At 72.8% G+C, this 57,418-nt stretch carries 48 protein-coding genes (1 of these 48 cut by a window edge); 23 read left to right on the forward strand and 25 right to left on the reverse strand.

Annotated features, from left to right (window positions below; genetic code table 11):
- Nucleotides 1-103: 103 nt before the first annotated feature.
- Nucleotides 104-952 (reverse strand): dTDP-4-dehydrorhamnose reductase, encoded by an 849-nt coding sequence (gene rfbD, locus ACZ4TW_RS12555; protein WP_465543061.1) that lies wholly within the window; start codon nt 950-952, stop codon nt 104-106.
- 4 nt (nt 953-956) lie between these two features.
- Entirely contained in the window at nt 957-1,955 is a 999-nt protein-coding gene (rfbB, locus tag ACZ4TW_RS12560; RefSeq protein ID WP_465543062.1) for a dTDP-glucose 4,6-dehydratase, read from the reverse strand.
- Nucleotides 1,956-2,063: 108 nt separating this feature from the next.
- Between rfbB and ACZ4TW_RS12565 the strand changes: the two genes are divergently transcribed.
- From ACZ4TW_RS12565 to ACZ4TW_RS12580, 4 genes are all read left to right on the forward strand, one after another.
- On the forward strand, nt 2,064-3,875 hold the full coding sequence (locus tag ACZ4TW_RS12565; protein ID WP_465543063.1) for a DUF8189 domain-containing protein: 1,812 nt from the start codon (nt 2,064-2,066) through the stop codon (nt 3,873-3,875).
- Nucleotides 3,876-3,918: 43 nt separating this feature from the next.
- Nucleotides 3,919-4,530, forward strand: coding sequence for a dTDP-4-dehydrorhamnose 3,5-epimerase family protein (locus ACZ4TW_RS12570; protein ID WP_465543064.1), 612 nt, complete (start codon nt 3,919-3,921; stop codon nt 4,528-4,530).
- A 3-nt stretch (nt 4,531-4,533) separates the two neighbouring features.
- Nucleotides 4,534-5,397: a glucose-1-phosphate thymidylyltransferase RfbA gene (gene rfbA, locus ACZ4TW_RS12575; RefSeq protein ID WP_465543065.1), complete on the forward strand. Its 864-nt coding sequence runs from the start codon at nt 4,534-4,536 to the stop codon at nt 5,395-5,397.
- A gap of 94 nt (nt 5,398-5,491) precedes the next feature.
- Entirely contained in the window at nt 5,492-6,448 is a 957-nt protein-coding gene (locus ACZ4TW_RS12580; RefSeq protein ID WP_465543066.1) for a class I SAM-dependent methyltransferase, read from the forward strand.
- Nucleotides 6,449-6,479: 31 nt separating this feature from the next.
- Here ACZ4TW_RS12580 and ACZ4TW_RS12585 read toward each other — a convergent pair whose 3' ends face one another.
- From ACZ4TW_RS12585 to ACZ4TW_RS12595, 3 genes are read right to left on the reverse strand one after another with little or no spacing between them, the layout of a single operon-like run.
- Nucleotides 6,480-7,352, reverse strand: a complete 873-nt coding sequence (locus ACZ4TW_RS12585; RefSeq protein WP_465543067.1) for a glycosyltransferase family 2 protein — start codon at nt 7,350-7,352, stop codon at nt 6,480-6,482.
- Nucleotides 7,349-8,551 carry an ABC transporter ATP-binding protein gene (locus ACZ4TW_RS12590; protein ID WP_465543068.1) on the reverse strand — a complete coding sequence of 401 codons (1,203 nt, stop codon included), beginning with the start codon at nt 8,549-8,551 and terminating at the stop codon, nt 7,349-7,351. Before ACZ4TW_RS12590 ends, ACZ4TW_RS12585 begins: the two co-directional genes overlap by 4 nt.
- 11 nt (nt 8,552-8,562) lie before the next feature.
- Nucleotides 8,563-9,477, reverse strand: a complete 915-nt coding sequence (locus ACZ4TW_RS12595) for an ABC transporter permease (protein WP_465543069.1) — start codon at nt 9,475-9,477, stop codon at nt 8,563-8,565.
- 187 nt (nt 9,478-9,664) lie between these two features.
- On the opposite strand from ACZ4TW_RS12595, the gene ACZ4TW_RS12600 reads away from it, so the two are divergent.
- Together ACZ4TW_RS12600 and ACZ4TW_RS12605 are read left to right on the forward strand one after the other, a co-directional pair.
- Complete coding sequence (locus ACZ4TW_RS12600) at nt 9,665-12,085, forward strand: hypothetical protein (protein ID WP_465543070.1); 2,421 nt, start codon at nt 9,665-9,667, stop codon at nt 12,083-12,085.
- Between the two features lie 129 nt (nt 12,086-12,214).
- Complete coding sequence (locus ACZ4TW_RS12605) at nt 12,215-13,807, forward strand: DUF2142 domain-containing protein (protein WP_465543071.1); 1,593 nt, start codon at nt 12,215-12,217, stop codon at nt 13,805-13,807.
- Here the strand turns inward: ACZ4TW_RS12605 and ACZ4TW_RS12610 are convergent.
- The 6 genes from ACZ4TW_RS12610 to ACZ4TW_RS12635 form a co-directional block, all read right to left on the reverse strand.
- Nucleotides 13,727-16,744 (reverse strand): DUF7402 domain-containing protein, encoded by a 3,018-nt coding sequence (locus ACZ4TW_RS12610; RefSeq protein WP_465543072.1) that lies wholly within the window; start codon nt 16,742-16,744, stop codon nt 13,727-13,729. The two genes, ACZ4TW_RS12605 and ACZ4TW_RS12610, sit on opposite strands and share 81 nt — an antisense overlap.
- A gap of 160 nt (nt 16,745-16,904) precedes the next feature.
- Nucleotides 16,905-17,807: a DUF7402 domain-containing protein gene (locus ACZ4TW_RS12615; protein ID WP_465543073.1), complete on the reverse strand. Its 903-nt coding sequence runs from the start codon at nt 17,805-17,807 to the stop codon at nt 16,905-16,907.
- 102 nt (nt 17,808-17,909) lie between these two features.
- Nucleotides 17,910-19,040, reverse strand: coding sequence for a glycosyltransferase family 4 protein (locus ACZ4TW_RS12620; RefSeq protein ID WP_465543074.1), 1,131 nt, complete (start codon nt 19,038-19,040; stop codon nt 17,910-17,912).
- Nucleotides 19,037-20,299, reverse strand: a complete 1,263-nt coding sequence (locus tag ACZ4TW_RS12625; RefSeq protein ID WP_465543075.1) for a hypothetical protein — start codon at nt 20,297-20,299, stop codon at nt 19,037-19,039. Before ACZ4TW_RS12625 ends, ACZ4TW_RS12620 begins: the two co-directional genes overlap by 4 nt.
- A 69-nt stretch (nt 20,300-20,368) precedes the next feature.
- A complete protein-coding gene (locus tag ACZ4TW_RS12630) occupies nt 20,369-20,749 on the reverse strand; it encodes a DUF2304 family protein (protein WP_465543076.1) in 381 nt (126 codons plus the stop codon).
- A gap of 1 nt (nt 20,750) precedes the next feature.
- Nucleotides 20,751-21,479, reverse strand: a complete 729-nt coding sequence (locus ACZ4TW_RS12635; RefSeq protein WP_465543077.1) for a glycosyltransferase family 2 protein — start codon at nt 21,477-21,479, stop codon at nt 20,751-20,753.
- 173 nt (nt 21,480-21,652) lie between these two features.
- On the opposite strand from ACZ4TW_RS12635, the gene ACZ4TW_RS12640 reads away from it, so the two are divergent.
- Nucleotides 21,653-23,290, forward strand: coding sequence for a DUF2142 domain-containing protein (locus ACZ4TW_RS12640; protein ID WP_465543078.1), 1,638 nt, complete (start codon nt 21,653-21,655; stop codon nt 23,288-23,290).
- Entirely contained in the window at nt 23,277-24,434 is a 1,158-nt protein-coding gene (locus ACZ4TW_RS12645) for a glycosyltransferase family 4 protein (protein ID WP_465543079.1), read from the forward strand. Before ACZ4TW_RS12640 ends, ACZ4TW_RS12645 begins: the two co-directional genes overlap by 14 nt.
- Here the strand turns inward: ACZ4TW_RS12645 and ACZ4TW_RS12650 are convergent.
- The 3 genes from ACZ4TW_RS12650 to ACZ4TW_RS12660 are packed head-to-tail and all read right to left on the reverse strand — an operon-like array spanning nt 24,424 to nt 27,580.
- Complete coding sequence (locus ACZ4TW_RS12650) at nt 24,424-25,542, reverse strand: glycosyltransferase family 4 protein (protein WP_465543080.1); 1,119 nt, start codon at nt 25,540-25,542, stop codon at nt 24,424-24,426. The genes ACZ4TW_RS12645 and ACZ4TW_RS12650 overlap by 11 nt on opposite strands.
- Nucleotides 25,539-26,663, reverse strand: a complete 1,125-nt coding sequence (locus tag ACZ4TW_RS12655) for a hypothetical protein (protein WP_465543081.1) — start codon at nt 26,661-26,663, stop codon at nt 25,539-25,541. Before ACZ4TW_RS12655 ends, ACZ4TW_RS12650 begins: the two co-directional genes overlap by 4 nt.
- A gap of 41 nt (nt 26,664-26,704) precedes the next feature.
- Entirely contained in the window at nt 26,705-27,580 is an 876-nt protein-coding gene (locus tag ACZ4TW_RS12660) for a glycosyltransferase family 2 protein (protein WP_465543082.1), read from the reverse strand.
- 54 nt (nt 27,581-27,634) lie between these two features.
- Here ACZ4TW_RS12660 and ACZ4TW_RS12665 point away from each other — a divergent pair, with 54 nt between their 5' ends.
- On the forward strand, nt 27,635-28,804 hold the full coding sequence (locus tag ACZ4TW_RS12665; protein WP_465543083.1) for a glycosyltransferase family 2 protein: 1,170 nt from the start codon (nt 27,635-27,637) through the stop codon (nt 28,802-28,804).
- Entirely contained in the window at nt 28,801-29,820 is a 1,020-nt protein-coding gene (locus tag ACZ4TW_RS12670; protein WP_465543084.1) for a glycosyltransferase family 2 protein, read from the forward strand. The genes ACZ4TW_RS12665 and ACZ4TW_RS12670 overlap by 4 nt, the downstream gene beginning before the upstream one ends.
- Before the next feature lie 16 nt (nt 29,821-29,836).
- Here ACZ4TW_RS12670 and ACZ4TW_RS12675 read toward each other — a convergent pair whose 3' ends face one another.
- Genes ACZ4TW_RS12675 through ACZ4TW_RS12685 form a run of 3 tightly spaced genes read right to left on the reverse strand, consistent with a single transcriptional unit; the run spans nt 29,837 to nt 33,672 of the window.
- Entirely contained in the window at nt 29,837-31,105 is a 1,269-nt protein-coding gene (locus tag ACZ4TW_RS12675) for an O-antigen ligase family protein (RefSeq protein ID WP_465543085.1), read from the reverse strand.
- The gene (locus ACZ4TW_RS12680; protein WP_465543086.1) at nt 31,102-32,463 is read right to left on the reverse strand and encodes an O-antigen ligase family protein; all 1,362 of its coding nucleotides are present in this window, start codon (nt 32,461-32,463) and stop codon (nt 31,102-31,104) included. Before ACZ4TW_RS12680 ends, ACZ4TW_RS12675 begins: the two co-directional genes overlap by 4 nt.
- Before the next feature lie 30 nt (nt 32,464-32,493).
- Nucleotides 32,494-33,672: an acyl-CoA dehydrogenase family protein gene (locus ACZ4TW_RS12685; protein WP_465543087.1), complete on the reverse strand. Its 1,179-nt coding sequence runs from the start codon at nt 33,670-33,672 to the stop codon at nt 32,494-32,496.
- 104 nt (nt 33,673-33,776) lie between these two features.
- Here ACZ4TW_RS12685 and manA point away from each other — a divergent pair, with 104 nt between their 5' ends.
- A complete protein-coding gene (manA, locus tag ACZ4TW_RS12690) occupies nt 33,777-35,021 on the forward strand; it encodes a mannose-6-phosphate isomerase, class I (RefSeq protein ID WP_465543088.1) in 1,245 nt (414 codons plus the stop codon).
- Between the two features lie 47 nt (nt 35,022-35,068).
- Here manA and ACZ4TW_RS12695 read toward each other — a convergent pair whose 3' ends face one another.
- Complete coding sequence (locus ACZ4TW_RS12695) at nt 35,069-36,025, reverse strand: GlxA family transcriptional regulator (protein ID WP_465543089.1); 957 nt, start codon at nt 36,023-36,025, stop codon at nt 35,069-35,071.
- A 102-nt stretch (nt 36,026-36,127) separates the two neighbouring features.
- Here ACZ4TW_RS12695 and ACZ4TW_RS12700 point away from each other — a divergent pair, with 102 nt between their 5' ends.
- From ACZ4TW_RS12700 to ACZ4TW_RS12720, 5 genes are all read left to right on the forward strand, one after another.
- Nucleotides 36,128-36,277 (forward strand): hypothetical protein, encoded by a 150-nt coding sequence (locus ACZ4TW_RS12700; RefSeq protein WP_465543090.1) that lies wholly within the window; start codon nt 36,128-36,130, stop codon nt 36,275-36,277.
- A 76-nt stretch (nt 36,278-36,353) separates the two neighbouring features.
- Nucleotides 36,354-37,322 carry a UDP-glucose 4-epimerase GalE gene (gene galE / locus ACZ4TW_RS12705; protein ID WP_465543091.1) on the forward strand — a complete coding sequence of 323 codons (969 nt, stop codon included), beginning with the start codon at nt 36,354-36,356 and terminating at the stop codon, nt 37,320-37,322.
- A 163-nt stretch (nt 37,323-37,485) separates the two neighbouring features.
- Complete coding sequence (locus ACZ4TW_RS12710) at nt 37,486-37,806, forward strand: WhiB family transcriptional regulator (protein ID WP_465543092.1); 321 nt, start codon at nt 37,486-37,488, stop codon at nt 37,804-37,806.
- Between the two features lie 88 nt (nt 37,807-37,894).
- A complete protein-coding gene (locus tag ACZ4TW_RS12715; protein ID WP_465543093.1) occupies nt 37,895-40,984 on the forward strand; it encodes a glycosyltransferase family 2 protein in 3,090 nt (1,029 codons plus the stop codon).
- Complete coding sequence (locus ACZ4TW_RS12720) at nt 40,968-42,404, forward strand: DUF5719 family protein (protein WP_465543094.1); 1,437 nt, start codon at nt 40,968-40,970, stop codon at nt 42,402-42,404. Before ACZ4TW_RS12715 ends, ACZ4TW_RS12720 begins: the two co-directional genes overlap by 17 nt.
- A gap of 50 nt (nt 42,405-42,454) precedes the next feature.
- Here ACZ4TW_RS12720 and ACZ4TW_RS12725 read toward each other — a convergent pair whose 3' ends face one another.
- Nucleotides 42,455-42,898 carry a hypothetical protein gene (locus tag ACZ4TW_RS12725; protein WP_465543095.1) on the reverse strand — a complete coding sequence of 148 codons (444 nt, stop codon included), beginning with the start codon at nt 42,896-42,898 and terminating at the stop codon, nt 42,455-42,457.
- Nucleotides 42,899-42,944: 46 nt separating this feature from the next.
- Here ACZ4TW_RS12725 and ACZ4TW_RS12730 point away from each other — a divergent pair, with 46 nt between their 5' ends.
- From ACZ4TW_RS12730 to ahcY, 3 genes are read left to right on the forward strand one after another with little or no spacing between them, the layout of a single operon-like run.
- Complete coding sequence (locus tag ACZ4TW_RS12730; protein WP_465543096.1) at nt 42,945-43,160, forward strand: DUF3499 family protein; 216 nt, start codon at nt 42,945-42,947, stop codon at nt 43,158-43,160.
- Nucleotides 43,157-44,593 (forward strand): phosphomannomutase/phosphoglucomutase, encoded by a 1,437-nt coding sequence (locus tag ACZ4TW_RS12735; protein WP_465543097.1) that lies wholly within the window; start codon nt 43,157-43,159, stop codon nt 44,591-44,593. The genes ACZ4TW_RS12730 and ACZ4TW_RS12735 overlap by 4 nt, the downstream gene beginning before the upstream one ends.
- Nucleotides 44,594-44,625: 32 nt before the next feature.
- Entirely contained in the window at nt 44,626-46,113 is a 1,488-nt protein-coding gene (gene ahcY / locus ACZ4TW_RS12740) for an adenosylhomocysteinase (RefSeq protein WP_465543098.1), read from the forward strand.
- Nucleotides 46,114-46,168: 55 nt separating this feature from the next.
- On the opposite strand, the gene ACZ4TW_RS12745 is transcribed toward ahcY, so the two are convergent.
- Nucleotides 46,169-47,011, reverse strand: a complete 843-nt coding sequence (locus ACZ4TW_RS12745) for an RDD family protein (RefSeq protein WP_465543099.1) — start codon at nt 47,009-47,011, stop codon at nt 46,169-46,171.
- A 17-nt stretch (nt 47,012-47,028) separates the two neighbouring features.
- On the opposite strand from ACZ4TW_RS12745, the gene ACZ4TW_RS12750 reads away from it, so the two are divergent.
- A complete protein-coding gene (locus ACZ4TW_RS12750; RefSeq protein ID WP_465543100.1) occupies nt 47,029-48,024 on the forward strand; it encodes a stage II sporulation protein M in 996 nt (331 codons plus the stop codon).
- Between the two features lie 22 nt (nt 48,025-48,046).
- Here the strand turns inward: ACZ4TW_RS12750 and ACZ4TW_RS12755 are convergent, their stop codons facing one another.
- Genes ACZ4TW_RS12755 through ACZ4TW_RS12775 form a run of 5 tightly spaced genes read right to left on the reverse strand, consistent with a single transcriptional unit; the run spans nt 48,047 to nt 53,532 of the window.
- Nucleotides 48,047-49,381, reverse strand: coding sequence for a DUF58 domain-containing protein (locus tag ACZ4TW_RS12755; protein WP_465543101.1), 1,335 nt, complete (start codon nt 49,379-49,381; stop codon nt 48,047-48,049).
- A gap of 2 nt (nt 49,382-49,383) precedes the next feature.
- Nucleotides 49,384-50,355 carry an AAA family ATPase gene (locus ACZ4TW_RS12760; protein ID WP_465543102.1) on the reverse strand — a complete coding sequence of 324 codons (972 nt, stop codon included), beginning with the start codon at nt 50,353-50,355 and terminating at the stop codon, nt 49,384-49,386.
- Nucleotides 50,352-51,626: a DUF4350 domain-containing protein gene (locus ACZ4TW_RS12765; RefSeq protein ID WP_465543103.1), complete on the reverse strand. Its 1,275-nt coding sequence runs from the start codon at nt 51,624-51,626 to the stop codon at nt 50,352-50,354. Before ACZ4TW_RS12765 ends, ACZ4TW_RS12760 begins: the two co-directional genes overlap by 4 nt.
- Nucleotides 51,623-52,300 (reverse strand): DUF4129 domain-containing protein, encoded by a 678-nt coding sequence (locus ACZ4TW_RS12770; protein ID WP_465543104.1) that lies wholly within the window; start codon nt 52,298-52,300, stop codon nt 51,623-51,625. Before ACZ4TW_RS12770 ends, ACZ4TW_RS12765 begins: the two co-directional genes overlap by 4 nt.
- Nucleotides 52,291-53,532 carry a DUF7847 domain-containing protein gene (locus ACZ4TW_RS12775; RefSeq protein ID WP_465543105.1) on the reverse strand — a complete coding sequence of 414 codons (1,242 nt, stop codon included), beginning with the start codon at nt 53,530-53,532 and terminating at the stop codon, nt 52,291-52,293. The genes ACZ4TW_RS12770 and ACZ4TW_RS12775 overlap by 10 nt, the downstream gene beginning before the upstream one ends.
- 134 nt (nt 53,533-53,666) lie before the next feature.
- Here ACZ4TW_RS12775 and mtrA point away from each other — a divergent pair, with 134 nt between their 5' ends.
- The 3 genes in view from mtrA to ACZ4TW_RS12790 are tightly spaced (at most 14 nt apart) and all read left to right on the forward strand, a layout consistent with a single transcriptional unit that may run on beyond the window.
- Nucleotides 53,667-54,347: an MtrAB system response regulator MtrA gene (gene mtrA, locus ACZ4TW_RS12780; RefSeq protein ID WP_465543106.1), complete on the forward strand. Its 681-nt coding sequence runs from the start codon at nt 53,667-53,669 to the stop codon at nt 54,345-54,347.
- 14 nt (nt 54,348-54,361) lie between these two features.
- Complete coding sequence (mtrB, locus tag ACZ4TW_RS12785; protein ID WP_465543107.1) at nt 54,362-56,035, forward strand: MtrAB system histidine kinase MtrB; 1,674 nt, start codon at nt 54,362-54,364, stop codon at nt 56,033-56,035.
- Nucleotides 56,028-57,418, forward strand: partial view of an LpqB family beta-propeller domain-containing protein gene (locus ACZ4TW_RS12790; protein WP_465543108.1) — the 5' portion only. Its footprint extends 328 nt past the window's final position; only the first 1,391 of its 1,719 coding nucleotides appear in the window; its start codon is at nt 56,028-56,030; its stop codon lies beyond the right edge, outside the window. The genes mtrB and ACZ4TW_RS12790 overlap by 8 nt, the downstream gene beginning before the upstream one ends.

Consider the following 57,418-nt stretch of genomic DNA (forward strand, 5'->3'; position numbering starts at 1 on the left):
CCCCCCCCCCCCCCCCCCCCCCCCCCCCCCCCCCCCCCCCCCCCCCCCCCCCCCCCCCCCCCCCCCCCCCCCCCCCCCCCCCCCCCCCCCCCCCGACCCGGCGTCAGTCCGTGAAGATCCCCCGCCGCACCGCATCGGCGAGCGCGTCGCGCCACGGGCGCATCTCGGGGATGCCCGCGGCCGCCCACGCGTCGTGGCCGAGGACCGAGTAGGAGGGCCGCGGAGCCGGACGGACGAACGACGCGCTGTCGGTCGGCGTGATGCGCTCGGGGTCGAGGCCCGACTCCTCGAGCACGGCGCGCGCGAACTCGTACCAGGTCGCCCGCCCGGAGTTGGTGCCGTGGTAGATGCCGGCGGGCGCGTCGGCGTCGAGGAGCGCCACGATCTGCGCCGCGACGTCGGCCGTCCACGTCGGCTGGCCGAGCTGGTCGTCGACGACGGACCAGGCGTCCTTCGTCTTCGCCAGGTTCAGCATGGTCCGGGCGAAGTTCGGCCCGTGCTCGCCGTACAGCCACGCGGTGCGCACCACGTAGGTGCCGGAGGGATGGGCGGCCAGCGCGAGCTCCTCGCCGGCGGCCTTCGTGCGGCCGTAGGCGTTGATCGGATCGCGGGTCAGGTCCTCTGCGTACGGTTCGTGGGCGTTGCCGTCGAAGACGTAGTCGGTCGAGACCGTCACGAGGCGTGCGCCGGTCTCGGCGCAGGCCGTGGCGAGGTTCGCCGGCCCGGTCGCGTTGACGGCGTACGCCAGGTCTTCGTGCGACTCCGCGTCGTCGACCTTGGTGTAGGCGGCGCAGTTGACCACGGCGTCGTGGCCGCGCACGGCGTCCGCGACCGCCGCGGCATCCGTCACGTCGAGGTCGGCCCGTGCGAGCGCGGTGACCTCGTGACCCGTCAGGGCCGCCTGCAGGTCGCGCCCGAGCATGCCGTTCGCGCCGGTGATGAGCACGCGCATCGGGTCACTGCCCCTGCGCGGCGTACTTGGCCTCGGTCGCGTCCTTCTGCGGCGCCCACCAGCCCTCGTTGTCGCGGTACCAGGCGACCGTGTCGGCGAGGCCCGACTCGAAGTCGGAGAACTCCGGCACCCAGCCGAGCTCGGTGCGAAGCCGGGTCGAGTCGATCGCGTAGCGCAGGTCGTGGCCGGGACGGTCGACGACGTGGTCGTACGCGTCGGCGGGCTGCCCGAGGATGGTGAGGATCAGCTCGACCACGTCCTTGTTGTTGCGCTCGCCGTCGGCGCCGATCAGGTAGGTCTCGCCGATGACGCCCTTCTCGAGGATCGTGAGCACGGCCGAGGAGTGGTCGTTCGCGTGGATCCAGTCGCGGACGTTCTCGCCCTTGCCGTAGAGCTTCGGACGCTCGCCGCGCAGGACGTTGGTGATCTGCCGCGGGATGAACTTCTCGACGTGCTGGTAGGGGCCGTAGTTGTTCGAGCAGTTCGAGATCGTCGCCTTCACCCCGAAGGAGCGGACCCACGCGCGAACGAGCAGGTCGCTGCCCGCCTTCGTCGACGAGTACGGGCTCGACGGGTTGTACGGCGTCTGCTCGGTGAACTTCGCGGGATCGTCGAGCTCGAGGTCGCCGTAGACCTCGTCGGTCGAGATGTGGTGGAAGCGGATGTCGTGCTTCCGCGCGGCCTCGAGCAGCGTGTAGGTGCCGATGATGTTGGTGTCGAGGAACGGCCGCGGGTTCGCCAGCGAGTTGTCGTTGTGGCTCTCGGCCGCGTAGTGCACGACCGCATCGTGCTGGGAGAACAGCTCGTCGACGAGCCCGGCATCGCAGATGTCGCCCTTCACGAACCGGAACCGGTCGTCGGGCAGCCCGTCGAGGGAGGCCAGGTTGCCGGCGTAGGTGAGCTTGTCGAGCACGGTGACCGAGTGGTCGGTGTTCTCGAGCACGTAGTGGACGAAGTTGGAGCCGATGAAGCCGGCACCGCCGGTCACGAGGAGTCTTGACACCCGGCTATCGTAGCGAGCCCGCGCGGGCGGATCCTGAACGGCGTACCCTCGCACCTGAGGGGCGGGCGCCCGCCGGGGCGTCGCGATTCCGCTGCAGGGGGGTGCGGGATGGCTGACCTGGAAGCCGATGGTGCCGGTGGGCGGCACCTCGCGATCGTCGCCCACGAGGACGACGACCTGTTGTTCCTCAGCCCGGAACTCGTCGAGGATCTGCGTTCCGGCCGACCGTGCCTGACCGTCTTCGTGACCGCGGGGGAGGCCGACGGCGACGCGATCAGCCGCGAGCACTACGCGGCCGAGCGGCAGGCGGGGATCCGTGCTGCCTACGCGCACGCGGTCGGCGCGCCCGATGAGTGGACGCGTACCGCGCACCCGGTGGCGGACCGCGAGGTCGAACTCGCCGTGCTGGACGCCGAGCCGACCGTCCGGACGATGTTCCTCTGCCTGCCCGACGGCGGCGACTCGCAGCACCTCCTCGCGGTGCCGAAGCTCTGGGCCGACGTCGACCATGTGGAGTCCACCCTGCTGCCCGACGGCTCCCCGGTCGCGCAGATCTACGACTACCGGCAGGGCGACCTGCTCCGGGTGCTCATCGACATCATGGTCGAGTTCGGGCCGACGATCGTCCGCACCGGCGACTCCGGGTCGGCGACGGACCTGTTCGCCGACCACGTCGACCACGTCGCGGTGGCCTCGTTCGCCCGGCTGGCCACCGACATCCACACGCAGGACGGCGCGCGCGTCACCGTCGTCGAGCATCGCGCCTACAACATCCGCGCCATGCCGAGCAGCCTGTCGCCCGCTCGGAGCGACGAGAAGGCGGAGATCTTCGGCGCGTATCGCGTCCACGACGACAACGCGTTCTCCACACCGCCCGAGTGGCTGGAGCGGTTCTACCGCAAGTGGGAGGTCGGCGGCGCCTGGGCGACGACCGACGACGCGGGCAGGATCCACGCGTTCGCGGTGCAGGGCGGCGCGGTGCGGCACTGGCGGCAGGTCTCGCAGGGCGGAACGTGGACGACGCCGGAGACCCTCGATCGCCTCGACCTCGCGCCCTCACTCGCCGTGGCCAGGCACGCCGACGGACGGCTCGCCGTGTTCGGGGTCCACGCGGACACGCGGGATCTCCACACGAGTGTCGAGCTCGCGCCCGGCGGCGCATTCTCGGAGTGGATCGATCTCGGCAACCACAGCGGCGCCGCGAACAACCTCGCGCCCGCCGTCATGCCGAACGACGACGGCCGGCTGCAGGTCTTCCTCCGCAACTCCGGCACGGGGCTCAGCACGATCTACGAGACGGTCGACGGCTCCTGGTCGGACTGGGTCGACTTCGGGCAGGCGGACCTTCAGGGGACGCCCGCTGCGGTCCTGCGCCCGGACGGGCGCGGATTCGTCGCGATGGCCACTCGAGGGACCGTGCGGACCTGGGCGCAGGCGGTCCCCGACGGAGGCTGGTCGCCGCCGATCGTTCGGAGCGACGAGGGACCCTGCTGCTCACCGAGCCTCGCTCCGGGGCAGGACGATCGACTCCACTGCTTCTACCGCACCGTCGGCGGCGTCGCGCGGTTCATGGTCGAGACGGAGCTCGGCGGCGGCTTCTCGGATCCCGAGGACCTCGGCGGCGACGACGGCGTCGACGTGATCGCCGCCGTGCGGGCCGACGGCGTCGAGGGGCGGGTCTTCGTGGCGCAGCGCACGTTCGACGGCTCGATCCAGGTCGCCTGGCAGGTCGGGCCGAACGACGCCTTCGGCGACTGGACCGACCTCGGCGGCACCACGATCGGCGCCCCCGCCCTGGTCGCCGACGCCGACGGCCTCCCGGTGCTTCTGATGCACGCCGCGGACGGATCGCTGCACGCGGCCGAGCTCACCGGCACGTCCCCGATCACCTGGGGAGACTGGTCGCCCGCGGGAGGATGATCGCTGCGGCGCCCGATCGCGCCGCCCGGTAGGCTTGCCTCTCGTGCAGATCCGTGAACTGAAGATCCCCGACAGCTACGAGGTCACCCCGAAGCAGTTCGGCGACGACCGCGGGGTATTCCTCGAGTGGTACCGGTTCGACCGGCTCGAGGAGGCCGTCGGGCACCGGCTCGAGCTCGCACAGGGCAACACCTCGGTGTCCAAGCGCGGCGTGGTCCGCGGCATCCACTTCGCCGACATCCCGCCGAGCCAGGCCAAGTACGTCACGGCGACCCATGGTGCGGTGCTCGACTTCGTGATCGACATCCGCGTCGGCTCGCCCACGTACGGGCAGTGGGACTCGGTGCTGCTCGACGATGTCGACCGCCGCGCGATCTACATCGCCGAGGGCCTCGGCCACTGCTTCGTGGCCCTGACCGACGACGCCACCGTCAGCTACCTCGTCACCTCGACGTTCAACGCCGAGCGCGAGCACGGCATCAACCCGCTCGACCCCGAGGTCGGCCTGGTGTTCCCGGATGCCGCGGGCGAGCCGCTGCTCTCCCCGAAGGACACCGAGGCGCCGAGCCTCGCCGAGGCCGCGGCATCCGGCCTGCTGCCGACCTGGGACGCGGCGCGTGCCTTCTACGACTCACTGAACACCAGGGGGAACTGACCGATGCGCGGCATCATCCTCGCCGGCGGCTCCGGCACCCGGCTCTGGCCGATCACCAAGGGCATCTCGAAGCAGCTCATGCCCATCTACGACAAGCCGATGATCTACTACCCGCTGTCGACGCTCATGATGGCGGGCATCAACGAGATCCTCGTCATCACCACGCCCGAGTACAACGCGCAGTTCCGCGCGCTGCTCGGCGACGGCAGCGACCTCGGCATCCGGCTCGAGTACGCCGTGCAACCCTCGCCCGACGGCCTCGCGCAGGCCTTCATCATCGGCGAGGAGTTCATCGGCGACGAGAGCGTCGCGCTCGTGCTGGGCGACAACATCTTCCACGGCAGCAGCCTGGGCTCGGCGCTCCGCCAGCACACCGACGTCGACGGCGCCCTGATCTTCGCGTACCAGGTGAGCGATCCCACCGCCTACGGCGTCGTCGAGTTCGACGAGGGCTTCCGGGCGGTCTCGATCGAGGAGAAGCCCGCCGAGCCGAAGAGCGACTACGCCGTCCCCGGCCTGTACTTCTACGACAACCGCGTCGTCGAGATCGCCAAGACGATCGAGCCGAGCGCTCGCGGCGAGCTCGAGATCTCGACCGTGAACGAGCGCTACCTCGAGGAGGGCGCGCTCAGCGTCCAGGTGCTCGACCGCGGCACGGCGTGGCTCGACACCGGGACGTTCGAGTCGATGATGCAGGCCTCGGAATACGTGCGCGTCATCGAGGACCGGCAGGGGTTCAAGATCGGGTGCATCGAGGAGATCGCCTGGCGCGCCGGATGGATCGACGACGAGCAGCTCGCCTCGCTCGCCGCCCCGCTCGTCAAGAGCGGATACGGCGCGTACCTCCGGCGGCTGCTCGGCCGGTAGGGGGCGGCGGATCCGGGCGGATCCGCAGGAATCCGGGCCCCCGCGAGGCGGCCCGGAGCGATAGGCTCATCCGATACGGAGAAGAGGGAGAGCCGTGCCGGAATCGACGATCCACGCCGGTGCCCAGGCGACCGAGGCGAACGCCATGCCGTCACCGCCATGGCTCGGCCCGACGTCGTACTGGCAGCCCGCCCACATCGTCACCTCGGCCTGGCTCGAGCATGCGCCGTTCGCGTTCTGGCTGATCGACGAGCTGCGGCCGCGATCGGTCGTCGAGCTCGGCACGCACGCCGGGTTCTCGTTCTTCGTGTTCGCCGAGGCCGTGCGGCGGCTCCGCCTCGACACGCAGCTCACCGCGCTCGACACGTGGCGTGGCGACGAGCAGTCGGGCTTCTACGACGAGAGCGTGTGGACCAGCGTCCGCGACATCGCCGAGCGCGACTACGCCGGATCCACGCGACTGCTGCGCGGGTACTTCTCGGAGTCCCGCCCGCTCGTCCCCGACGACAGCGTCGACCTGCTCCACATCGACGGACGGCACGGGTACGCGGATGCCCGCGAGGACTACGAGTCCTGGGTCTCCACGGTCCGCGACGGCGGGGTGATCCTGTTCCACGACATCGCCGAGCGCGCTCCCGGCTTCGGGGTGTGGCAGCTCTGGGAGGAACTCGCGGGCGAGCACCCGTCGTTCGCGTTCGAGCACGGCCACGGACTCGGCGTGCTCGGTGTGGGCGAGGTGCGCAGCGACGGACTCGCGTCGATCTTCCAGGCTGACGCCGTGACGGCTCGCGCGGTGCGGTCGACCTACGAGGGGCTCGGGTCGGTCGTCTCGCGGCAGGCCGAGCTCGAGGCGATGCCCGCCGAGGTCGAGTCGTTGCACGCCGTGGTCGACGTGCTCAAGCACCAGGTCGAGGGGTTGACCGAGGATGTCGCTCAGCGCGACGCCGCCCTCGAGGAGGTGCTGACGAGCACGAGCTGGGCCGTGTCGCGACCGGTGCGGGTCCTCGGTGGCCTGCTCCGTCGGAACCGTCCGAGCCGCGACGGTTCCTGACCCGGTTCACCGGAGACGGCACCGGCGCCGGTCAGGCGGTCGAGTGGACGGCCCGGCGCTCGACGAGGCGCGAGCGGAGCCGGAGCCCGGTCAGCAGCACCACGCGGACGGGCCAGAACCACAGGCCGGGGTACTTCTTCCGGATGAAGCGCTCGGCACTCCGGTGATGCGCGCGCACCATGGCGGCGGACTCGCCCGCGGTCGAGTGGCCCCCGGTGTGCGTGACCTCGGCCGCAGGGGTGAACCGGTTCCGCCAACCCGCCCGGCCCAGCCGGTAGCCCAGGTCGACGTCCTCGAAGTACATGAAGAACCCCTCGTCGAAGCCGTGGACCGCCTCGAACGCCGTCCGCCGTACGAGCACGCACGAGCCCGACAGCCATCCGGCGTCGCGCTCGACCTCGGTCGCGGCTCTCGCCTGATACTGGCGAGTCCACGGGTTCGACGGCCACAGGTTCGAGAAGAGGGCGTGCCCCGATCCGGTGCGGATGCTCGGGACCTCCCGCGCGGAGGGATAGACCGAGCCGTCGTCGTTGCGCACGAGCGGACCCACGGCGCCGATGTCGTCTGCGGCCTCGCCCTTCTCGACCAGGCGGTCGATCGCCCCCTCGTGCAGGAGCACGTCGGGGTTCGTGATGAGCACCCAGTCGATCTCGGGGGGCAGCGTTCGCACGGCGGCGTTCACGGCACCGCCATACCCCAGGTTGCCGGGCATCGGCAGGTACGTCGCACCGGCCGCGAGCGTCACCTCGCGCGTCGGGTCGGAGTCGGGGCGGTTGTCGGCGACCACGACGAGCGGCGGCGCGGCGGCCGCGCCCGGCAGGCTGCCGAGCATCGACGCGATCTCGCCCGCGGAGCCGTAGCCCACCGACACGACGGCGACGTTGCGACGGACCGGCGCGCTCATGAGGTGACGGGCGTGACGGCGCCGGATGCCGCGAACTGCACCACGCCCGCACCGTACGGGTCGTCGGCGTAGTCGAGCGTGCCGGCGGGGTCGAGCACGGTGATCGGCGTGCCGCCGCCGTCGGTCGCGCCGGCGCTGATGATCATCCGGTCGACGCCGAAGTTCGTCGACGGAAGCGTGAACTCCACGTCGTAGCGTCCGGGGGCGGTCGGCAGCTCGATGCCGAGGCCCTCGGTGTTCAGCCGGTAGATGGCGTGGCCGAGGGTCGACTGCAGCGTGAACCCGGTGATCCACTCGGTGGGACGGAGCACCTCGGCGTGGATGGTGAGCTTCAGGTCGGTGCCCGGCGTGAGCGGCTCGCTCCCGAGCGGGCGCCCGTCGCCGTGCGACACCGTGACGGACCCGATCTCCACCGCCGGATGATGCGGCTCACCCGTCTCAGCCTCCTCCTCGTGGGCCAGCCGGTCGCGCTCGTAGCCCTCGCGGAGCACCCGGATGCCCGCTCCGACCGCGCCGTCGTGCACCACGCGGCCCGCGTCGAGGACGACCGCGCGCGTGCAGACATCCGCCACCTGCTCGGAGGAGTGGCTCACGAGCACGATCGTGCGGCCCTCGCGCTGGAACTGGCGGATCTTGTTCATGCACTTCAGCTGGAAGGGCTCGTCGCCCACGGCGAGGACCTCGTCGACGAGGAGGAGATCCGGATCGGAGTGCACGGCCACCGCGAAGGCGAGGCGGACGTACATGCCCGAGGAGTAGAACTTGACCTGCGAGTCGATGAACTCGCCGATGCCGGAGAACTCCACGATGTCGTCGAAGACCGCGTCGGTCTCGGCGGTGGACATGCCGAGCAGGGCGGCGTTGAGGTAGACGTTCTCGCGGCCCGACAGGTCGGGATGGAAGCCGGCGCCCAGCTCGAGCAGCGCCGCGACGCGCCCGCGACGGTACACGGCGCCCTCGCTCGGGTCGATGATCCCGCCGATCACCTTCAGGAGCGTGCTCTTGCCCGAGCCGTTGTGGCCGATGAGCCCGACCGTCTCGCCGAGGTGGATGTCGAGCGACACGCCGTCGAGGGCCCGGAACTCCGAGCGCGACTTCGACCGCGACCGCCAGTACAGCACCCGGTCCTTGAGGGACTTGTCCTTGTGCAGGACGAATCGCTTGGAGACGTCGTCGATCCGGACGAGGGGCTCGGTCATGACCTCGGTGCTCATAGTTCCTGCGCGAAGTTGCTCTGGAGGCGGGAGAAGGTGCGCTGCGCCAGGAAGAGCAGGAGCAGGCATACCGCCAGCGCGATCAGCAGCCTCAGCCAGAGGAGGTCGGGCCAGTACTGGGCCGGATCCTCGGACCCGGCGACCCACATGGCCTTCTGCATGCCGAGGACGGCGAGCGTGACCGGGTTGGCGAAGTAGAGCTCCTCGAGCAACGTGCCGCCGATGGCGTCGTGTACGAAGCCGGCGGAGTAGACGATCGGCGAGGCCCAGAACAGGATGAGCAGCAGGATCTCGATGAGATGCTGCACGTCGCGCAGGTACACGTTGAGCGCCGAGAGCACGAGCGCGAGCGCCGTCGCGAAGACGAGGATCAGCAGGATGCTGAGCGGCAGGTAGGCGATGTCGGCGTGCAGTGGTGGCCGCCCGAGTGCGAACGTCGCGACCAGGAGGATCGCGAACTGCACGAGGAAGTTGAAGATCGAGCCGCCCACGGCCGCGAGCGGGAAGATCTCGCGCGGCACGTAGACCTTCTTGACCAGGCCGGCGTTGTTGACCACCGAGTTGGTGCCGGCGGTGATGATCTCGGCATACAGGCTCCACGCGGTCAGGCCGGCGAACACGAAGATGGCGAAATCGGGGATGGATCGCGCCGCACCGAGGAACTGGCCGATCGCGACGTAGTAGATCGCGAGCTGCGCGAGCGGGCGCATGAGCGACCACACGACGCCGAGGCTGCTGTTCTTGTACTTGGCGCGGATCTCACGGCTCGTGAGCCGGGCGAGCAGCTCGCGATGCGCGAACACCTCGGCGATCGAGAGCCATGTGCCGCGGCCGAGCGACGGGTCGCGCCCGATCCGCCGAAGCGGCTCGTCGACCACGCGTGCGCCCTTGGCGCCGCTGGGTTCCGGCATGTCGCAGTCTTTCCGTTCTCGGGGGATTCGTCTGATCCTACCGATTCCCCATCCGAGGATCGGCCGAGAGCCGTGCCGACCGACGCGTCGATCGACCTGTGTCGCTTCCCGGCGTCCGGGCGTCGCTGTCATACCCTGAGCACCGTCGAGCCCCTTCGCGGGACGGGACGACATCGAGGGGGATCGCATGCGGGAGTCGTCGGTGATCGTGCGCGTCGCCCTCATCGTCGGCGCGCTCGTCGCCGCCGTGCTCATGCCCTGGACGGCGCCGCCCGACCGTGCGGATGCCGTCACCGGAGCGGAATGGGACGCCGGGTACATCATCTCCGACGCCCGGTTCTTCGACTCGGGCGCGATGAACGAGGCGCAGGTCCAGTCCTTCCTCGCGGCCAGGCTTCCGTCGTGCGCCGCCGCCAACGGGCAGCCGTGCCTCCGCGACTATCGGGCGACCACGTTCACCCGTGCCGCGGTCGAGCCCGGCCACTGCACGGGGTACGCGGGCGCCGAGAACGAGCCCGCGTCGAGGATCATCGTCAAGGCCGCGCAGGCCTGCCGGATCAATCCCCAGGTGCTGCTCGTCATGTTGCAGAAGGAGCAGGGCCTCGTCACCGCCGGTTCACCGACCGAGCGCCAGTACCGCGTCGCGATGGGCTACGGATGCCCCGACACCGCGGATTGCGATTCCGCCTACTTCGGCTTCTACAACCAGGTGTACCACGCAGCCAGGCAGCTCCGGCAGTACACGAACTACCCGCAGCGCACGTACCGTATCGGCTCGGTCGCCATCCAGTACCACCCGAACACGGCGTGCGGATCGTCCGTCGTGAACATCCGCAACCAGGCCACGGCGAACCTGTACAACTACACGCCCTACCAGCCCAACGCGGCGGCGCTGGCGAACCTCCGCGGGGTCGGCGACGGCTGCTCCGCCTACGGCAACCGCAACTTCTGGGTGACCTTCCACGACTGGTTCGGCGATCCGAGGGGCGGCGGCAGGAATCCGATCGGCAACGTCGAGGTCGTGACCGCCGGTCCGGGCACGGTTCGCGTCGCGGGCTGGGCGCTCGACCCGGACACGACGGATCCCATCGCCGTGCACATCTACGTCGGACCGAACGGCTCGGCCCACACTGCGTCGTTGCAGCGCCCCGACGTCGGCGCCGCATACGGGCTCGGCTCGGCCCACGGATTCGATGCGACGATCCCGGTCGCGGTGTCGGGTCCCCAGGACGTCTGCGTCTACGCGATCAACGTCGGGTCGGGTGCGAACGTCCTGCTCACCTGTTCCCGGGTCGACCTGCTGGCGGGCCCGCCGGTCGGCTCCGTCGACCCGATCGAGGTCGGCGAGGGGACTGTCACGGTGTCGGGCTGGGCACTCGATCCCGACACGACCGGCCCGATCCAGGTGCACGTCTACGTCGGTTCCTCGTCCGTGGCGGCGCAGGCCGACCGACCCGTGGCCCTCGATCCGAAGTACGCGGTGTACGGCGACGCCCACGGGTTCCGGGCGACCCTGCCGGCTCCGCCGGGCTCGACCCGGGTGTGCGTCTACGCCATGAACGCCGGGGCCGGTTCCAACGTCGAGCTCGCCTGCCGAACGGTCGAGGTCATCGGCGAGCTCGGGCGTCCGCCGGTGGGCAACGCCGAGGTCATCGCCGCCGAGAACGGCTCGATCCGCGTGGCCGGCTGGGCGCTCGATCCGGACACCACGCGATCGATCGCCGTCCACGTCTATGTCGGGTCCAACGGCCGCGCCATCGCCGCGGACCGGAGCCGACCCGACATCGCGGCCGCGTACCCCGGCTACGGCGCGGCGCACGGGTTCACCGAGCTGATCACGGTCGCCCCCGGGACGTACGACGTCTGCGCGTACGCCATCAACACGGGTGCGGGCGGCCACACGCTGCTCCGATGCGCGTCCGTGCGCGTGGACGCGGCGATCCCGGAGCTCGGCCGCGTCCCGGTCGGTGCGCTCGAGGACGTGCGCGTCGAGGGAGACGGCGTGGCCTTCACCGGCTGGGCGCTCGATCCCGACACCGCCTCGCCGATCGACGTCCACCTCTACGTCGGCACGAGCGCGACGGCGGTCCGGGCCGACATCGAGCGGACGGACGTCGGCCAGGCGAACCCCGCGTACGGTCCGAACCACGGGTTCCGGGGCAGCGTCGCGGTCGGGCCGGGGACGTACACCGCCTGCGCCTATGCGATCAACACCGGGCCGGGCGGGCATGTGCAACTCGGATGCCGCGAGGTCACCGTTCCGCCGTCGACCGCCCCTGCCTCCGACCTCGGCCGTGCGCCGATCGGCAACCTGGAGCTCGTCGCCGCGGGCAGTCGCTCGGTGCGGGTGGCGGGATGGACCATCGACCCGGACACGGCCGCGTCGACCGCCGTCCACGTCTACGTCGGTTCCTCGGGATTCGCCACGACCGCCGATCGTGAGCGGGCCGACGTCGCCGCTGCGTATCCGGGCTACGGCTCGGCGCACGGCTTCGACTACACGGCCGAGGCGCCACCGGGCGCGCAGCAGGTCTGCGTCTACGCCATCAACACCGGTGCCGGAGGCCACACCCTGATCGCCTGTCGCTCCGTCGACGTTCCGGGGTGACCCCCGCGGCCGGTGCGCGGCGGCCGATGGTGCCGACGGCGTCACGGCAGGCTCGGATCGGGGCGACAGCGGGCTTCGGGGTATGCTCGATCGGTTGTTCGCCCGGATAGACATGGAGACGAGACGGACGTGGAGAAGACGGACCCCGATTCGACGGGCGGCTTCCGCCTCTCCGGACTCGCCGCCGCCGGCATCGTCGCGCTGCTCGCGCTCCTCTCGTTCGGGGCATGGGCGCTGTCGTCGCCGATCGGATCCAGCCCCGACGACCAGTACCACCTGGCCAGCATCTGGTGCGCGACCGGCGAGCAGGACGGCGAGTGCGAGGAGGGCACCGGGGCTGACAACCGCCGGGTGCCGCGCGCCCTCGTGCAGAACTCGATGTGCTACGCCTTCGACTCCGAGCAGAGCGGGGCCTGCCAGGCCTCGGGCGCAGACGACGACAGCATGGTCGTCACCGACGCCGGCAACTTCACGGGCGACTACCCTCCGGTCTTCTACACGACGATGTCGTTGTTCGTCTCCGACCAGTTCGGCCTCGCCGTCCTGTCGATGCGCATGTTCAACGCGCTGGTCTTCGTCGTCGCCGTCGGCGGTCTCGTCGTGCTCACCGCGCGCCGGTTGAAGCCCGTCGTGCTCTGGCCGGTGCTGGCCACGATCGTCCCGCTCGGGATGTTCATCGTGCCCTCGACGAACCCGAGCAGCTGGGCGTACACGTCCGCCGCCATCGTGTTCATCGCGACACTGGGGTACCTGACGGCAGAGGAACGCTGGCGGATGATCGCGCTCGGCGCGATCTCCGCGTTCGGCGTCGTCCTCGGCTCCGGAGCGCGAGCCGATGCGGCGGTGTATGCCGGCGTCGCCATCGCGGGCGCCATCGCGTTGAGCTGGCAGCGGCGACGGGCGTACCTGTGGCGCCTCGTGCTTCCCGCGGTGCTCGTCGCGGTCGCGATCGGCTTCTACCTCTCGACCGGGCAGTCCGAGCTCGCGGGCCGCGGCCTTCGCGGCGAGACCGAGGCGGGTGGCCTGACCCGTACCGTGACCAACCTCCTGCAGGTCCCCGACCTGCTGGCCGGCGCGCTCGGGCGGTGGGGTCTCGGATGGCTCGACACGCCGATGTGGGCCGTCGTCTGGGTGCTCGGCCTGATGGTGTTCGGCGCGACGATCGTGATCGGGATCGGCGTCCTCTCCGTTCGCAAGCTCATCGTGCTGCTCGTGGTCGGCGCCGTGGCGGTCGCGTTGCCGGTGACCATCCTCGTCCGCAGCAACGCCCTCGTCGGGGAGTACGTGCAACCGCGGTACATCCTTCCGGTGCTCGTGATCCTGCTCGCGGTCGCCGTGCTTCCGCTTCGCCATCGCGTGCACCTCACCGTCGCCCAGGCGGTCATGCTCGCGTCCGCGGTCGTCGTCGCGCAGGCGGCGGCGCTGCACGCCGAGCTGCGACGCTACGTCGTCGGCACCGACGCCGTCACCCTGAACCTCGACGCCATCGTCGAATGGTGGTGGGGGGTGCCGTTCTCCCCGAACGCGACGTGGCTCGTCGGGTCGCTCGCCTTCACGGCCGGCGTCGGGCTGCTGACGTGGTGGTTCCTCCGTGCGGACCGCCGGCCGCGGCTCGCTGAGCGTCCGGACGCCCTCGACGGATCAGTGTCCGGCGATGGACCACTCCGCGATCACTCCCGCCCCGTCGGGGCCGAGCAGCACGAGGCTGAGCGAGCTCGCTGACGTCGGCACGGCGAAGCGCACGCTGCCCTCGAGGGCGTCGCCTTCTCCCAGCCGCCCATCGACCCGCAGTCCGTCGGCGCCCGTGGCCCGCGAAGCCGGGTACAGGTTGCCCTCGCCGTCGCGGATCGCGAGCGTTGCGCTGGCGAGATCCACTCGGCCGGTCGTCGCTCGGAGCTCGACCTCGGCGCTGAGCGCGCGCTCCTTCGAGCCCGGTCCGCCCTCGACGGTCGCCATGGAGCTCGGGTGCACGCGGAGCCAGGCTTCGCCCACGGGCAGCGTGATCGCCGTCCCCAACGGGAAGAGGCTCAGCGCCAGGGCCGAACGACCGACGCCGATCGTGGCCTCCGGCGGCACGCCGATCATCTCGCGGGCCTCCTCGGGGGTCGAGCCCGGTGCCGGCTCCTCGGTCTCCGACGCACGCACGATTCCGGTGTAGGGGAGTCCTGCCGCCGCGGCGGTGCGGTTGGCCGACGTGGGATAGCCGATGGCCAGGATCTCGGCGAGGCCGACGTTGGCGGTGGTGCTGCTCACGCTCGTGACGGTGAAGCGGACGCTGGTCGTGCTGCGTGCGCTGAAGTTCACCGTGGTCGCGGCGCCGGCGTTGTCGAGCGCGGGCACGTTGACGACACTGCCGTCGGAGAAGGTGAGCGTGCCTGCGGTGACGCGGTCGTTGGCGTTGGGCCGGTCGTGGAGGCGGATGGAGCTGAGGGTCTGGGGTGCGGTCCAGTTGAGGGTGAGGGTGGTGCCGGCCTTGCCGCCGACGCTGGCCCATTCCCTGGTGGAGTCGCCGGGGTAGCCGTCGACGACGCCGTCGATGGCCTTCTGCGCGGTCTGCCCGGTCGAGGTGTTCTGCGAGCTCGCCGTCACGCTCGCCGATCCCACCACGTTGACCGGCGCGGACGCGGAGGCCGGCGTGGGATATCCGTTGGCCAGGATCTCGGCGAGGCCGACGTTGGCGGTGGTGCTGCTCACGCCGGTCACCGTGAAGCGGACGCTGGTCACGCTCCGTGCACTGAAGTTCACGGTGTTGCCGGCTCCCGCGTTGTCGAGCGAAGGCACGTTGACGGAGCTGCCGTCGGAGAAGGTGAGCGTGCCTGCGGTGACGCGGTCGCTGCTGTTCGGCCGGTCATGCAGGCGGATCGAGCTCAGGGTCTGCGGTGCGGTCCAGTACAGCGTGAGCGTGGTGCCGGCCTTGCCGCCGACGCTCGCCCATTCCTTCGTGGAGTCGCCGGGGTAGCCGTCGACGACGCCGTCGATGGCCTTGACCGCCGTCTGGCCGGTCGAGGTGTTCTGCGAGCTTGCGGTCACGGTCGCCGACCGCGCGACGTTCGTCGGTGTCGGTGTCGGTGTGGGCGTGGGCGTGGGCGTGGGTGTGGGTGTGGGCGTGGGTGTGGGTGTGGGTGTGGGTGTGGGTGTCGGCGTGGGTGTCGGTGTCGGTGTCGGTGTCGGTGTGGGTGTGGGTGTGGGTGTGGGTGTGGGCGTGGGCGTGGGCGTGGGCGTGGGCGTCGCGGTGGGCGTGGGCGTCGGCGTCGATGCGGGGGTGGGGTAGCCGATGGCCAGGATCTCGGCGAGGCCGACGTTGGCGGTGGTGCTGCTCACGCTCGTGACGGTGAAGCGGACGCTGGTCGTGCTGCGTGCGCTGAAGTTCACCGTGGTCGCGGCGCCGGCGTTGTCGAGCGCGGGCACGTTGACGACACTGCCGTCGGAGAAGGTGAGCGTGCCTGCGGTGACGCGGTCGTTGGCGTTGGGCCGGTCGTGGAGGCGGATGGAGCTGAGGGTTTGGGGTGCGGTCCAGTTGAGGGTGAGGGTGGTGCCGGCCTTGCCGCCGACGCTGGCCCATTCCTTCGTGGAGTCGCCGGGGTAGCCGTCGACGACGCCGTCGATGGCCTTCTGCGCGGTCTGCCCGGTCGAGGTGTTCTGGGAGCTCGCCGTCGCCGTCGCCCGGGGAGCGACGTTCCCCGGTGACGTCGGACTCGGGTCCGGCGTCGGCGTCGGTGTGGGCGTGGGCGTGGGATCCGGGTTCGGTGGGGGAATCGGCGTCGGCGCGCCGACGGTGTACTCCCGTTCGAGCCATGCCCCCTCGGGACGTGTCGAGCATTGCGCCGCCGTCGAGCAGGTGCGGTAATCCCACTGCGCGTACGCGAGGAACGCGTCCACCTTCTCGGTACGCTCGTACCCGCTGACGTTGACGGCACGGTACTGGGTGCCGTAGCCCTGGTAGCCGGCGAATCCGTGAGGTGCCCCGTACCGGTCCTCGGCGATGGCCGCAAGGTACGCGACCGTGAGGTGGTCGCTGTGGTCGACGCCGCTCGCGTAGCTCGCGGTGTAGTCGAGCGTGTTGACTGAGTTGGGTCGATACGAGTCCATGAGCGCGACGAGCGTGTCGATCAGCTCGTTCAGCGTGTACGACGCGGTTCCGTCCACCGGGTAGATGCGCGGGTGCGCACCCGCGTAGAGCTTCTGCAGGCTCTCGTAGTCGTTGCGGGCGTACCCGCTCCCATCGATGTTCCCGTCGGGCAGCCTCAGGTACGCGAGTGAGACGTGGGGCGCTCCCTTCAGGGTGTACACGGGAATCGGGTGGCCCGGCACGCCCGCATCACTCCTCGTCCACGAGTCGGCCGCCCACATCATCTCGGCGTACGCGGCCTGCGTCCCCGACTCGCGATCCTCCCAGTAGGCGTCGAACTCACCAGAATCGCCGGCCAGCATGAAGACCGTCCGGACGCAGGTTCCCTCGCGCACCGCATTGAGCAGGGTGGGGCTCTGGAAGAGCAGGTCGTCGTCCGGATGGGCCACGATGTTCATGGTCGCGCCGTTCGGACAGGCGGCCGCCCCGGCGGCCGTGCTCGCGCCGCCGAAGGCGACCGCCGCGCCGAGGAGCGCTGCGAGCGTGATCGTCATCGACGCCGGCGCGAGGCGCCGGATGAAGGAAACCATCGGCCGTCCCCTCCGAAAGGTACGCCGAAGATAACACCGTGGGGCCGCGGCGGCGCCTTATACCATACGGATTACCCCCGCATTGGGGCATCCGGCGGCGTGCCGCGGATCGGGCGGCTCCGGGCAGGTGGGATCCACACCCGGAAGGGTCGATCCACCGTCACGGAGCGTTCAGGGTCCAGTTCGCCACGGCCCGGTCGGAGCCGACCGGCCAGTAGGCGATGAGGAGGCCGCGTGCCCGCCGGGGCAGCTCGAAGTACACCGCCCCTCCAGCGGTGCCTCCCGCCTCCAGCGCCTGGCCGCACAGCGGGTCGACGCCGTCGTCAGAGCCGTCGGTCGACCGATACCGGTTCCCGGCGCCATCGACGATCGCGAAATCCGAAGGGCCGACCGCGGCAGTTCCGCCGAGGCCCTCGAGCTCCACCTCGAGCCGCAGGGGCCGGACATCGTCATCGTCGGTCTCGAGGGTCGCCACCGCCGTCGGACGGATCTGCACCGCGGACCCCGCCTGGGCGAAGTTCCGGGCGGTTCCGAGCATCGACGCGGCAGTCTGCGCGGCATGCACCTCGATCTCCGACAGTCCGATGTTGTACGTGTCGGCGCCCACCGACGTGACGGTGAACCGGAGCGACGACGTCTCACGTGGCGAGAACTCCAGGGCGAGCGGCTCGCCGTTGTCAGGGAGCGGCGGCACGAGCACGGTGCTGCCATCGGAGAAGGCGAGCGTTCCGCCCGTGACGTCGTCGTCGAGGTTCGGCCGATCGACGAGCACGACGGAACCGATCTGCTGGGGCGACTGCCAGGTCAGGCTGAGCGTGCTGTCCTCCCGCCCGCCGACGGTGGCCCACTCCGCCGTGTGGTCACCCGGATGTCCGTCCGCGATCCCGTCGATCGCCTTGTCGGCCGTCTGCTCCGTCGCGGCATTCTCGGAGTCCGCTACGGCGACCGCGCACTCGGCGAGATTCGATGCAGGTTCGCATTCCGTGGAGACGGCCGGACCCGCCGTGCCCATGACGAGCGCAACCTCCACCACGATGACGGCTGACAGCGTGCGTCCGAGCATCCACGACCTCCAGACGATGGCGGGCCGGTCGGTCCGATGCCTCCATGATCGCGGAACCGGACGCCTGCCGCCAGCGCGCCGGACGTCCGGAGCGCTGGCGGCTCAGGCGCGGGTGCCGACGACCACGTCGTCCACCAGGTCGGCGTACTCGCGGGCCCGGGCCTCCCACGACCATTCGTCGAGGGCCTCCGCCGTGACGGCGGGCTTCGGGTCGGCGAGCGCACTCGCGACCTGCTCCGCGAGCTCGTCGGTGTCGGTCGAGTTGACGAGCCGCACCGGCGCCCCGTGCTCGAGCAGCGCGGTCGCGGCGGGAACGGGGTACGAGACGATCTGCGCGCCGACGGCCGCCGCCTCGAGGAGGATGATCCCGAAGCCCTCGGCGAGCACGGAGGCGTTGACCAGTACTGCTCCGGCCAGCGTGTCGCGGACCGTCTCCGATTCGACCGGCCCGTGGACTCGCACGAGATCGGCGAGACCGAGCGCATCCACCTGCCGGCGGCAACGCTCGAGATCGGGGCCTCCGCCGAGTACGTGACCGGTGACACCCGATTCGCGCAAGCTTCCCTGGAGGGCTGCGCAGACCGCGAGGAACGTGTCCCAGCCCTTGCCGGGCACGAGTCGCCCGACGAACACGAGTCGCGTGGGTCGCGGCGGACGTGCGGACGCCGGGACGTTCCACTCCGCGAGATCGATCGCGTTGTGGAACAGCGTCGAATCGCGGCCGGAAAGGCGCGTGACGAACTCGGCGGCGTCCTTCGAGACCGCCAGGACCTTCGTGGCACGGCGCAGCGCCTGCCGGCCGAGCGTGAGGTCGACCATCCGGCTCGCGAACTCGATCACCCGCGAGGGCGAGCGCACGAAGTCCGATCCGTGCTCGGTGTGGATGGACGGCACGCCGGCGCGGCGGGCCGCGCGGATGCCGATCCAGGTCAGGGGGAAGAAGCGCGTGTGGGTCGAGACGACGGTGACGCCCTGTTCCCTCAGCGCGGAGGTCAGACGCCTGGTCGTTCCCAGCGGCGGGAAGGAGATGACGTCGGCGATGGGGAAGCGGCGCGGCAGGCGATGCACCCGTACGCCGGCCTCGACGCCGACGCCGGGCTCGCCCGAGACGGTGAAGACGGTGACGCGATGCCCGAGCGCGGCCAGCTGGTCGGCCAGGGCGCTGACGTGCTTCTCGAGTCCCCCGACCCGAGGCGGGTAGTTGTTCACGACGAGTGCGATGTGCTGGATCAACGCGGTTCCTCCTGCGGGTCGAGGCTCGTCTGCGGCTCCCGCGACCGGCGGCGCAGCGACACGGCCTGCGCGACGATGTGGATCACCACGCCGCACAGCGGTCCGGCGAGGAGGGAGAGCACCGCCCTGCCTTCGAGCGGTCCCGGCAGCGCGAGGCACGCCACGGCGACGACGGCCGCGACGGCCCACCCGACCGAGTACGGCGTGTGGAGGTGGCGGGCGAGCGTCGCGGGTCCGGTGACGTAGAGCCAGGCGATGGCGGTGGCCGCGATGACGAGGGCGAACACGGTCATGGGCTCGACCTGATAGGCCGCACCGAACACGGCGGCGAGCAGGGGAGGGCCGATCAGTGCGCCGAGCGCTGCGCCGAGGATCCCGACGACGGCGACGATGCCGAGCAGGGCGAGCTCCGAGCGGAGGTGCCGGGCGGGGTCGATCGCAGTGAACCGGACGACGAGCAGGGACTGGATGGCGCTGAGCGGCATCAGCAGCGGCGCGCGGGTCAGGGTGATCGCCAGTACCAGCGTCGCGAACTCCGCGGAGGGCGTCGCGCCGGCGAACAACGCCAGCACCGCGGGGAATCCCGCGACGAAGAAGGCGGCGCCGATCCCGGCGAAGACCGCGCGAAGGGTGTTCCAGTAGAACGCACCGTCTCGTACCGTGTCGACGCGGACCGACCGGAGGCGTCGGCCGCCGCGGATGACGCCGATCAGGACCGTCAGCGGGATGGGGAGCACGGTGGACCAGGCGAGCGCGGCGGCTCCGCCGTCGACCCACAGCGCGACGAGGGTGAATGCGAGACGCAGCACCGCATCGACGGTCAGCAGCAGCGCGAGATCGAGCCAGCGCTCGGTGCCCGCCAACGCGCCCTGGATGCCCGCGACGAAGACGTAGCAGGGAACCGCGACGAGGATCGGGACGGACCACACCACCCAGGAGGAACCGAGCGTCGACGGGGCGAGCGCGGCGAGGACGGCGAGCACGACCACGGCGACGACGCCGGCGCCCACGAGGAGCCGGCGCCATGGAGACGCACTCGCGCGGGGGGCCTCCGCTGCGGCGTGGACGACCGAGGCCACGCCGCGCGCGGTCTCCTGCTGCACGCCGAAGAGGACGCTCACCATGAAGAAGAGCAGGGCCCAGAAGACCGCGAACTCCGCGTACACCGCCGGTCCGGCGATGGCGGCGACGACCCAGGTGACGACGAGACCGGCAAGGCCGCTGACGACGGCGGCGACGAGCAACGGGGCGCTGCCCACGAGTCTGCTTGCGATGAGAGTCTCCACACGGCCGTGGCTCGAAATGGCCGCGGCTATCCTAGCAATGGCTCAGGTCTCGCGAGGGTTGGTGCGAGCGTCGAGCCGTTCCTCGAGTTCTCGGATGCGGAGCTCCTGGATGGCGACCTCCTCGGCGAGGGTCCGGGTCTCGCCTTCGAGATCCGTCAGTTCCGCACTGTGCTGGATGCTCACCAGGATGAGGATCGCGAGGCTGACGAAGAAGATGAGGTTCGTCGGGATCTCCACCCCGATCAGGTTCGCCGCCCAGACCAGGATCTGGGGGAAGATCCCGATCAGCAGCGCGAGCAGGCCCGCGACGAGCCACCAGAGCGCGTGACGCTCGCGGAGGCGCCGCCGTCGGAGGAGCTCGATGACCACCACGAGCACGACGAGCGCCGAGACGATGCCCAGCAGGTAGAGTGCGATGCTCACGTCAGGCCTCCATGTGGGCGGGGGTCGCGGGACGGGCGAGGGCGAAGCCGAGGGCGACCACCGCGCGCCCGAGGTACGCGGCGGCCTTGAAGGGGTTGTGCGAAGGTTGTCCGCCGGCCCGCGGCCGCATCGCCACGGGGACCTGCGTGATCACGTACCCGTGACGCGCAGCGATCACCAGCGCCTCGATCGTGTCGCCGAGGTACTCCGCCGGATACTGCTCCGCGAACAGCCGGGTCGCGCGCGGCCCGCACGCCTTGAACCCGGAGGTCGTGTCGGTGAGCGTCGTGCGGGCCGTGCGGCTGAGCGAGTGGGCCAGCAGCTTCATCGCCCAGCGTCTCGGTCCGCGCACCCGGTAGTCGCCCTCGCCTGCGAACCGGGCGCCGATCACGAGGTCGGCCTCCTGCAGTGCCGAGAGCAGCGCGGGAACCGACCGGGGATCGTGCTGCCCGTCGGCATCGATCTGCACGACGTTGTCGTAGCCGTTCCGGAGCGCGTACTTGAAGCCCAGGCGCATCGCGCCGCCGACCCCGAGGTTGAACGGGAGGACGGCCACGGACGCGCCCGCCTCCCGTGCACGCACCGACGTCTGGTCGCTCGAACCGTCGTCGACGACGAGGCAGTGCACGCCCGGCAAGGTCGAGAGCACCTCCCGAACCACGTCGCCGACCGTCGCCTCTTCATTGAAGGCAGGCAGCACGATTAGCGTTCGTTCGAGGGCGGGGAGCATGATGTGATCCTAGCAATTGCGCTATCCGAATCCGTCGCGAGCGAAGCCGGGCCGGTATCGAGCGACTGACGACCCGGTCGGCACGCACCGGTCGCGTCGGAAACTCCGGACTCGGATCGGTGCCGCGCCTCGGTGCGACGACCGGGCGCGACCCTCGAGATTCGAGAGACAGGATGATGCGCATTCCCCACGGTCATTCCGGGCCATCGGATGAGGCGCAGCGGATCACGGCGCAGGATCCGCCGGCGCCGCGCCCGGCGGGCGTGTTCCTCGCGGCGTTCGCGGTCTTCGCCCTGCTCTCCGTGGTCTGGTCGCTCGCTTCGCCGGTGTTCAGTGCACCCGACGAGAACGCGCATGCCACCAAGGCCATCGCCCAGGTGCGCGGGCAGGTCGTCGGGTACACCCTCCCCGACGTGAGGCACATCATCGTCGACCTGCCCCCGGGCTACCACTACAGCTCCGATACGGTCTGCTACGCCATGCGCCCCGAGGTGAGCGCCGCCTGTGCCGTCGACTTCGGTGCCGACGGGCAGGCCTGGTTCAACACGTGGGTCGGGGCGTACAACCCGGTGTACTACTACCTGGTCGGTTGGCCCAGCCTGTTCCTCGAAGGCAACGCCGCGGTGCACGCGATGCGGATCGTCGGCGCGCTGATCGGGTCCGCGTTCCTCGCGTGCGCCTTCCTGCTCGCGGTGTCCGGGCGCCGGGCGCGCTGGCTGCCGCTCGGCGTCGCGTTCGCGGCGGCGCCCATGAACCTGTACCTGATCGGCTCGGTGAACCCGAACGGGCTCGAGATCGCGGCATCCGTCGCCCTGTGGGTCGGTGTCCTCAGGCTCCTCGAGACGGCCGGTCCCGGTGCGGCGACGCGATCCGCGGCGTCGCAGGTGCCGCGCGCGGCGGTCTGGTGGATCGTCGCCGTCTCGGCGATCCTCGTCGCCAACGTCCGCGCGCTCGGGCCGCTCTGGGTCGTCGTGATCGTCGCGCTCGGGGGGCTCGTCGCCGGCTGGGGGCCGGTGCGGCGGCTGTTCACGGCTCGGTCGAGCCTCCCGTGGCTCGTCGCCATCGCCGCCGGAGGCGCCTTCTCGATCCTCTGGACGCTGGTCGCCGGATCACTGTCGAGCCAGGCGGAGCCGGGCGACGCGCCCCTCGTGGGCGAGGGCCCGCTCGCGGGCATCGGATACATGATCCGGATGACGCCCGATCACCTGCAGCAGGCCGCCGGATGGTTCGGCTGGCTCGACACGGAGCTGCCCGCCTGGACGTACTGGCTCATCGCGGCGGCGGTCGCGGTGCCGGTCGTGCTCGCGTTCACGGCGCTCGGCCGCCGGAGCACGCTCGTGTTCGCCGCGGTCGTGGCGGCGGCGTGGCTGGTGCCGATCGCCGTGCAGGCGCGCAGCGTCTCGCAGACGGGCATCATCTGGCAGGGCCGCTACAGCATCTTCCTCTACCTCGGCGTGCTCATCGTGGCGGGCTGGCTGCTCTCGGGTCGCGAGGCGCGACGGTCGGCGTACCTCTCCCCGCGGGTCGCGCCGATCGGCGCGTCGCTCATCGCCGCGTTCGGCCTCTATTCGTTCTGGTTCGTGCTCATCCGCTACGTCGTCGGGCTCGACTCGGCCGTGGGGACGATGTTCACGGATCCGCAGTGGCAGCCGCCCCTCGGCTGGCCGGTCCTCCTCGCCGCCTACGCGGCCGGCTCGGTCGCCCTCGTCGTGCTCGTCGGGTGGCTCGCGCGCGTGGCCGCCCGCCGCGACCCCGACGAGGAGCCCGCTGCCGCGCCGACGGACGGGACGGCGGTCGATGCCCGAGGCTGAGCGCAGGATCGCCATCGCGTACGACTGCCTCTTCCCGTTCCAGACCGGGGGCGGCGAGCGGGTGTACCGACGGATGGCGGAGCTGCTCGTCGAGCGCGGCGTGCGGGTCACGTACGTCACCCGGACGGTGTGGCATCCGGGCGACCCGCCGCCGGCGGGCTTCGACGTCGTCGGCGTCTGGCGCGGCGAGATCCACGACGCCGCGGGCACGCGGACCGCTTCCAGCGCCGTCGCCTTCGCCCTCGCACTGTTCCGCCACTTCGTCCGCCACCGGCGCGCCTACGACGACGTGGTCGTCGCCGCCCTGCCGGTGCTCAACGTGTTCACGGTCCGACTGGCCCTGCTCGGCACGCCGACGCGCATCGCGGTCGACTGGCTCGAGGTGTGGCCGTGGGCGAAGTGGCGCTCGTACGCCGGTGCGCTCACGGGCTCGATCGCGTGGGTCCTGCAGTCGCTGGCGCTCCGGCTCGGCGACGTGCACACGGTCAACAGCCGGTTCACGCGCGAGCGGATCCGTCGCCTGCGACGGTCGGCCGACCCGGTCGTCCTGGGCCTCGTCGACCTCGTCGGCGCTCGGTCCGACGCGACCCCCGACCGCCCCGCCCTGCCCGTCGCGCTCTTCGTCGGCCGGCACATCCCCGACAAGCGGCTCGACGTGCTGCCCGCCGCACTCGCCGCGGCTCGACGCGACGTGCCCGACCTCGAGCTCCGCATCGTCGGCGACGGTCCCGAGACCGATCGGGTGCGAAATGCGGCCGCTGCGGCGGGCGTCGCCGACGCGGTGCGGTTCCTCGGCCGCGTCGACGACGTCGAGCTGGGTCGGCTGTACCGCCAGGCGCACGTGCTCGTGAACCCCTCGGTCCGCGAGGGGTTCGGACTCGTGGTCGTCGAGGCGGCCTCGGCGGCGACGCCGAGCGTCGTGGTCGCGGGCGCCGACAACGCGGCGGCCGACCTCGTCGACCCGGGCGTCAACGGCGAGATCGCGCCCGACGCGTCGGCGGCCTCGCTGGGCGCCGCCGTCGTGCGCGTGCTGCGGGCGGGCCGGGCGATGCGCGAGTCGACGCTCGCCTGGTTCGAGCGCGAACGCCTCGACCGGGGGCTCGCCCGTTCCGTCGACGAGCTCCTCTCGCGACTCAGCCGCTGACGCGGGGTCCGAGCACGCCGAGCAGTGCGGCGCGCGTGGCGTCGGCCGTCGCCTCCCAGGAGAAGGCCGCAGCGCGCACGAGCCCGGCCTGCGACATCCGCTCGCGCTCGGCGGGCGAGTCGAGCAGCTCCTGGATGGCGCGCGCGATCGCGCCGGGGTCGGCCGGGTCGACGTAGCGTCCGGCGTCCGCGGCGACCTCTCGCAGCACCGGCAGGTCCGACAGGATCACGGGGCAGCCCCGGGCCATCGCCTCGAGCGGAGGCAGGCCGAACCCCTCGAAGCGCGTGGGGAACACGAGCGCGGTCGCCTGGGCATACAGGCGCTCGAGCTCGTCGTCGGCGAGCCATCCGCGCAGCTCGACCCGGTCGCCGATGCCCAGCCGCGCGACGACCGGCGCGAGCGGGTCGTCGCCGTGGCTGCCCGTGATCACGAGGCGCGGCCGCCGGCCGGGCTCGATGCGCGCCACGGCCTCGAGCAGCGTCTCGAAGCCCTTGTGGGGCATGCGATTGCCCACGGCCAGCAGGAGGTCGTCGCGCCGCGCCACGCGGAGCCCGGGGAACGGGGCGGAACCCGCGAGCGGCGTCACGGTGACGCGGTCGGCCGGTATGCCGAGGTGGCGCACGACGTCGTCGCGGGAGGCGCGACTGACCGTCAGCACCCGGCGGGCGTTCCGCGCCGCCGCGCGGACCATGGCACGGAGGATGCGCGAGTACGCGCCCGGCACGTACTCGGGATGCCGGAACGCGAGCAGGTCGTGCACCGTCAGCAGGACCGGCACGCGAGATCGGAACGGGCCGAAGTTGGCCGGGCAGTGCACGAGGTCGGCGCCGTGCCGGCGCGCCGCCCGGGCCACGCCGAAGAGCTCCGAGCGCGCCCACGCGGCCCGGTCGTCGCCGCGCACGCCCGAGTCGACGACGGCGCCCGGGAACCAGGGCGCGCCCGCGCCCGCGAGCTCGGAGGAGGCGAACCCCACGTACTCGAGCTCGGGGTCGGCCGCGTCGAGTCGCGAGTAGACCTCGCGCGCGTAGGTCTCCATGCCGCCCTTGGTGCCGGTGTAGAAGACCAGGTCGACGAGGACGCGACGACGGGGGAGCGGTCCGGGGCTCATGCGCCCGGTCCGTCCGCCTCGCGCGCGGCCCGTTCGACCGCTGCGGAACGGCGCCGTCTCGCCGCCTCGTAGACCACCGCGGAGAGCAGCTCGGCCACGAGCAGGCCCGCGAACACCGCGGCGAGCTCGCCGGTCGCGAGCCCCAGGGCCGCGAACCCGAACGTCAGGACCGAGACCACGGCACGGAGGCCGGTCACGAGCGCGACCTCGCCGCGCCGGCGGAGGGCGGCGAACGGGATGGTGGTGGCGAGCGACGCGGCGCGCCAGGCGCACGCCACGAGGAGGGGGACCAGGGTCGCGGACGACGACCACGCCTCGCCGAACAGGAAGCCGAACACCCCCAGCGCCTCGGCGACGAGCAGGGCCGCCACGGCGCCGACCACCGCGGCGCCCGAGACGACGATGTCGAGGGTGGAGTGCTCCTTGAGCAGCCGCAGCCGCATGAAGTTCAACGGGATCGCGAGCAGGCCCGAGACCGTGGAGATCGCCGCGAAGAGCACGGCCTCCTGCGGGCCGATGAACGCGAGGATCATCGAGTTCAGCAGCGGGTAGACCGACCCGGTGATCGCGGTGTCGGCGATGACCCAGCCCATCACGCGCGGCTCGGGGCGACTCGCCCGGTGCTCGACGGGGAGGCAGCGGACGACGGTGGCGGCGACGATGCCGCCGACGAGGGGGACCAGCGCCCACTCCAGGCCGGCGAAGCCCGCCAGGACGCCCGCGAGCGCGCCGACCCCGACGAGCAGCGACGCCCAGATCTCGCGGCCGTCGAGGCGTTCCGCGACCGACACCCCGCGGCCGACCTCGAGCGCGGCGACGAGCACGGGCAGGCCGACGCACAGCACGACCGCGTTCGGCCCGGCCAGCACGATCGCGAGGCCCGCGACGATGGATGCCGCGGCGAGCCAGACCGGGAACACGACCCGCCGTGCCGTGCCGGCCGAGCTCAGCCGCGACTCCACGATGACCGCGAAGGCCAGCTGCCCGGCGAACGTGGCGACCGTGACGGCGACCGCCACGGCGCCCTGCTCGGCGGTCGTGAAGAGCCGGGAGGCGATCGAGACGGTCGCCGCGGGGATGACCGCGAGCGAGACGCCGCCGAGGAGGGTGATCGCGCTCATCGTCGCGCGCCGCAGCCGCATGGGCGCGGGCCCCTCGAGGCTCATCGCCGCACCGCCGCGACCTGCACCGGCCGGCCGAGCGGCCGGCCGAGCGCGCCCTCGAGCCGGCCGACGAACACCCACCATCCGTCGAGCGGCGCGTACCCGCGATGGCGGAGCCCGAACGCGAGTCCGCCGCCGATGAACGCCAGCCGCCACGCGAGCGGGTACCGCCAGCGGGTCACGACGAGCCCGAGGCCGCGCCCGTACGCACGGAGCTTGTGCCGCCGTGCGGCCCGGTCGAGGCCGTGCGCGTCGGCGATGCCGCCGACCGCGACCTCCTCGGGCAGCCAGGTGAACGCCGCGGCGAGGTCGGGCCGCCGGTCCGCGAGCCGCAGCAGGAGATCGGTGGCTTCGCCGGCCTGCCACGGCGTGGTCGCGCCCGTGCCGAGGTCGGGGTCGAATCCGCCGATCTCGTCGAACACGCGGCGGCGCACGAGCAGGCCCATCTCGATCACGCTCCAGGCGTTCCACCGGTCGAGCGGGGTCGGCGCGGCCGGCAGCCGGAACTTCGGCCCGTGCTCGTCGACGACCGTCATCGCCCCGGCGGCGAAGTCCGGCGGCAGCGCGCGCAGGCGCTCGAGCGAGCCGGGCGGGAACCAGGTGGAATCGTTGGGGAACACGAGGAGCGGGTCGGAGCCGCGCAGCTCGGCGACCCCGTGGTTGCGACCGCGGGCTGCGCCGGGACCGGAGGTGGCCACGACGGCGCGCCCGCCGCCCGCGTCGAACCCGGCGACGAGCCGTCGCACCGCGGCGTGCTCGGACTGCGCGACGACGACCAGTTCGTCGCCGGCGACGAGCCGCCCCCGGAGCGAGTCGAGGAGTCGTTCGAGCCGCTCGATCCGGCCGATCGTCGACACCACGAGTCCCAGGTCCACGATGACTCATTCTGTACGATGGTGGGGCCTTCGCCAGTATCGACAGGACCCCGCATGCCCGCTGCCACCGACACGATCGAGCTGTCGATCGTGATGCCGTGTCTCGACGAGGCCGAGACCCTCGCGACGTGCATCGACAAGGCGAACGGCTACCTCCGGCGGAGCGGCGTGTCGGGCGAGGTCATCGTGGCCGACAACGGCTCAACCGACGGCTCCCAGGACATCGCGCGGGCCCACGGCGCCCGGGTCGTCGACGTCCCTGCGAAGGGGTACGGCAGCGCCCTGATGGGCGGCATCGAGGCCGCCCGGGGCACGTACGTGATCATGGGCGATGCCGACGACAGCTACGACTTCTCGAACCTCGACGCGTTCGTCCAGCGGCTCCGCGCCGGCGACCAGCTCGTGATGGGCAACCGGTTCAAGGGCGGCATCGCCGAGGGCGCGATGCCCCCGCTGCACAAGTACCTCGGCAACCCCGTGCTCTCGCTCATCGGCCGCGTGCTGTTCCGCTCGCCGATCGGCGACTTCCACTGCGGCCTCCGCGGCTTCGACCGACGGGCGATCCTCGATCTCCACCTCCAGACCACGGGCATGGAGTTCGCCAGCGAGGTCGTGGTGAAGTCCACGCTCGGCGGGCTTCGCGTCGCCGAGGTGCCGACCACGCTCGACAAGGACGGCCGGAGCCGGCCGCCGCACCTGCGCAGCTGGCGCGATGGATGGCGCCACCTCCGGTTCCTGCTCATCTTCAGCCCGCGCTGGCTCTTCCTCATCCCGGGCGCGGTGGCGTTCCTCGTTGGCCTGCTCGGCACGCTGCTGCTCGCGTTCGGGCCGATCGAGTTCGGCGAGGTCGGCCTCGGGGCATCCAGCCAGATCTACCTCGCGGCCCTGACCGTGGTGGGGTACCAGTCGGTCCTCTTCGCCATCCTGACGAAGATCTACGCCCAGCACGAGGGGTTCCGCATACCGAGATCCCGCAACTTCGATCGCCTCGAGCGCCGGATCAGCCTGGAGAGCGGCGCGCTCGTCGGGCTCGCGCTCTTCCTCATCGGCCTGGGCATCGCGGTCTGGCAGTTCTCGGTCTGGGCGGGCACCGGGTTCGGACCGCTCGACGCGACCACGATCCGCACCGCCGTGCTGGCCGCGCTGTTCATGATGCTCGGCTCCCAGACCGTCATGGCGGGCATGTTCCTCGGCGTCCTGAAGGTCGGGCTCCGCAGGGAATGAGCGATCGATCGGATGGCGCGGCCCACGCCGCCGCGACGCCGCGGGTCTCGGTCGCGCTCGGCACCCACGACGGCGAACGGTTCCTGCGCGCCCAGCTCGAGAGCATCCTCGACCAGACGCATCCGGTCGACGAGATCGTCCTGAGCGACGACGCGTCGACCGACGGAACCGTGGCGCTGGCCGAGCGGATCGTCGCGGAGCACCGGGCGGCGGGCGGGAGCGCGGAGCTGCGCGTGCTCAGGAACCGCCCGGCGCTCGGCGTGACGCGGAACTTCGAGCAGGCGCTCCGCGCCGCGACGGGCGACCTCGTCGCGCTCGCCGACCAGGACGACGTGTGGCGACCCGATCGCGTGGCCCGCGCGGTCGAGGTGTTCGCCGAGGGTCCCGCCGTGCAGCTCGTCGCCTCCGACGCGGCCCTGATCGACGCGGCCGGCGCCGACCTCGGGGCGACCCTGTTCGCGACGCTCGGCCTCGACGAGGCGATGCGCGGGCGCCTCGGCGGCCCCGCCGCGTTCGACGAGCTGCTCCACCGCAACCTCCTGACGGGCGCGACGATCATGGTCCGGCGCGGACTCGTCGAGCGCGCGGCGCCGTTCCCCGCGAGCTGGGTGCACGACGAGTGGCTCGCGATGGTCGCCTCGGTCACGGGCGGCCTCGCGGTCCTGCCCGACCGGCTGATCGGCTACCGGCAGCACGGCGCGAACCAGATCGGCGTGACGGCGCTCGGCTGGTCCGGCCGGATCGCCAAGCTCCGCGAGCCGCGGACCGAGCGCAACGCGCGCCTGCTCGCGCGGGCGTCCGACCTCGCCGAGCGGTTGCCGGGCGTCGCCGCGTCGGGCCCGGCGCTCGCCGATCGCCTGGCCGCGAAGCTCGCCCACGAGCAGGTGCGCTCGGCGCTGCCCTCCGGTCGCGTGCGTCGAGTGCCCCTGGTGTTCCGGGAGTGGCGAACCGGCCGGTACACGCGGTACGGCCTCGGGGCGCAGGACGTGCTGCGCGACCTCGTCCAGCCGGTCTGATCCGGGGCGATCCGGCCTACGCCGCCGACCGCGACGCGGACGCGAGGGCGTCCCGCCAGCTCATATCGCGCGCGGCCTTCACGGCGCAGACGACCAGCAGCATCCAGCCACCCTCGAGCAGGGCGAAGCTCTCGGCGAAGCTCGTCACGGCGAGCGCCACGAGTGCGAGCGCGGGCCAGAGGTACACGACGCTCCGTCGCGACGATGCGAGCAGCCACGACCGGACCAGTGCGACGCCGAGCAGGCCGATGAACATCAGCGCGCCGATCACGCCGACCTGGAAGTACGCGTCGATGAACGCGCTCAGCGCCGACGAGAGGTCGCGGCCGACCGCCGCCTCCACCCAGGCGTAGGGTGCGGCGTCGGGCCAGCGCCCGACCCAACCCCACCCCTGCAGCGGATTCGCCGCGAGGTAGCGCGAGACCTCGCGCCAGACGTCGAGGCGCACGTCGAACTCCGCGCGCGCGTCGAGCAGCTCGATGATCCGGATCCTCGTGATCCAGCCGACGACGATGACGGCGAGGCCCGTGAGGAGCAGCGCCAGCTGCCAGCGCCACCTCGTGTGCGCGGGCACGCGGCGCAGCCCGTAGAGCGCGGCCAGGGCCACGAGGGTCGCGCCGAGGGCGATCCAGGTCGTCGGCGAGCCGGCGAGCAGGAGGCAGAGCGAGGCGAGCACGAGCGACGCGATCGCCCGGCCGCGCTGCACGCTGCGCGTGCGCCACTCGATGATGAACGTGATGAGCGCGATGAGGGCCACGAACCCGAGCACGTTGCGGGATCCGAAGATGCCCTGGATCGGCCCGAGCTCGGCGATGCCGCCCTGGATGCCGAGGAACGCGATGGGCAGGTCGATGAGCACGCCCGACAGGACCTCGAGGCCGATCGAGACCCCGAGCAGCACGCGGAGGACGTCGCCGAACGCGCGCACGATCTGGATCGTGTCGCGCATGAGCGCGACGTACACGCCGAGCACGCCGAACGCGACGAGATGACCGACGCCGAGCAGGGTCAGCGTCGGCGTGTCGCTCCAGAGCACCGAGGCCGCGCACCATCCGACGAACAGCAGGATGGTCAGGGGCAGGATGCCGTACCACTCGACGGCGCGCCAGCGGGCGACGAGCGACAGCCCGCAGAGCACGATCAGCGTCAGGACGGCGGCCATGAGTCCCGGCCACCCGATCAGGGCGCGGACGGCGTGCGTGGAGAACGCGAGCCCGACGGCGACGAGCGTGAGCGCCTGTGCGAAGCGCGCGGAGCCCGCGAACTCGCGCAGCGCGTTCCTCACCGAGCCGCCCCGGGCCGCGCGAAGCGGCGCGGCCACCGGGTCGGCGTCATGGGCGGCAGCGGCTCGGGCGCCCACTGCCGCTGCTTGGTGCCCCAGGCGATCGCGAGGAGCAGCATCCACCCGGACTCGACGAGGATGCGGCTCTCGGCGAGCGACTGCGCGATGAGCGCGACGAGGACGAGGAGCGGGATGAGCGACGCGGCGGAGTACGGGATGGGGCGGCCGCGCTCGTCCATCGGCGGGTCGACCGCGAGGAACCACGAGCGCCAGAGCGCGCCGACCACGATCGAGGCGAACGCGACGAGCCCGACGACGCCGAGCTGCATCCAGACGTCGAGCCAGGCGTTGTGCGCCTGCAGGTACTCGACGCCGTTGCGCACCGCGAGGCCGTCGTAGGGTTCGACCCACGGCTGCCAGTAGCCGATCCAGCCCCAGCCGAACCACGGGCGCTCGACGGCCAGTGCGGTGACCGACTCCCAGATGTCGAGCCGTCCGGTCAGGTCCTCGCTCTTGCCGAGCAGGCCGAGCAGCGCGTTCCAGGCGATCAGGAGCAGGGCGACGGATGCCACGAGCGCGCCCGCCGCGGTCAGGTACACGCGACGTCGGTGCTCGGGGCCGGCGCGGCGGGCCCACACCGCGAAGCCGAGCGCCGCGAGCACGACGAGCGCGACGAGCACGACCGTGGCCGAGCGCGTGAGCGCGAGGACGAGCCCTGCGACCACGAGCCATCCGATGCCCTGGCTGCGGCGCATGCCGCCGCTGGCCAGCAGCGCGGCGAACAGGATCGCGGCGATGAGGGCGGCCATGGCCAGGAGGTTCCGGCTCGCGACGATGCCCTCGACGGGGCCGCCCTCGAACAGGAGCGCGCGCGACCAGTAGAAGGCCATCGGCACGTCGCCCGAGGGGTCGAAGTCGGGGAAGTTCGGCAGCAGCGGCTCGCGCACGAACACGGCGACCCAGAGCTCGAACAGCAGCGAGAGCGCCAGGAGCCACTTCAGGGCACCGGCCAACGCGCGGAGGAAGCCGTGCCAGCCCAGCGACAGCGTGAGCGAGAGCGCCACGATCGTCGGCACGAAGGTGAGGACGAGCCCGAGCGCGGTGCCGGCCGGGTAGGCCGACCAGGCGAGCGAGAGCGTGGCGATGAGGAGGAAGGCCGGCGTGGACTTCGGCACGCGGCGCCACGACACGGCGGGCCGCCGCGCCATCCAGAGCCAGACCGAGCCGACGAGGATGAGGACGACGATCGCGCCCCACCCCCACCAGCCGAGGAGGTTCCGCCAGAACTGGCCGGCGAACGCCGTGAAGAGGGCGAACGTCGCGAAGGCGCCTTCGAGCGCGGGGCGGCGTCCGATGGTCATGCGCACAAGGCTATCGCCAGCCCGGCGGCCTCACACGAACGCCGCCTCGCCCGTGATGGCGCGGCCGACGATGAGCGTGTTCATCTCACGCGTGCCCTCGTAGGAGTACAGCGCCTCGGCGTCGGCGAAGAACCGCGCGACGTCGAAGTCGAGCACGATGCCGTTGCCGCCGCACGCCTCGCGCGCCCACGCGACGGTCTCGCGCATGCGCGACGTGGCATAGGCCTTCGCGAGCGCCGAGTGCTCATCGCGCTGCTCGCCGCGGTCGAGCATCTCGGACACGCGCACCACCATCCCGAGCGAGGCCGTGATGTTGCCCAAGCACTTGACCAGGAGGTCCTGGATGAGCTGATGCGAGCCGATCGGCCGGCCGAACTGCTCGCGCTCACGCGCGTAGCGCACCGCCGCCTCGTAGGCGCCGATCGCGGTGCCGACCGCCGACCAGGCGACCTCGGCGCGAGTACGGCGGAGAACTGCGGCGGTGGCGCGGAACGAGTCGGCCTGCTGCAGGCGCAGGGACTCGGGCACCGCGACATCCGTCAGCTCGATGTCGGCGTTCTGCACCATCCGGAGGCTGACCTTGCCCTCGATCTTCGTCGCGGCGTAGCCCGGCGTGGAGGTGGGCACGATGAAGCCCTTGACCTGGCCGTCGGCCTCGTCCTTCGCCCAGATGATCGTGATGTCGGAGAAGGTGGCGTTGCCGATCCAGCGCTTGCGCCCGTTCAGGATCCAGGTGTCGCCCTCGCGGCGCGCGGTCGTGCGGAGGCCGCGCGCGGAATCGGAGCCGGAGAGCGGCTCGGTGAGGCCGAACGCGCCGATCACCTCGCCCGATGCGAGCCGGGGGATCCACTCGCGGCGCTGCTCGGGCGAGCCCGCGACCGCGAGCGCCCCCGTCGCGAGGCCGCTCTGCACGCCCACGAACGTGCCGACCGACGCGTCGACGCGCGCGAGCTCGAGGGCGACGAAGCCGCGGAAGACCGCGGAGTTCTCGAAGGGCGTCGTCTCGTCCCACGCGTACGACAGCACGCCGTGCTCGGCGAGGGGCTTCACGACCTCCATCGGGAACTCGGCCCGCTCCCAGTGGTCGTTGACGATGGGGCGCACGTCGCGCTCGAGCCAGTCGCGCAGCGCGGCGAGCGCGTCCTGCTCGCGGTCCGTCAGCAGCGAACCGTACGAATAGAAGTCGCTCGCGAGCGGCTCGTAGGACATCTGGGCTCCTCCTCGTGGTGGCTGCCCAGAGCCTATGCATGCCCCCGGGCCGAGCCGCAGCCGTTGGTAGTTTGGTGCCAAACCGGGAAAGGACGCCCTCACGCATGTTTGTCGCCATCCGCAACAGCCCTCGAGACTATGCGTGGGGATCCCACACCGCGATCGCGCAGTTCCGGGGCGTCGAGCCGAGCGGCGGGCCCGAGGCCGAACTGTGGCTCGGGGCGCACGCCGGCTCGCCCGCGGCGATCGTCGACCCGGCGACGGCCGGGGCGGCCGACCTCGCCGAGCTCGTGGCGTCCGACCCCGTCGGCACCCTCGGGCCCGGGCTCGCGAGCGCGGGCGCGCGACTGCCGTTCCTGCTCAAGCTGCTCGCCGCGGCCCGACCGCTATCGCTCCAGGCCCACCCGACCCCCGCGCAGGCTCGCGCGGGATTCGCGCGCGAGGAGGCCGAGGGCCCGGCCGTCGACGCCTTCGACCGCAACTACCGCGACCCGTACGCGAAGCCCGAGCTCGTCGTCGCGGTCAGCGAGACGTTCGAGGCGCTCTCGGGATTCCGGCCGCTCGACGAGGTGCACGGCGTGCTCGCGACGCTCCGGGCGGCCGACGCCGCCTCCGACGAGCCGCAGCCCGGCGCACTCGACCTGCTCGCCGGTCGCCTCGACGGCGCCGATCCGCTTCGCGAGGCGGTGGCCTGGCTCCTCCAGGACGGCCGCGGCGGCGACACCGGCGAGGCGGCGTGGGTGATCGAACGCGTCACCGCGCTCGCCGCATCGAGCATCGCCCTCGGCTCGCCCTACTCGGCGTCCTTCCGCACGGTGGGCGACCTCGCCGACGAGTATCCGGGCGACCCCGGCATCGTGATCTCGCTCCTGCTCAACCGCGTGACGCTCCGCCGCGGCGAGGCGCTCTTCCTCGACGCGGGGAACATCCACGCGTACCTCTCGGGCCTCGGGATCGAGCTCATGGCCGCGAGCGACAACGTGCTGCGCGGCGGCCTCACGCCCAAGCACATCGACATCCCCGAGCTGCTCGAGGTGCTCGACTTCACCCCGATCGACCCGCCGCGGCTCGCGGCCGTGGAGGTGTCGCCGGGTGTCGTCGAGTACCGTCCGCCGGTGCCCGACTTCACGCTGTACCGGGTCGAGGGGGCGACGGATGCCGCGCGCGTGCCGTTGGCCGGACCGGCGATCGTACTGGCCGAGGGCGCGCCCGTCGAGGCGAGCGGCGCGCACGGCGCGGCCCGCGTCGAGCGCGGCGCATCGGTCTTCGTCTCGCCCGACGAGGGCTGGCTCGGACTCGCCGGCGACGGCGTGGCCTGGGTCGCCACGGTGCCGGCTCAGGCGGGCTGAGCGCCGAGCGGATGCCGCGGCATCCGCTCGGCCGTCTCGCCGCCCGGTCAGCCCGCCTGGCGCGGACCGAACACGCGTCGGTACTGGGTCGGCGTGGTCTGCAGGACCTTGACGAAGTGGTGCCGCATGACGGCGGCGGCGCCGAAGCCCGTGTCGCGCGCGATCTCCTCGAGCGTGAGGTCGGTCTCCTCGAGGAGCTGCTGCGCGCGCAGGAGGCGCTGTCGGTTCAGCCACGCGTTGGGCGTGGTGCCCGTCTCGGCGCGGAACTTGCGGGCGAACGTGCGCGGCGACATGAGCGCGGTGCGGGCGAGCCGGTCGACCGTGAGGTCCTCGTCGAGGTGCTCGAGCATCCACTCGGTCACGCGCGCGAAGGAGTCGGTGCGGCACTCGGCGACGGGCGTCTGGATGAACTGCGACTGGCCGCCGTCGCGCTGCGGCGGCACGACCATGCGGCGCGCCACGATGTTCGCGGCGCTCGCGCCGAGCTCGGTGCGCACGATGTGCAGCGCCGCGTCGATGCCGGCCGCCGTGCCGGCGCCCGTGACGACCTTGCCGTCCTGCACGAAGAGGACGTCGGGGTCGACCTCGGTGTCGGGGAACATCTCGGCGAGCCGGTCGGTGTACATCCAGTGCGTGGTCGCGCGCCGGCCGTCGAGGACGCCCGCGCGTCCGAGCGTGAACGCGCCCGAGCACACGCTGAGCACCCACGCGCCGCGATCGACGGCCTCGCGGAGCACGCGCAGCACCTCGGGATGCGCGGGCTCGTCGATGAGCGACGCGGGCACGGCGACGAGGTCGGCCGTCTCGGCGGCGGCGAGCCCCTCGTGCACGACGATGTCGAAGCCGAGCTTGGTGGGGATCGGGCCGGGCTCGGCGGCGACGACGTGGAAGTCGAACGTCGGCCCGCCCTGCTCGGAACGGTCGATGCCGAACACCTCGCAGATGACGCCGAACTCGAACGGCGCCATCTGGGGAACGGCGATGCAGGCGATGGTCTGGAGCACGGTGGCCTCCCGGGACTGCCGCCGGTCAGGTGGCAGAAAAGTGTCGATCTATGGCGAGTCTGCCACTACCGGCAGGATGTTGCAAGGAGGAGAATTCCTGCCATGGACATCATCGTGCTGCTGATCATCGCCGGCCTGGCCGCGTGGGGCGTCGTCGCGACGCTGCTCCGGCTCGACACCGACGGCTACGGCCGTCCGGAGATCCGCGACCGCAACCGCCACGTCGAGAAGATCACGCTGCGCCGGGCCTGACCCCGCGCCATCCGCCCCCCGGGGCCGAGCGCTAGCATCGTCACGACGCCGGAGGCACCGGCGGCGGAAGGCGGACATGAGCTGGCTGGTCACCGGGGGAGCGGGATACATCGGAGCGCACGTCGTCCGCGCGTTCCGGGCGCAGGGGATCGACACCGTCGTCGTCGACGACCTCTCGTCGGGCCACCGCGCATTCGTCCCCGAGGGTGTGCCGTTCGTGCACGGCTCGATCCTCGACGGGGCGCTCCTCGAGGATGCGATGCGGGAGCACCGGGTGCGCGGCGTCGTGCACCTCGCCGGCTTCAAGTACGCGGGCGTCTCGGTGCAGCAGCCCCTCCACACCTACCACCAGAACGTCACGGGCACCGCCCGCCTGCTCGGCGCCATGCAGGCGACGGGCGTCGACCGCATCGTCTTCTCCTCCAGCGCGGCGGTCTACGGCACCCCCGACGTCGACCTCGTCACGGAGGACACCGCCAAGCGCCCCGAGTCGCCCTACGGCGAATCGAAGCTCATCGGCGAGTGGCTGATGGCCGACCAGGGCCGTGCCGCGGGTCTGCGTCACACCTCGCTGCGGTACTTCAACGTCGTCGGCTCGGGCACCGACGAGGTCGTCGACACGAGCCCGCACAACCTCTTCCCGCTCGTGTTCGATGCGCTCCTCGACGGGCGCACGCCGCAGATCAACGGCGACGACTACCCGACGCCCGACGGCACGTGCGTGCGCGACTACATCCACGTGTCCGACCTCGCCGACGCCCACGTCGCGGCCGCGCGGCGCCTCGACGCGGGCGAGCCTGTCGAGGCCGTCTACAACCTCGGTTCGGGCGACGGCGTCTCGGTCGGGGAGATCATGCGCGAGGTGGCCCGGGTCACCGGCATCGCGTTCGAGCCCGTCATCGGGCCCCGTCGTGAGGGCGACCCGGCACGGATCGTGGCCTCGGGCGAGCTCGCCGCACGCGACCTCGATTGGCGCATGCGCCACTCGCTCGCCGACATGGTCGCGAGCGCGTGGGCGGCCCGCCGCGCGGCACCCGTCGACTGACCATCACGACTCGGACACGCCGTCAGCGTGTCGCGCGATCTCCGAAGCCTCGACGGAGCATTGAGGGTTTACGATTCGCGACTTGACTTCCACCGAATTACACCGATGTAATTGGTCAAGACACGCCCCTCGGGGATGTCGGTACAACTGGGTGGGAGACGATATGGGCAAGCCTGAATATCGTTCTGGGGTACCTGAGGATTGGTTCGTCGACCCCGTGCGGCTCGGCGTTCCGGGGGTTCGCGGGGTCGCAGACGACGACAACCAACTGGCGTGGCAGACCGATGCGCTGTGCGCACAGACCGATCCCGAGGCGTTCTTCCCCGAGAAGGGCGGATCGACACGGGATGCCAAGCGCATCTGCACGGGCTGCGAGGTCCGCGCCGAGTGCCTCGAGTACGCCCTCTCGAACGACGAGCGGTTCGGCATCTGGGGCGGTCTCTCCGAGCGCGAACGCCGCAAGCTGCGCCGGCAGGCCGGCTGACCCGAGTCGTGCCGACCGGGTCGGCGCGATTCGGGCCACGCCCGCAGGGTGACCGACGGCGCGCGCCGCGCCGCCTATGCTGTCCCCGATGTTCCCTCGAGTCACCGCCGTCCTCGTCGTGCAGCACGGCGGCGATCGCCTGGCCACCACGCTCGAGGCGCTGCGCGCACAGCTGCGACCCTCCGACGCGCTCGCGGTCGTGCTCATGCGCAGCGACGACGCGACGCGGGCGCTCGTCGAACAGTCCCGCCCCGACCACCTCGTGCGGCTCGAGTCCGTGCTCCCGTTCGGGCAGGCGGTGCTCGCGGTCGAGTCGACGCTGCCGGCTCCGGCGTCCGATGACGAGGCGCTCTGGCTCCTGACCGAGGACGGCGCGCCGGAGCCGGGCGCGCTGGACGCCCTCGTCTCCACGCTCGCGACCGCGCGCTCCGCGGCGATCGTCGCGCCGAAGCTCGTCTCGTGGGACGAGCCCGCGCGCATCATCCGCTTCGGGCGATCCGTCACGCGGAGCGGCCGCAGCCTCGCGATCGTCGAGGACGAGTTCGACCAGGGCCAGCACGACGACCTGTCCGACGTGCTCGGCGCCGATCCCGTCGGGATCCTCGTCCGGCACGCCGTCTGGCGCCGGCTCGGCGGCTTCGATCCCGCCCTCCCCACGATCGACGACGGACTCGACCTCGGCATGCGCGCACGGCTCGCTGGCCACCGCGTCGTCGCCGTGCCCGCGGCACGCATCCGGTACGCCGACTCGGGGATCGCCGGGCAGGGGTCCGCTCCGGGCGGCCGGGCCGCGCGGCGACGCGCCCGCGAGGCCCGCACGGCGCGACTGCACCGGCGCCTGGTGACCGCGCCCGCCGCGATCGTGCCGCTGTACTGGCTCGCGTTCCTCCCGCTCGCCGTGGTGAGGTCGATGCGGCACCTCCTCGTGAAGTCGCCCGGGGCGATCCCGGGCGAGTTCCGCGCGGCGGTCGAGGTCATGGCGACGCCCCGACGCGTCCTTCGCGCGCGACGCACGGTCGCGTCGGCGCGAACCGCACGCTGGTCCTCGCTCGCGCCGCTCCGCATCCGGTCGAACGAGGTCCGGCTCCGCCGCCAGCAGGCCGCCGAGGCGCGCCGGCAGCGGGCGCGCGGCCGCGCCGACGACCTGCGCTTCCTGCAGACCGGCGGCGGCTGGGTCCTCCTCGCCGGCGTCGTGGCCTCGACCGTCGTCTTCGCGCCGCTCGCCGCCTCGGGCGGCATCGCCGGCGGTGGACTGCTCCCGCTCTCCGACGACGTCGCGACGCTCTGGCGCAACGCGGCGGCCGGATGGCGCGACCTCGGCGGCGGATTCGAGGGGGCGGCCGACCCGTTCTCCGGGGTGCTCGCCGTGGTCGGCAGCCTCGCGTTCTGGAATCCCTCGGTCGCCCTGCTCGCGTTGTGGCTCGTCGCGATCCCGGCGTCGGCGCTCGGCGGATGGTTCGCCGCCAGCCGCCTGACCGAGCGCGCGGCGCTGCGCGTCCTCGCCGGTCTCGCCTGGGCCGCGGCGCCGCCGCTGCTCGAGGCGCTCTCCGCCGGACGCCCGGGGCCCGTGCTCGCGCACGTGCTGCTCCCATGGCTGATCGTGCTGATGTTCGCGGCTGCGACCTCGTGGGCGGCGGCGGCCGCCGCGTCGCTGGTGTTCGCCGCCATCCTGGCCGCCGCACCCAGCCTCGCGCCGGCGCTGCTCGTCGCCTGGCTGGTCTCCCTCCCCCTGGCCCGCCGCGCCGCGGTGCGCCTGGCGTGGATCCCGCTGCCCGCGCTCGCACTGTTCCTCCCGCTCGCCGTGCAGCAGTGGGGTCGGGGCACGCCGCTCGCGCTCCTCGTCGATCCGGGGCTCCCGCAGGCCTCCGTCCCGCCCACTCCGCTCCAGGCCGCGCTCGGCCAGGCCTCGGCCACATGGGGGCACTGGGAGGACCTGTTCGGCGGCGCGATCGGCGAGGTGGTCCCGCTGCCGGTCGTGCTCGCGGTGCTCGTCGCACCCCTCGCGCTGACGGCATTCGGGGTCGTCGCGTCGCGACGGTACCGGGCGGGCCTCGTCTCGCTCGGACTCGCGGCGCTCGGCTACGCCACGGCCGTCCTCGCCGGCGGCCTCCAGCTGTCGGTCGCCGGCGACCGGGCCGTGCCGGTGTGGGCCGGGTCGGGGCTGAGCCTCATGTGGCTCGGCCTCGTCGCGGCCGCCGTGCTCGCACTCGACGGCCTCCGACGCGGTGCTGCGGCGCTCGCCGCGGCAATCACCGTGCTCGTGATGGCCGCGGCCGTCCCGGCCCTCCTGCTGCTCGCCCTCGGGCAGACCGCGGTCGGGCCTGCGCCCGACCGCACCCTGCCGGCGTTCGTGGAGGCCGAGGCGGCCACCGATCCGCGCGTCGGGACGCTCCGGCTCCAGCCCGCCGACGGAGGCGGGCTCCTCGCCACCATCGAGCGCGGCACGGGCGTCACGCTCGACGCGCAGTCCACGCTCGCCGCGACGCAGCAGGAGCTGACGCCCACGACGGAGGAGCTCGCCGACCTGGCGGGCAACCTCGCGTCACGCAGCGGCTACGACGCGACGGCGGCGGTCGAGCAGTTCGGCCTCTCCTTCGTGCTGCTCGGCCCCGCCGGCGAGGACCCGGGAGCCGCGGCCGTCGAGCAGCGCGCCCGGGTCGCGCTCGACGGGAACGCCGAGACCGTGCCCGTCGGCGAGACGCGGTTCGGCCCGCTGTGGCGCTTCATCGACGCGGAGGCCGACGCACCGGGCGCGCAGATCCCGCCGGCCGGTCCGCTCACGGGGTGGATCGTCGCCGGGCAGCTGCTCGTCGTGGGCTCGGCGCTGCTGCTCTCCATCCCGACCGGCGGCGGTCGCGAACCCGACCGACGGCCGCCGTCGAAGCGCACCAGGCGGGGGAGGGCCGCGCTATCCGCCGGCCCCGTCCCGCAGGGCGGCGGGGAGGAAGCCCAGACCGAGGACGCCTCGCCCGCCGAGGTCCCGTCCGAGGCGGACACGGTCCGCCCGGACACCGTCGAGGCGGCACCCGCCGCGTCGGACCCCGCCGGTCCGGAGCGCGCCGAGCACGTCGAGTCGGACGGGCCCGGCCGAGCCGACCTCGCCGAGCCGGCGCCATCCGGACCCGACGAGGTCGAGACGCAACCGAGCGGAGGTGATCGAGGTGCGCGTCAGGCGTGAACTCGTCATCGGCGTCGCGCGCGGCGCCGCGGCGCTCGGTGCCGCGGCGGTCGCGGGCGGACTCGTCGTCGCCGCGGCGCTCCTCCCGCTTCCCGTCGCCGAGGCCGAGGCGCCGTCGACCGTCGTGCAGCCGGCGGAGAGCCGCCAGCTGCGCGTGTGCCCGGGGCCGCTGCTGTCCCTGGCCGACGATGCCGCTCAGGCCACGACCGCCGGTTCGTTCGGCCCCGCGCCCATCGCGCTCGCCGCCGACCCCGCCGACGCGCTCGTCGAGCAGTCGCCCGTCGCGGCGCCCGACAACGCGGGCGCCGACGTCGACGGCGGCCCGGTCGCGATCGCCGCGGAGCCGGGCAGCGTGGACGCCGGGATGGTGGCGGGCGCCCAGTCGCAGGACGCCGCCGGGACGTCGGTCCGCGGCTTCGCGGGCTCGGCCTGCGCGGAGCCGGCATCCGACTCGTGGCTCGTCGCCGGCGCGACCGACGTCGGCCGGTCGGGCCTCGTGCTCCTGTCCAACCCAGGCCAGGTCGCCTCGAACGTGGACGTGCGGGTGATCGGCGAGAACGGCCCGGTCGAGGCGACCGGTGCGCTCGGGATCATCGTGCCGCCCGGTACCCAGCGCGTGGTGTCGCTCGCGGGACTGGCGCCCAACGTCCGATCGACGGTCGTGCACGTCACGAGCACCGGCGGGCCGATCGCCGCCGCACTGGAGCACTCGGTCGTGCTCGGCCTCGAGCCCGCGGGCGTCGAGCTGTCGACCCCCGCTGCGGCGCCGGCGAGGACGCAGGTCATCCCCGGCGTGGTGATCGCCGACCGCCGCGGCGTCGCGCCGGTCGAGGATCACGCCGAGGGAGACGACCACCCGGCGATCCGCGTGCTCGCACCCGATGCCGACACCCCGGCGGTCATCGAGGTGCTCGACGAATCCGGCACGAGCGTCTCGAGCATCGACGCCGAACTGACGGCCGGGCGGACCGTCGACGTCCCCATCGGCGTCGTCGAGCCCGGCGACTACACGGTCGTCGTCGCGGCGGAGGAGCCTGTGGTGGCCGCCGCGCGCGCCACCGTGCTCGGCGACGGCGAGGACCCGATCGTGGCCGACCTGTCGTGGACCGCGTCGACGGCGCCCCTCCTGGAGCGTGCGACCATCGCCGTCCCGCAGGGACCCTCCCCGGTGCTGCACCTCGCGAACCCGGGTGACGACGACGCGGTCGTGGAGGTGGCGATCGGCGGCGTGCCACGCGAGGTCACGGTCCCGGCCGGCGGAGCGGCATCCGTCGACGTCGAACCCGATGCCCGGGTCGTGCTCGACGGCGTCGAGGGGCTCCACGCCTCGGTGTCGTTCGCCGGCGATGCGCAGCTCTCGTCGATGCCCGTCGCGCCGCCGGGTCCGCTGGACGCACCGGTCCGCGTGTATCCGGAGTGAGGTCGTCGCCGCGGGCGGCGATCGACGCGGACGGCGCGGCCGCGCGCGGGTCAGAAGTGCCGGTAGCGTCCGGGCGCGAGCTCCCAGGGGTCGCGGCCGAGGAAGTCGGCGACGGCGCGGAACACGCAGCTCTCCACGAGCAGCTTCTCGTCCTTCTCCTCTCCCTCCTGCGTCCGGAGGAAGCGCACGATGGGGAGCCGGAAGAACACGATGCGCCGTTCGTCGTGGTAGACCTTCCACCGGTCGACGTGGTCATCGTGGATCGCCTCGGCGGGCGCATCGGCGACCTGGAAGCCCACGCCCTCGAGATCGGGCCACAGCCCGCGCAGGTACGCCGCGGTCGAGGCGATCGTGACGTCGAACTCCTCGATGCGCGTGCGCAGCGGCTCGAGGTGCGGGCCGGTGACGGGCGAGCGCATCCCGCGGCCGTGGCGGTCGCGGGCGAGGCGCCTCGGCGAGGCGGGCGTCGCGGCGACACGACGGGAACGAGGCATGACCTCCACTGTAGCGGGGCCGCGGATCGCTAATCTGGGGGACGCCATGAGACGTTGTTCGCGCACCGCATGCACCGCCGAGGCGGTCGCGACCCTCACGTACGACTACGCCGATTCGATGGCCGTGCTGGGGCCGCTGTCGTTCACACGCGAGCCGCACTCGTACGACCTGTGCGAGCGGCACGCCGCGCGGACCTCCGCTCCCCGGGGGTGGCAGATCATCCGGCACGTCACCGTCGGTGAGGTAGGGTTCAGCGCATGAACCCGCCCTCCTCGCCCGGTGCTTCCGCGCGCCTCGGAACGATCGTGAAGGCCTACGATGTCCGCGGGATCGTGGGCGAGGCGCTGACCGACGAGGTCGTCCAGGCGCTCGGCGCGGCCTTCGTCGACGAGGTCGCCGCCGCGGGCGGCCGGGTGGTCGTCGGCCACGACATGCGGGACTCCTCGCCGGGATTCGCCGACGCGTTCGCACTGGGGGCCACCGCGCGGGGCGCCGACGTCGTGGCGATCGGGCTGTGCTCGACCGACGAGAGCTACTTCGCTTCGGGCTCGATGCACGCCCCGGCGGCGATGTTCACCGCGAGCCACAACCCCGCCTCGTACAACGGCATCAAGTTCTCGCGCGCGGGCGCACAGGGCATCTCGCTCGACACCGGGCTCGCGGGCATCCGCGACCGCGCGGCCGACTACCTCGACGCGGGCGGCGTGCTCCCGGTCGCCGAGCCGGGCGGCGTCGAGCACGCCGACGTGCTGGCCGACTACGCGCGCCACCTCCGTTCGCTGGTCGACCTCGGCGGCATCCGCCCGCTGAAGGTGGTCGTCGACGCCGGCAACGGCATGGGCGGCCTCACCGTGCCCGCCGTCCTCGGTGATGCCGCCGGCCTGGCGGCGCTGCCGCTCGAGATCGTCCCCCTCTACTTCGAGCTCGACGGCAGCTTCCCCAACCACGAGGCGAACCCGCTCGATCCGGAGAACCTGGTCGACCTGCAGCGCGCGGTCGTCGAGCACGGCGCCGACCTCGGCCTCGCGTTCGACGGCGACGCCGACCGTTGCTTCGTCGTCGACGAGCGCGGCGGCGCCGTCGACCCCTCGGCGGTCGCCGCGATCGTGGCGCTGCGCGAGATCGCCCGCGTCCGCGCCCTCGGCGAGGACGAGCCGATCGTCATCCACAACCTCATCACCTCGCGCTTCGTGCCCGAGGCGATCGAGGCGGCCGGCGCGGTGGCCGTCCGTACCCGGGTCGGGCACTCGCTCATCAAGGACCGGATGGCCGAGACCGGCGCCGTCTTCGGCGGCGAGCACTCCGCGCACTACTACTTCCGCGACTTCTGGGGCGCCGACAACGGCATGCTCGCCGCGATGCACCTGCTCGCCGAGTTCGGGTCCCAGCCTGCGCCGCTCTCGCAATTGGCCGCGCGGTTCACGCCGTACGTGCTCTCGGGCGAGCTCAACTCGATCGTCGAGGACGTCCCAGCGGCCTACACGCGCATCGTCGAGGCGTTCACGGGCCGCGCCGAGTTCGACGAGCTCGACGGCCTCACCGCGACCGGCCTGGTCTCGGGAGACGAGCCGTTCTGGTGGTTCAACGTCCGCCCGTCGAACACCGAGCCGCTGCTGCGGCTCAACGTCGAGGGCGAGGATGCCGCGACGATGACCGCCATCCGCGACGAGGTGCTCGCGCTCATCCGGGCCTGAGCACCGTCGGCGCGGATGCGAGAATGGACGACATGACCCTCGCCAGCTCGACCGCGACATCCGCTCTGCCCTTCAAGGTCGCCGACCTCTCGCTCGCCGAGTCGGGGCGCCATCAGCTTCGCCTCGCCGAGAACGAGATGCCCGGCCTGATGGCGCTGCGAGCCGAGTTCGGCGCCGCGAAGCCGCTCGCGGGCGCCCGGATCGCCGGCAGCCTGCACATGACGGTGCAGACCGCGGTGCTCATCGAGACGCTCGTCGCGCTGGGCGCGCAGGTGCGCTGGGCCAGCTGCAACATCTTCTCCACGCAGGACGAAGCCGCCGCGGCCGTCGTCGTCGGCCCCGACGGCACGGTCGAGGAGCCCGCCGGCGTTCCCGTGTTCGCCTGGAAGGGCGAGACGCTCGACGAGTACTGGTGGTGCACCGACCGGATCTTCGACTGGTCGGCCGAGGCCGAGGCGGCGGGCGCCGACTGGATCGGCCCGAACATGATCCTCGACGACGGCGGCGACGCCACGCTGCTCGTGCACCGCGGCCGCGAGTTCGAGGCCGCCGGCGCCGTGCCCGAGGCGACGGATGACGCCTCGCCCGAGTACCGCGTCGTGCTCGAGACCCTCCGGCGCTCGCTCGAGCTCGCTCCCGACCGCTGGACTCGGATCGCCGCCGAGCTGAAGGGCGTGACCGAGGAGACCACCACGGGCGTGCACCGCCTGTACGAGCTGCACGCCGCGGGCGAGCTGCTCTTCCCCGCGATCAACGTCAACGACTCGGTGACGAAGTCGAAGTTCGACAACAAGTACGGCATCCGGCACTCGCTGCCCGACGGCCTGAACCGAGCCACCGATGTGCTCATGGGCGGCAAGGTCGCGTTCGTCGCCGGCTACGGCGACGTCGGCAAGGGCGCCGCCGAGGCGCTCCGCGGCCAGGGCGCGCGCGTCATCGTCTCCGAGATCGACCCGATCAACGCCCTGCAGGCGGCGATGGACGGCTACCAGGTCTCGCGCCTCGAGTCGGTGATCGGGGAGGTCGACATCCTCGTCACGGGCACCGGCAACAAGGATGTCGTGCGCCTCGAGCACCTGCTCGGGCTCAAGCACCTCGCGATCGTCGCGAACGTCGGCCACTTCGACAACGAGATCGACATGGCCGGCCTCGAGTCGCTCGAGGGCGCCGAGCGCGTCGAGATCAAGCCGCAGGTGCACGAGTGGCGTCTGCCCAACGGCCGCAGCGTGCTCGTGCTCTCGGAAGGGCGCCTCATGAACCTCGGCAACGCGACCGGGCACCCGTCGTTCGTGATGTCGAACTCGTTCGCCAACCAGGTGCTCGCGCAGATCGAGCTCTGGACGCGGCCCGACGCGTACCCCGTCGGCGTCTACGTGCTGCCCAAGCACCTCGACGAGAAGGTCGCGCGACTGCACCTCGACGCGCTCGGCGTCGAGCTCACGGTGCTCACCCCCGAGCAGGCGGCCTACATCGGCGTGCCGGTCGACGGGCCCTACAAGGTCGACCACTACCGGTACTGAGCGCAGGGGGCCAGGCGCCCCGCGGTCGAGCACGCTGCCGCGGCGGCTCGAGCGCCTAGCGCCGGGGGAACCCGACGGGCCGGTCCTCGAGCACCGGCTCGAGCGCGGCCATGCGGCGCGACTCGAGCGCGAGCGCGGTGAGATCGCGGTCGCGGCGGAGCGCGGCGACCCCGGCGAGCATCAGCTCGGGGTCGACCGCGGGCACCGGCGAGACATAGGGCGCGACCTCGGCCGCGAGTCGCTCGGCGACGCGACGACGGCTGTCGGGCGCGAGGTGCGGCGCGTTGTGGAAGAAGGCGGCGACGCGCCTGGCGATCGGATCGGGAAGGCGTCCCACGTCGGCGATCGCGGCCCACGCGACCAGCGGGGCCGGGACGCCGAACGCCTGCGGCACGTAGCGGGGCACGCGCTCGACCTGGGAGTGCGTGCCGGCGAGGAGGTCGCCGAGGCGCTTCGAGTCGGGGTTCAGGAAGCCGACGAGCACGGCGAGCCCGCCGAACGTCATCCAGATCTCGAGCACGCCCGTGAGCGCGCGGATGAACGCGTGGCGGAAGCCGATCGCGCCGCCGTCGTCGCGCACCACCCGGAGGCCGAGCGCGAGCTTGCCCAGGGAGCGCCCGCGCGAGGCGGTCTCGACCGCCGTCGGCAGCACCACGATGCATGCGACCACCAGCGAGATGCCGACGGCGCGCAGCGCGGCGGCGTCGAGGTCGAGTCCGACGATCGCGAGGAACGCCGCGAGCCCGACCACCAGCGTGGCCAGCACGTCGATCGCGGCGCCGCCCGAGCGCATGACCGCGCTGGCGGGTCGCACGTCGAGCGCGACGGCCTCGCCCGTGACCAGCGCCTCGTCGTCGACGCGACGTGCGGAGCGCGCGGAAGCGGACGCGTCGGCCATGGCTAGTATTCAACCAGATGGACCTCGACGCCCTCGCGACCGCCCGCCACGACGACTGGGCCCGACTCGACGCGCTCTCGCGCGCACCGCGCCTCGACGGCACGAGTGCCGACGAGCTCATCGATCGCTACCAGGCCGGCGCCTCCGATCTCTCCCTGGTGCAGGCGACCGCGGGCTCCACGGCCCTCGGCGACCGGCTCTCCGTCTCGCTCGCCCGCGCGCGGCTCCGCTTCACGGGAATGCCCGAGAACCCCCTGCGCCAGCTCGCGCACTTCGCGCTCGTGGGGCTGCCGGCCGCGCTGTACCGGGTGCGCTGGCTCACGCTCGCGGTCGCCGTCGCGACCTTCGCCGTCGCCGGCCTCTACGTGCTCTGGGTCGCCGCCGATCCGCGCGTGCTCGCGAACCTCGGTTCCGAGGAGGAGCTCCGTGCGCTGGCCGAGGAGGGGTTCGTCGCCTACTACTCCGAGAACCCCGCGGCATCCTTCGCCGGGTCGGTCTGGACCAACAACGCCTGGATCGCGGCGCAGTGCGTCGCGTTCGGCATCACCGGCGTGTGGGTGCCGTACGTGATCCTGCAGAATGCGCAGAACCTCGGTGTCACGGCGGCCGTGATGTTCGCCTACGACGAGGCCGACACCTTCTTCCTCTACATCGCCCCGCACGGCCTGCTCGAGCTGACATGCGTGTTCGTCGCCGCGGCCGCGGGCCTGCGGATCTTCTGGGCCTGGGTCGCGCCCGGGCCGCGCACGCGCGGTGCCGCGCTCGCCCAGGATGCGCGCGCGCTGTTCGCGGTCGCGATCGGGCTCGTGTTCTTCCTCTTCGTCGCGGGCCTGATCGAGGGGTTCGTCACGCCCGCACCGTGGCCGTGGCCCGTCAAGATCGGCATCGGCGCGCTGGCGCTCGGCTGGCTGCTGGTGTGGATGCTCGTGTTGGGGCGTCGGGCGGCCGCCGCGGGCGAGACCGGCGACCTCGCGGCGTTCGACGCGGGCGCGCGGCGGGTCGCCGCGGGCTGAGGCACGGGGGCCTGGGCCGTGGTCAGAGCTGCCCGGCGGCCTTGAGCTCGAGATAGCGGTCGGCGACCGCCGGCGGGAGCTCGAGCGGCGTCGCGCTCACGGTCGTGGCTCCGAGGTGCCGGATGGCGGCGGCCACCCGATCGGCGTCGAGGCGGGACCGCTCGGCCGCCGCCGCCTCGTACACCTCGCCCAGGTCGCCGCGGCGCCCGACGGCGGCGGCGAGCGCCGGATCGGCGACCGACGCCACGACCACGTGGTGCCGCGCGGTGAGCTGCGGCAGGACCGCGAGCAGCTTCCGCGTGCTTCCGGGCGCATCGGCCGCGGTGACGAGCACGACGAGAGCGCGCCGACTGGTCACGCCGCGGACCTGCGCGGGCAGGCCGGCCCAGTCGGCCTCGATGAGCTCGGCATCGATCCCGGCCATGACGTCGACCATGCGGGCGAGCAGCTCCGGTCCGCTCGCCCCGTGCACGCGCCCGCGGAGGCGACGGTCCCAGGCGAGGAAGTCGACGCGGTCGCCGGCGTGCGAGGCGAGCGCCGCGAGCAGCAGCGCGGTCTCGAAGGCCGTGTCGAGCCGGGGCTCGTCGCCGATCCTCGCCGCCGCCGTGCGCGAGGTGTCGACGATGATCACGATGCGGCGGTCGCGCTCGGGTCGCCACGTGCGCACCATCAGGCGCGTGGCGCCGGGGGATTCGGGGTCGGCGCGGCGCGCGGTCGCGCGCCAGTCGATCGAGCGCACGTCGTCGCCGCGCACGTACTCACGAAGCGAGTCGAACTCGGTGCCCTGCCCGCGGATCAGCAGCGGCGTGCGGCCGTCGAGTTCGCGCAGGCGGGTGAGCCGGGAGGGCAGGTGGGCGCGCGCGTGGAACGGCGGAAGGATCCGCACGCGACCCGGTGCCGCGAGCGTCGCCTGCCTCGCCCACAGCCGCATCGGGCCGTACGAGCGGACCGTGACCGCCTCGGTGCGGCGGTCGCCGCGGCGGGTGGGCGTCAGGCGCAGCGCCATCCGGCGACCCTCGCCCGGGGGAACGTCGACGGCGGTGCGGTTGGGCCCGAGCACGCCGGCGGACGGGACCCAGCCATCGCGCACGACGCCGCGCAGCCGTCGCCGGCCGAGGTTGCGCACGATCAGCTCTGCGACCGCCGTCTCGCCGAGGCGGAGGCGGTCGGGCAGCTCGCGCTCGAGCGCGACCCGGCGCGGGGATGCCGCGAGCGAGAGGTCGAGCGCGCCGAGCCCGAGCGAGAGGCCGAGCCAGGCCAGCATCGCCGCCCACGCGGCGCCCGCGTCGGCGCCGAGCAGCACGACGGGCACGACGCCGAGGGCGACGAGGAGCGTGAATCGGCCGGTGACGGTCATCGCTAGAGGGGCACCTGCACCTGCTGGACGATGGAGCGGAGGACCTGGTCGATCGCGACGCCCTCGAGCTCGGCCTCGGGCCGGAGCTGCACACGGTGGCGCCACGCGGGCAGCAGCATGGCCTGCACGTGGTCGGGGGTGACCTTCTCGAAGCCGGTGAGCCAGGCCCATGCCTTGGCCGCGGCGAGCAGGCCTGCCGCCGCACGCGGGCTCACGCCGAGTCGCATCGACGGGCTCCGGCGCGTGGCGCGCGCGAGGTCGACCACGTAGGCGAGCACGTCGTCGGCGACGCCGACCCGGCCCGCCGCGGCTCGCGCCGCCGCGAGCTCCGTCGCGCCGAGCACGGGCTCGACGCCGGCCGCCTCGAGGTCGTGCGGGTCGAATCCATCGGCATGGCGGCGGAGCATGGCGACCTCGGCCTCGCGCTCCGGCACGTCGAGCACGAGCTTCATCAGGAACCGGTCGAGCTGCGCCTCGGGCAGCGCGTACGTGCCCTCGTACTCGATGGGGTTCTGCGTCGCGGCCACCAGGAACGGCGAGGGCAACGGCCGCGTGACGCCGTCGACCGACACCTGGCGTTCCTCCATGGCCTCGAGCAGCGCCGACTGGGTCTTGGGCGGAGTGCGGTTGATCTCGTCGGCGAGCAGGAGGTTGGTGAACACGGGTCCCTCGCGGAAGGCGAACTCGCCCGAGCGGGGGTCGTAGGCGAGCGAGCCGGTGACGTCGCCCGGCATGAGGTCGGGCGTGAACTGCACGCGGCGCGTCTCCAGCCGGAGCGTGCGGCTGAGCGTGCGCACCAGCAGCGTCTTCGCCACGCCGGGGACGCCCTCGAGCAGCACGTGCCCGTTGGCGAGCAGCGCGATGATCAGGCCGGTCACGGCACCGTCCTGGCCGACGACCGCCTTGCCGACCTCGGTGCGGACGCGGTCCAGGGCGGAGCGCAGGTGCGCGTCGTCGTGGTGCGGATCGGTCATGTTCGCCTTCCTGTCGAGTCGGGAGCGTCGTCGTCTGCGGGACGCAGCGCGTCGCGCACCGCGCGTTCGAGGTCGTCGAGTCCGCGTGCGAGGTCGACGAGTTCGCGGTCGCCCGCCGGCACGCCGTCGACGAGCAGGGCGCGAACGGATGCCGCGGGCCGACCGGTCGTCTCGGCGACGCCGGCGGCGATCGCGTCGACGTGCGCCGTGCGGGGCAGCCGCAGCAGGTCGGAGATGCGCCGGATCGCGCCCATCCTGAGCTGGTCGAGCGCATGCAGCCGGGCGGACGAACGCGCGTACAGCCGGGCACGGCCCTCGCCCGTCTCTGCCGCGGGCACGTGCACGGGGAGATCCTCGACGACCAGCGGGCCGAAGCGGCGGCCACGCCACACGCCGGCGGCGACGACCGCGACCCCGAGCAGCACGACCACGGGGCTGACCCACCCGGGCGTGAGCTCCTGCAGGGTCGGTGCCCCCGCGGCATCCACGTCGGCGGGACCGGGCAGGTACCAGATGAGGTCGTCGCGCCCGCCGAGCAGGCCGAGGGCCAGCGCCGCGTTGCCCGCCTCGTCGACGGTCTCGTTGGCGAACACCGCCTCGGAAGCGACGAGGGCGACCTCGGCGCCGCCCGGGGCGGTGCCGGCGACCACCGCGTACCCGCCCTCGACCGCGAAGCATCCCGTGAAGCCGGATGCCGCGGCCTCCTCGTCGACCGTGAGCAGGCGCTGCCCGTCGGAGAGCTCGTCGGCGCGCTCCGCGGCGGGGAGGTCGCACGCGACCTCCCCGATCGGCCCGTCGGCGGCTCCGGCGAGCCGGACGCCGGGTGCGAGGACCTCCAGCGCGGCGAAGTCGGGCCGGGCGACGACGAGCGCCTCGGCCGCGGAGGCGAGGCCCGAGACGGCATCGCGGTCGAGCACGCCGAGCTCGTCGTACAGGAACACCGTGGCCCCGCGCGCGGCGGCCTCCTCGGCTTCGGGCAGCGAGCGCACGGCCCGCACGTCGACGCCCTCGGCGACGAGCACGCGCGCGAGCGCCTGCGCGCCGGCGGGCGCCGGGTTGTCGGCGCCGAGCGCGGCCCCGGGCGGCCGGACGAGTCCCTGGATGAACGCGAGCAGGAGCCCGCCGAGCACCAGCGCGACGGCGATGACGATCCACGCGCGTCGCCGGCGGGCGTAGGCGCCGAGCGTCGGCGTGAGGGCACGGTTCGCCGCTGGTGGGTCCGTGCCGTCGGCGCGCGGCCGTGGGGGCGCGGCCGGCGGTGCCGCGGTCATGCGCGACCTCCGGCCGGGGGCCCGGTCGGCGCTTCGCTGCCGGGCGGCCGGGATGCCGCGAGCTCGTCGTCGAGCGCGGCCATCCGGCGGTACGCCTCCTCGGAACCGGCGCGCGCGAGGTAGCGGACCGCGTCGAAGTCGGCCGCGGCCGCCTCGAGCCGCACGGCCAGGTGCGGGAAGGGCCGCCCCGCGACCTCCGCCATGCCGTGCGCGGTCGTGCCGGGGTGCACGCGCACGAGCTCGCGCTCGACGAGGCCGCGCACGACCGCACGGAACCGCTCCTCGATCGCGAGCGGCCAGTCGCCGGCACGGGCGGCGGCCTCGGCGGCCGCGCGCAGCGCGAGGGCGTCGCGCACGTCGCCGTCGTCGAAGAGCGGCGCGGTCGCCCGGGCGCGGCGCCGGAGGCGCGGCAGGCCGAATACCAGGAGCCCGACCACGACCAGCACGATCACGAGGACGACCAGCACGAGCTGCAGGATCGGGAGCGGAAGGCCGCCCGCGTCGGAGAACAGGCCCGCGATCCAGTCCCGCACCGCCTGGGCCGCGAGATCGAACGCGGTCGGCTCGGCCGCCCGGTACTCGGGCTTCGCGAGCTCGTCGAGCACCAGGCGACGGGCCTCGGGCGCATCGGGGTCGAGCGGCGGCTCGAACCGCGGCGCGCCGGTCAGGACCACGTCGGCGCGGGCCCGCCCGCGGGGGCCGGGGCGCCGCCGGTGTTCGGCAGGTACGGGTCGCCGACGGGGAGCCCGGCGTCGCGCGCCTCGACGTGGCGTTCGAGCTCGAGGTCGAGCCCTTCGGTGCGCATCCGCAGGTCGATGTAGATCACCGCGATGAGCGCCGCCTGGACGACCGACGTGATCGCGCCGATCAGGACCGACAGCACGAGCGTCGCCACGGTCGTGGCGATCGAGATCGCGAGGTACGTCTCGCCCGCCGTCGGGTCGACGATCATCGCCAGGATGGTCCCGAACAGCGACACCGGCTGCACCACGACCTGCGCGGCGAACGACAGGATGAGGGCGACGAGCAGGATGAGTCCGAACGTGCGCCAGAAGTTGCCGTTCGTCAGCGTCCAGGAACGCCGCATCGCCGTGAGCACGCCGACCCGCTCGAGCACGATGACGCTCGGGACGAGCGCCAGCTTGGTGCCGAGCCAGGCACCGAGCACCCCGAGGCCGAGCATCAGGCCTGCGGCGAGGAGCACGACGGTGAGCACCGTCGCCGGGTCGGGGAACAGGATGGCGACGCCGACCACGCCCGCGACGATGAGCGCGAACACCCCGCCGACCACGAGGCCGACGAGGAGGGTCCACCCGACGAGCGGGCCGATGCGGCTCGCCGTGCGGCGCCAGAGGGCGCCGAAGGTCAGGCGCTCCCCGAGCGTGCCGCTGGCGACCTCGACGACCATGACGCCCTGCAGGAACGCGCTGGCGACGACCGACACCGCGATCGGCACGAGCGAGAGCAGGACGACCCAGCCCACGGCGCCCGAGAGGATGGCGTCGAGGTCGGCCTCGCTCGCGGTCTCGAGGCGCCCGAAGATCCAGACGAAGAGGGGAACGAAGACCGCGGCGGTCGCGACCGCCGAGGCGAGCTGCACGACCAGCCCGGTGCCGAACACGGGCGCCGGATTGCGGCGGAGGGTGCGGAACGGCGCCCAGAGGAGGGTGCCGAACCCCATCGGCCGAAGCGGGAGCAGTCCGGGCTTCGGGGGCGGGGTCCAGCCCTGCGGCGGCTGCGGCGACCACCCGCCCGGCGACGGCGGCCCGTACGACGGCTGCCCGTAGCCGGGCTGCCCGTATCCCGGGGGCACCTGCCCGGGCGGCACGGAGGGCGGCGGAGCCGCGGGGGACGCGCCCGGGGGGAGCGGAGGCGGCACGGGCTGCGCCCAGTCGTGATCGGACACCTGCATGCGCTCCTTCCGGGGATCCTCCCATGCTGCCACAGGCATCCCTCGGCGGTCTCGGGGGTGCGAGCGACTACGCTGGGGGCACTGGTTCCGGCCCGGCGCGTGCGCCGGCCCCGACGGAGAACGAACGGATGACGCCACGCGTACTCGTCGTCGACGACGACACGGCCCTCGCCGAGATGATCGGGATCGTGCTGCGCACCGAGGGGTTCGACCCGGCCTTCTGCGCCGACGGCGCGGGGGCGCTCGCGGCCTTCCGCGAGACCCGTCCCGACCTGGTCCTGCTCGACCTCATGCTGCCCGGCATCGACGGCATCGAGGTGTGCGGCCGCATCCGGGCGGAGTCGGGCACGCCGATCATCATGCTCACCGCGAAGGGCGACACGGCCGACGTCGTGCGCGGGCTCGAGTCCGGCGCCGATGACTACATGGTCAAGCCCTTCAACCCGAAGGAGCTCGTGGCGCGCATCCGGACCCGCCTGCGTCCGACGCCCGAGTCGGTCGTCGAGACGATCTCGATCGGCGACCTCGAGATCGACGCCGCCGGCCACGAGGTCCGGCGCGGCGACCAGCGCATCAACCTCACGCCGCTCGAGTTCGACCTGCTGCTCACCCTCGCCTCCAAGCCCCAGCAGGTTTTCACACGCGAGATGCTGCTCGAGCAGGTCTGGGGCTACCACTACAAGGCCGACACGCGGCTCGTGAACGTGCACGTGCAGCGGCTGCGCGCCAAGGTGGAGCACGACCCCGACAACCCGCGGATCGTGATGACCGTGCGCGGCGTGGGCTACCGCGCCGGCGCCACCACCTGAGGCGGGAGCCGTACGTGTCGGCGGCGGCGAACCCGGCGGTGCGGGCCGCCCGGTGGGTGCGCGACCGCGCGAGCCGGCTCGGCACGCTGTGGCGGCGCTCGCTGCAGTTCCGCACGGTGCTCATCACGCTCGGACTGTCGAGCCTCGCGATCCTCGTCATCGGCTTCACGATCTCGTTCACCGTCGCGTCCAACCTCTTCCAGGCGCAGGTCGAGCGCGTCCTCGCGTCGTCGGCGACGGCGAACGCGGCCGCACAGGGCATCCTGGCCTCGTCGGATGCCGCGGACCGCGCGACCGTGCAGGCCGACACGAACTCGGCCATCCGCACGATCATCAGCGTGTCGGGCAGCCCCGACATCGCGCTGTTCCGCGAGCCCGACACCGCGCCGACCGCGATCGCCCCGCCCGACTTCCTGGCCCCCGGGCTCGGCGGCCGCATCTCGCCCGAGCTCCGCGAGCGCGTGCAGGAGAATCCCGGCGGGCAGTTCTGGCAGTCGGTCGAACTCGCCGACCGCGACGGGGCGCCCTCGCCGGGCGTCGTGGTCGGCAGCGACCTGGTGATCGAGGGCGCCGGCCGCTACGAGGTCTACATCGGCTACGACCTCGCGGATGCCGCGCAGACGCTCGCCTTCATGCAGCTCACGGGCGCGATCGGCGCCATCGCGCTCATCGCGATGCTGAGCGCCATCACCCTCATCGTCGTGCGCTGGGTCATCGAGCCCATCCAGGCCGTCGCGGCGACGAGCCGGCGCCTCGCCGCGGGCGATCTCGGCGTGCGGCTTCCCGTCAAGGGCGAGGATGAGCTCGCCGCGCTCGCGGCCTCGTTCAACGGCATGGCCGACACGCTGCAGGCTCGGATCCGAGAGCTGGCCGACCTCTCGGTGGTCCAGCAGCGGTTCGTGTCGGATGTCTCCCACGAGCTCCGAACGCCGCTGACGACCATCCGGCTGGCCGGCGACGTCCTCTACGGTCAGCGCGAGGACTTCGCGCCGCCGACGGCCCGCACGGTCGAGCTCCTGCGCACGCAGACCGAGCGCTTCGAGAACCTGCTCGCCGACCTGCTCGAGATCAGCCGGTACGACGCGGGGTCGGTCGAGCTCGAGACCGAGCCGACGAACCTCGTGCACCTCGCGGGCGAGACCATCGAGTCGATGCACGCGCTCGCGCTCGAGCGCGGCAGCGACCTGCGCCTCGAGGCGCCCGGCGGCCACCTCGACGCCGACGTCGATCCGCGCCGCATCCGCCGGATCGTGCGCAACCTCGTGGGCAACGCCATCGAGCACGGCGAGGGCCGCCCCATCGTGGTGTCCGTCGACAGCAACGCCACCGCCGTCGCGCTGTCGGTGCGCGACTACGGGCTCGGGATGTCCGAGGAGGACGCGGCGCGCGTGTTCGACCGGTTCTGGCGGGCCGACCCCAGCCGCCGCCGCACCCTCGGCGGCACCGGCCTCGGCCTCGCGATCTCGCTCGAGGATGCCGCGGGCCACGGCGGCACGATCGACGTGTGGTCGGCCCCGGGGCGCGGCACCGTGTTCCGGCTCACGCTGCCGCGCAACCGGGGCATCGACCCGGCGACGATCGTGTCGCCGTTGCCCCTCGAGCCCGACGATCCGGAGGCGACCGGGCCCGGTCTCCCGCCGTCCCATCCGACCGGCAGGGCGGTCGTCGAGGAGGTGCACGATGCGTAGGGGCTCCGCCGTCCGCGCGGCGACCCGCGCCGGTCGCGTGGCGCTCGCCGTGGTCGGCGCCGCGCTGCTCGCCGTCACGGCCGGCTGCGCGTCGATCCCGACGAGCGGCACGGTCAACGCGGGCCTGGCCGACACGCCCGACCAGTCCGTCGACCTGGACGTCCTCGTCCGGGGCCCGCAGCCGGGCGCGACGCAGCAGCAGATCCTCGACGGCTTCATCGACGCCGCCGCCAGCCCCAGCGCGAACTACGAGATCGCGCGCGAGTTCCTCACCGAGGAGTTCGCCGCCGAGTGGGAGGCCGACACGGGCGTCACGATCGACGAGCTCGCCGACCGCTCGTTCACGCGCCTGGCCGAGGACGTCATCCGCGCGCAGGCGGTGCCGACGGCGAACCTCGCGCCGAACGGCCAGTACCTCGAGTCCTCCTCGAGCGCCCCGGTGCAGCTCGAGTACGTCTTCGAGCAGGTCGACGACGAGTGGCGCATCTCGAGCGCGCCCCCGGGCGTGCTCATCGACGAGACGAACTTCGGCCTCGTGTACCGGGAGTACACCCTGGCGTTCTTCGATCCGCAGTACCGCTTCGTCGTGCCCGACGTGCGCTGGTTCGCCGGGCGGGAGGCGGTGCAGACCAGGATCGTGCGGGCCCTGCTCGCCGGACCGGCGGAGTGGCTCGCCCCCGGGGTGGTCTCGGCCTTCCCCGATGACCTCGCGCTGGACCCCACGACCGTGCCCGTGAGCGACGGCGTCGCGCAGGTGTCGCTCGCGGGTGCCGCGTTCGACAACCTCCGGACCATCCAGCTCATGCAGTACCAGCTCGAGCAGAGCCTGCAGGGGGTCCGGAACGTCGACGACGTGCAGCTCTCGCTGAACGGCGTGCCGCTCGACTCGGTCGCGCTCACCGACCGGCCCGAGACGGCCCCGCGCGTCGACCCGCGGACGCTGGTCTTCGACGGCGAGTCGTTCGGCTTCCTGGCCTCCTCGGGCGACCAGGTCGTGCCCATCGCGGGGATCTCCGGGCAGGTGGTCGCGCTCGCCCCCACCGGCGCCGCCCTCGGTCCCGGCGCGACCGCCGCCGCGGTGCGCGCCGACGACGGCGTGTGGCTCGTGCGCGACGACGCCTCGTCGGTGCTCCTCGACCCGCGCGACGGGCTCATCGTGCCGGCGCTCGACGTCGACGGGATCGTCTGGTCGGTTCCCGCCGACTCGCCCGACCAGCTCGCGTGGTTCTCCGCCGACGGCGCCGAGGGCGCCCAGATCGCCGTGCCGTGGACGTCGTCGCGGATCGCCTCACTCGAGGTGTCGCGCGACGGCACGCGCCTCGTGGTGCTCCTCGCCGACGGCGCGCGCACCCGCGTGGTCGCCGCGTCGATCCAGCGCGACGA

The sequence above is a fragment of the Agromyces sp. NPDC029043 genome (assembly GCF_055564615.1).

Coding starts and splice junctions, on each gene's coding strand:
- ACZ4TW_RS12765 (WP_465543103.1), bottom strand. CDS start 51,626: ATGACCGCGGCACCGCCGGCCGCGCCCCCACGGCCGCGCGCCGACGGC.
- ACZ4TW_RS12665 (WP_465543083.1), top strand. CDS start 27,635: ATGCCCGCTGCCACCGACACGATCGAGCTGTCGATCGTGATGCCGTGT.
- ACZ4TW_RS12735 (WP_465543097.1), top strand. CDS start 43,157: ATGAACCCGCCCTCCTCGCCCGGTGCTTCCGCGCGCCTCGGAACGATC.
- ACZ4TW_RS12585 (WP_465543067.1), bottom strand. CDS start 7,352: ATGAGCGCGCCGGTCCGTCGCAACGTCGCCGTCGTGTCGGTGGGCTAC.
- ACZ4TW_RS12645 (WP_465543079.1), top strand. CDS start 23,277: ATGCCCGAGGCTGAGCGCAGGATCGCCATCGCGTACGACTGCCTCTTC.
- rfbA (WP_465543065.1), top strand. CDS start 4,534: ATGCGCGGCATCATCCTCGCCGGCGGCTCCGGCACCCGGCTCTGGCCG.
- ACZ4TW_RS12710 (WP_465543092.1), top strand. CDS start 37,486: ATGGGCAAGCCTGAATATCGTTCTGGGGTACCTGAGGATTGGTTCGTC.
- ACZ4TW_RS12730 (WP_465543096.1), top strand. CDS start 42,945: ATGAGACGTTGTTCGCGCACCGCATGCACCGCCGAGGCGGTCGCGACC.
- ACZ4TW_RS12680 (WP_465543086.1), bottom strand. CDS start 32,463: ATGACCATCGGACGCCGCCCCGCGCTCGAAGGCGCCTTCGCGACGTTC.
- ACZ4TW_RS12745 (WP_465543099.1), bottom strand. CDS start 47,011: ATGGCCGACGCGTCCGCTTCCGCGCGCTCCGCACGTCGCGTCGACGAC.
- ACZ4TW_RS12595 (WP_465543069.1), bottom strand. CDS start 9,477: ATGCCGGAACCCAGCGGCGCCAAGGGCGCACGCGTGGTCGACGAGCCG.
- ACZ4TW_RS12565 (WP_465543063.1), top strand. CDS start 2,064: ATGGCTGACCTGGAAGCCGATGGTGCCGGTGGGCGGCACCTCGCGATC.
- manA (WP_465543088.1), top strand. CDS start 33,777: ATGTTTGTCGCCATCCGCAACAGCCCTCGAGACTATGCGTGGGGATCC.
- galE (WP_465543091.1), top strand. CDS start 36,354: ATGAGCTGGCTGGTCACCGGGGGAGCGGGATACATCGGAGCGCACGTC.
- ACZ4TW_RS12715 (WP_465543093.1), top strand. CDS start 37,895: ATGTTCCCTCGAGTCACCGCCGTCCTCGTCGTGCAGCACGGCGGCGAT.
- ahcY (WP_465543098.1), top strand. CDS start 44,626: ATGACCCTCGCCAGCTCGACCGCGACATCCGCTCTGCCCTTCAAGGTC.
- ACZ4TW_RS12700 (WP_465543090.1), top strand. CDS start 36,128: ATGGACATCATCGTGCTGCTGATCATCGCCGGCCTGGCCGCGTGGGGC.
- ACZ4TW_RS12635 (WP_465543077.1), bottom strand. CDS start 21,479: ATGCTCCCCGCCCTCGAACGAACGCTAATCGTGCTGCCTGCCTTCAAT.
- ACZ4TW_RS12590 (WP_465543068.1), bottom strand. CDS start 8,551: ATGACCGAGCCCCTCGTCCGGATCGACGACGTCTCCAAGCGATTCGTC.
- rfbD (WP_465543061.1), bottom strand. CDS start 952: ATGCGCGTGCTCATCACCGGCGCGAACGGCATGCTCGGGCGCGACCTG.
- ACZ4TW_RS12640 (WP_465543078.1), top strand. CDS start 21,653: ATGATGCGCATTCCCCACGGTCATTCCGGGCCATCGGATGAGGCGCAG.
- ACZ4TW_RS12655 (WP_465543081.1), bottom strand. CDS start 26,663: ATGAGCGCGATCACCCTCCTCGGCGGCGTCTCGCTCGCGGTCATCCCC.
- ACZ4TW_RS12685 (WP_465543087.1), bottom strand. CDS start 33,672: ATGTCCTACGAGCCGCTCGCGAGCGACTTCTATTCGTACGGTTCGCTG.
- ACZ4TW_RS12670 (WP_465543084.1), top strand. CDS start 28,801: ATGAGCGATCGATCGGATGGCGCGGCCCACGCCGCCGCGACGCCGCGG.
- ACZ4TW_RS12650 (WP_465543080.1), bottom strand. CDS start 25,542: ATGAGCCCCGGACCGCTCCCCCGTCGTCGCGTCCTCGTCGACCTGGTC.
- ACZ4TW_RS12755 (WP_465543101.1), bottom strand. CDS start 49,381: ATGACCGTCACCGGCCGATTCACGCTCCTCGTCGCCCTCGGCGTCGTG.
- ACZ4TW_RS12600 (WP_465543070.1), top strand. CDS start 9,665: ATGCGGGAGTCGTCGGTGATCGTGCGCGTCGCCCTCATCGTCGGCGCG.
- ACZ4TW_RS12615 (WP_465543073.1), bottom strand. CDS start 17,807: ATGCTCGGACGCACGCTGTCAGCCGTCATCGTGGTGGAGGTTGCGCTC.
- ACZ4TW_RS12760 (WP_465543102.1), bottom strand. CDS start 50,355: ATGACCGATCCGCACCACGACGACGCGCACCTGCGCTCCGCCCTGGAC.
- mtrA (WP_465543106.1), top strand. CDS start 53,667: ATGACGCCACGCGTACTCGTCGTCGACGACGACACGGCCCTCGCCGAG.
- ACZ4TW_RS12750 (WP_465543100.1), top strand. CDS start 47,029: ATGGACCTCGACGCCCTCGCGACCGCCCGCCACGACGACTGGGCCCGA.
- ACZ4TW_RS12610 (WP_465543072.1), bottom strand. CDS start 16,744: ATGGTTTCCTTCATCCGGCGCCTCGCGCCGGCGTCGATGACGATCACG.
- ACZ4TW_RS12725 (WP_465543095.1), bottom strand. CDS start 42,898: ATGCCTCGTTCCCGTCGTGTCGCCGCGACGCCCGCCTCGCCGAGGCGC.